Origin of the sequence: Prevotella falsenii DSM 22864 = JCM 15124 (genome assembly GCF_000613945.1) — a bacterium.
Classification (GTDB): Bacteria; Bacteroidota; Bacteroidia; order Bacteroidales; family Bacteroidaceae; genus Prevotella; species Prevotella falsenii.
Genome location: NZ_BAJY01000008.1, coordinates 57,672 through 100,327 on the forward strand (window position 1 = coordinate 57,672; position 42,656 = coordinate 100,327).

Sequence of the window (42,656 nt, forward strand, 5' to 3'; positions counted from 1 at the left end):
TGCGCACCCCGAATTTGCCTGCAAGATAGATGCCCGGCTCGTCGGTAACGGTCATTCCGGCATGCAACGGAGCAGGTCGCCACTCCATACGAATTTGGTGCGGACCTTCGTGTACGTTCAGATAGCTGCCCACACCGTGCCCCGTTCCGTGCATAAAGTTGTATCCCTCGCGCCACATGGCTTGTCGGGCAAAGGCATCTATTTGCGAACCGCATGCTCCGTCAGGGAATTTGCAGAGGTCGAGCTGTATGTGTCCTTTCAGCACAAGGGTGTAAATGTGGCGTTGCTCGTCGGTTATGTCGCCCAATGCAATGGTGCGTGTAATGTCGGTTGTGCCGTCCTGATATTGCGCACCGCTGTCGATGAGCACCAACCCGTGAGGTTCTACCGGAATATCGGTCTGCGGTGTGGCTTCGTAATGAACGATTGCGCCATGTGCTTCGTAGCCCACAATGGAGTCGAACGATATGCCTCTGAACAAATCCTGTTCGGCACGGAGCGACGTTAGTTTCTTTTCGAGCGATATTTCGGTTTGTCCGCCTGCTTCAACAGCGGGTTTCAGCCACTTCAGGAATTTCACCATTGCCACGCCGTCGCGTATCATGGCACGCTTGAAACCTTCTATTTCGGTTTCGTTCTTCACGGCTTTCATTTCGGGAATGGGCGATGTTCCCGCTACGGCACGGCGGCAATTGATTGCGTTGTACACTTTGTGGCTCATTTCTTCGCTATTTACAAGCAGTGCTTCGCCGTCGTATTCAGGCAATGCCAACAGCATTTCGTCGTAGTCTCTTGTTCCTATCTGCTCTTTTTCGAGATAGCTTTGCACTTCCGTTGTCAGTTTGTCGTGGTCGATAAAGAGCGTTGCTTTCGTTGCTTCGATGAGCAGATACGACACGAAAACAGGGTTGCAGTGCACATCGCTGCCGCGCAAATTCAGTACCCAAGCTATTTCGTCGAGTGCCGAAACCAAAATGCCGTCAGCTTGCTGCTCTGCCAATGCCTTGCGAATGCGTGCCAATTTCGATGCAACCGTTTCGCCGGCATACTGCAAAGGTTGTATTTCTATCTTGTTTTTCGGTATGGAAGGGCGGTCGTTCCATATTTCTTCCAATGGGTCGAAGTCGGTATGAACATAGAAATCGCCCCTATCGCGTAAGTCCCAAATAAGTTCGGTAGCGTAAATGTTCGAGCAAAGCGAGCCGTTGATGCCTACATTGATGTCTTCGCAGCCTTTAAACTCGTTCGAAAGCCACTCCGAAATCGTTGGTGTGCCCTCTACACGCTCCTTCATCAGCACATAGTCGGTTCCTTTCAATTGTTCTTCCGCAGCAATGAAATAGCGCGAGTCTGTCCAAAGGGCGGCACTTTTCAGCGTTACTACTGCCGTTCCTGCCGAACCGTCGAAACCCGAAATCCACTCGCGACCTTTCCAATGGTCGGGTATGTATTCGCCTTGATGTGGGTCGGTGCTTGGAAAAATGAAAGCCGAAAGTTTTCTTTTCTTCATCAGCTTGCGCAGTTTCTGCAAGCGTTGCTGTATTTTGTTCTCCATAATTTTGTTGTTTTTGTTCCGATTTCGTAATGTTATCGTGTCGGACAAGTGTTGCTTTCTTGCAGTCCTCGTCCGCACGACGTACCATAAAACTTTTATTCTTTAAAGGCTTTGTGTGCCGTTTTCCGACACGTGCTACAAAGTTAAGAAAAATAACAGAAATGCAAAAGAATAAATCTCTAAAGTTTTGGTTATCACGTATTTTATCCTTTGATTTGGCTTTGTTCGGTTTCGTAGACCTCGTATTTTCTTTCTTGAAGTCTTAAAAATTGTATATGAATGTTTAATGCAAAAACTTGAGCAGAATTGTTGAAATAGAATTGTGAAACAATAAAAATGCTGTTGTTTTCCAAGAAATTCGTTTCCGTTTTCCAAAACCTACGCTTTTGCAAAGTCAAACCTACGCTTTTGCATTGCAAAACAGCCGCTTTTACATTGCAAAACCTACGCTTTTGCAACGCCGTTTCGGTTCTGTTTGTTACCTTTATTGTTCGTTATACGAGCAGTTTCTGCGTGTTTCGTTGCACAAATATCCCATAAATGGGTGCAAGGGTTTAACAGTTAAAAGGTTACGCTTGCACACGAATGTTGCGCTTATTTGCGAATAATATTTTTGTCGTTCGTAAAACCCGCCTTCTTGCCATTGTTTCACGCTTGTTTTTTAACAAACAAGGCTTCTGTTTATATATAATTAACAAAACGAGAACGTTAATACGAGCTGTCGGCTTTTGTAGTTAAAACCTATTTTTCTACCTTTGCTTTCGAATTGATGTAACGTGATGAACTAAAAACAAGTATATGAAGAGATATTTAACGTTTACAGTTTGTTTTGTATTGATGGCGATGCTGACATCGTGCATCGTCTTTCGCGAAGTGCGTGCATTGACGAAACACGCACCCGGTATTCGCGATGGCCGGCTGTTTGCCCACGATACCATTGCCAACGACGCAAGAATGTGTTTCGTTTTGCAGAGTTACCATTGGACAAACGAATCTTGGATACGGCTACATTCACTTTCAATAATAATGGAAAGCCCTTGAAAAACAAGACCTTTGCCGAATATACCTGCTTGGACGGTGGGGCTTCGAGCTTTATTATCATTCAGAATGACACGATAAAATACGAACACTATAAGGGCTGGCTGAAGCAATGGGACAATGTGAATATCTTTTCCGTGTCCAAATCCATAACCGCACTGATGTGTGGCATTGCCGTGAAGGAAGGGAAAATACGGAGCATAGACGACTGTGTTACCGATTACGTTCCGGAACTGCTCAATGCTGATGAGCATTTTCAGCGGCTGACGATACGCCATCTGCTGAACATGCAGGCAGGATTGAAGTATAAGGAAAGCTATTCGAACCCGTTCCGCTCGATGGCATTGTTGTATTTCGGGCACAATGCCTTTAAACAGATAAAGAAGTTGAAGTTTAAAAACGAGCCGGGAACGAAATACGAATACAACAGTATGACGACTGCCATATTGAGCTATGTGCTGGAACGCGCAACGGGCGTGAAGTATGCAGCCTATCTGAGCGAAAAACTTTGGAAACCGCTCGGTATGGAAATGCAGGCAACCGTAACGCTCGACAGCAAGAAACACCGCAATGCGAAAAGCTACGGAGGCATAAATACCAACGTGCGCGATTTGGCAAAGATAGGCAGATTAGTGCTGAATGAAGGCAATTGGAACGGAAAGCAAATTGTAGATTCTGCTTGGATAGCACAGATGTATGTGCCTGCAATGAAAGAAGACAAAGACAAATATTCGTTAGGTTGGTATAATTTCTCTAAGAGTAAAGCCATTTGTGCTATAGGACTTTTCGGTCAAACCATCTTCGTTTATCCCAAATACAATGTTGTTGCCGTCCGTTTAGGCGAAAACAAACGGTGCCAATACGATGTGCTTGTGCGAGATGTAGTAGACCGGTTTGCAGAGAAAGGTGTTAAATGGTAAGTCGTCAGACGGTGGGAGAAAGGTCTCGGAAACCAAGTTTTAGTACTTCAAGAATGCCTAAAACGCAGAAAAAGCAGCCAATTATTTGGTAGATAGGAAAATAAGCCGTAATTTTGCACCCGCTAAAGTGGTGTAATGCCGCTTGGTAAATGTTTCACATAATTAATAAATAAAACAAACAAGCATGATTATTGTACCAGTTAAGGACGGTGAGAACATCGAAAGAGCACTTAAGAAGTTTAAGAGAAAGTTTGAAAAAACAGGCGTTGTAAAGGAACTTCGTTCTCGTCAGCAGTTTGACAAACCTTCTGTTAAGAAACGCTTGAAGATGGAACGCGCCATTTACGTACAGCGACTTCGCGACGCAGAGGAGTAAAAATTTTGCGTGAAAATTTGGTAGTTCAAAGAAAATTCCGTAACTTCGTTGCCAAGAGTTAAGTATTTGCAACGATGTTGAGCATAGAAGACTTTTTGAAGTTCTTGCGTTTGGAGCGAAACTATTCGCAAAAAACAATAGACGATTACAGAGCGGACTTAGAACAGTTTGAACTGTTTTTCGGAAAGTTGGAAGCCGGCTTGTCTTGGAAAGATGTCGATGCAGATATTATCCGAGACTGGATAGAGCAAATGATGGACAAGGGAAATGCTCCCGCTTCGGTAAATCGGAGACTGAGTGCCCTGCGTTCCTATTATCGCTACGCACTGAAAAGGGGAATCGTTGAAATCGACCCTACTTACAACATTCAAGGGCCTAAAAGGAAGAAAGTGTTGCCACAATTCCTGAAAGAAAAGGAAATGGACAACCTGATTGACCCGAAGATGTGGGCAGATACATATAAAGATGTACTCGCGCGTACCATAATAATAACGTTCTATTCAACAGGCGTCAGGGTTTCCGAACTCGTTGGGTTGGATATGAAAGATGTAAATTTCGTAACCCACGAGCTAAAAGTAACGGGAAAGCGCAACAAACAGCGTATTATCCCTTTCGGTGAAGAACTCGAAACAACGCTGAAAGCATATTTGCAGAAGCGTGATTTGGAAGTAGGAGAGAATGAGGCTCTGTTCGTAACCGAAAAAGGTGAGCGTATAACTACAAGTCAGGTAAGGACAATGGTGAAAGCAAACCTTGCGAAAGTCTCGACATTGAAGAAGAAATCGCCACATGTGCTACGGCATACGTTTGCGACAGCGATGCTTAACAATAAAGCCGGATTGGGAAGTGTGAAGAAACTGCTCGGACACGAGAACATCGCAACGACAGAGATATACACACACGTAACTTTCGAGCAATTGAAAAAAGCATACAACGAAGCCCATCCAAGGGCATAACCTTAAATAAAAAAAAGGAGGTAATTATGGACATTAAAATTCAAGCAATTCACTTTGACACTACCGAGAAATTAGAAGCTTTCATCAATAAGAAAGTTGAAAAACTTGAAAAAACTTACGAAGACATTCAGAAAGTTGAGGTGCAATTAAAGGTTGAGAAACCTGCTGCGGCAATGAATAAGACTACAAGTTTGACGGTCTCAATACCCGGGAACAAACTGTTTGCAGAAAAGACCTGCGATACCTTTGAAGAAGGAGTAGACTTATGCTTGGACGCGATGAAGGTTCAGCTCATCAAAGCAAAGGAAAAACAAAGAAAATAAGAAAAAATCTCCTCGATTTCTTGGAGGATAAAAAATAAAGCAGTATCTTTGCAGCCGTTTTACGACTAAATGTAAACACGAGTAGCCAAGCGGCTGCAATTCGCCTCTTTAGCTCAGTTGGCCAGAGCACGTGATTTGTAATCTCGGGGTCGTTGGTTCGAATCCGACAAGAGGCTCTCCGATAAGGGGAATTTCGGGTAGTTTCCAGAGTGGCCAAATGGGGCAGACTGTAAATCTGCTGCTTCTAGCTTCGGTGGTTCGAATCCATCACTACCCACAACAAGTAGAGAGGTACTTGCCGTTTTGGGCGACTTTCAATTCAGAACAGAGACTAAACGGAAAAATGCGGAAATAGCTCAGTTGATAGAGCACTAGCCTTCCAAGCTGGGGGTCGCGGGTTTGAGCCCCGTTTTCCGCTCACTCTTGCTGTAATAGCTCAGTGGTAGAGCACTTCCTTGGTAAGGAAGAGGTCCTGAGTTCAACTCTCAGTTACAGCTCTACTTTTCTCTTTTATTACAGAATAAGAAAGAAAAACAAAGATTATTCATTTATAAATTAAACAATAAGCTATGGCTAAAGAGACATTTCAGCGTACCAAGCCGCACGTAAACATTGGTACAATTGGTCACGTAGACCACGGTAAGACTACATTGACAGCTGCCATTTCTAAAACCCTGCACGATAAGGGCTTTGGCGGCGAGGAAGCTAAGTCTTTTGATCAGATTGACAACGCTCCGGAAGAAAAAGAACGTGGTATTACCATCAACTCTTCACACATTGAGTATGAAACCGCAAAGCGTCACTACGCACACGTAGACTGTCCTGGTCACGCCGACTATGTAAAGAACATGGTTACCGGTGCTGCTCAGATGGACGGTGCAATCTTGGTTTGTGCAGCTACAGACGGTCCTATGCCTCAGACACGTGAGCACGTATTGCTCGCTCGTCAGGTAAACGTACCTCGCTTGGTTGTATTCTTGAACAAGTGTGATATGGTTGAAGATGAGGAAATGCTCGAACTCGTAGAAATGGAGCTCGGCGAAATCCTTACACAATACGAATATGAGGAAGATACTCCTATTATCCGTGGTTCTGCACTTGGTGCTCTGAACGGTGTTGAAAAGTGGACCGACAAGGTTATGGAGCTTATGGACACTGTTGATGAATGGATACAAGAGCCTCCTCGTGCTACAGACAAGCCATTCTTGATGCCTATCGAAGACGTGTTCTCAATCACTGGTCGTGGTACTGTTGCTACCGGTCGTATCGAAACAGGTGTTATCCATGTAGGTGATGAAGTAGAATTGCTCGGTCTTGGTGAAGATAAGAAGTCTACTGTTACTGGTGTGGAAATGTTCCGCAAACTTCTTGATGAAGGACAAGCTGGTGATAACGTAGGTTTGCTTCTCCGTGGTATCGATAAGAATGAAATCAAACGTGGTATGGTTCTTTGCCACCCGGGTCAGATTAAACCTTACAAGAAGTTCAAGGCTACTGTATATATCTTGAAGAAAGAAGAAGGTGGTCGTCACACTCCATTCGGTAACAAGTATCGTCCACAGTTCTACCTCCGTACAATGGACTGTACTGGTGAAATCACATTGCCGGAAGGAATTGAAATGGTAATGCCGGGTGATAACGTGGAAATTCAGGTTGAACTTATCTACGCTGTTGCTTTGAACGCAGGTCTACGTTTCGCTATCCGTGAAGGTGGTCGTACAGTAGGTTCTGGTCAGATTACAGAGGTTTACGAAGATTAATTTCGATATACCAAATAAATAGATTCCCGTTATGGCGGGAATCTACTTACGGGTTTAGCTCAGTTGGTAGAGCACTGGTCTCCAAAACCAGGTGTCGAGGGTTCGAGTCCTTCAACCCGTGCTAAAAGAAGATAATATGTTGAAGAGAATATTCATAAAATTCTTAGAATACTGCAAGGATTGTTATAACGAACTTGCGCATAAGACGACATGGCCTACACGTGCCGAACTTACACACAGTGCAATGGTAGTATTATCTGCTTCCCTAATCATTGCGCTTATTGTGTTTGCTTTTGATTTTATATCACAGCATGTGATGGAGTTTGTTTATCCGGGCTAAAGTATTAGGAAAGAATGGCTGATACAGAAAAGAAATGGTATGTACTTCGTGCCATCAGTGGTAAGGAAGCAAAGGTGAAAGAATACATCGATGCAGAATTACGACAGAATGCGAAGTTGGCAGAGCGTGTTTTCGAGGTTTTATTACCTACCGAAAGTCACGCATCTTTGCGTAATGGCAAGCGTGTTGTTACCGAGAAGTTAAGTCTTCCGGGATATGTGCTTGTACAAGCCAATATGAATTCGGAGATTGCATCAACACTCCGTTTCATGCCTAATGTTTTAGGTTTCCTTGGCGGAATGGCAGAACCTACACCTGTTCGTCAGGCAGAGGTGAACCGTTTGCTTGGAAATGTAGAGGACTCTATACTTGAAGAGGTACAAGATATTCCTTATACAGTTGGAGAGTCTGTGAAAGTTACCGATGGTCCATTCAGTGGTTTCCATGGTATCATCGAAGAGGTGAATACCGAGAAGCACAAGCTGAAGGTGATGGTAATGATTTTCGGAAGGCAGAATCCGTTGGAGCTAAGTTTTATGCAAGTAGCAAAAGAGGAATAAAGCTGTTACGAGCACACCTCTTTTATATAATCAATTTTAAATATTAACAAAGAAATGGCTAAAGAAGTTGCTGGATTAATCAAATTACAGATTAAAGGTGGCGCTGCGAATCCTTCTCCCCCCGTAGGTCCTGCATTGGGTTCTAAGGGTATTAATATCATGGGTTTTTGTAAGGAATTCAATGCCCGCACCCAGGATAAGGCTGGAAAAGTTCTTCCGGTTGTTATTACATACTACAACGATAAGTCTTTCAGCTTTGTTATCAAGACACCTCCTGCTGCTATACAGTTGCTCGAGGCTGCCAAGGTAAAAGGCGGTTCAGGCGAGCCAAACCGTAAAAAAGTTGCTTCTGTAACTTGGGAACAGGTTAAGGCTATTGCAGAAGATAAGATGTCAGACCTCAACTGCTTTACAGTTGAAAGTGCAATGAAACTTATCGCCGGTACTGCACGTAGTATGGGAATCACTGTAAAAGGGGACTTCCCTGGTAAATAATATTAAACTTCAAAAGTAAAAATGAGTAAACTGACAAAAAATCAGAAATCAGTAGCTGAGAAGGTTGAATTAGGGAAGGCATACACTTTAGCAGAGGCATCTAAACTTGTTAAGGAAATTACCACAACAAAATTCGATGCATCTGTTGATGTTGATATTCGTTTAGGTGTAGACCCACGTAAGGCAAACCAAATGGTTCGTGGCGTGGTAACATTGCCAAACGGAACTGGTAAACAGACACGTGTGCTGTGTCTCTGTACTCCTGATCAGGAAGCTGCCGCTAAGGAAGCTGGAGCTGATTACGTTGGTCTTGATGAATATATTCAAAAGATTAACGCTGGATGGACAGATATTGATGTAATCATTACTATGCCATCTTGCATGGGTAAGGTTGGTCCTTTAGGTCGTGTACTCGGTCCTCGTGGATTGATGCCAAACCCTAAGAGTGGTACTGTAACTATGGATGTTGCGAAGGCAGTAAAGGATGTGAAATCAGGTAAAATTGACTTCAAGGTTGATAAGGCTGGTATTATCCATACCTCTATTGGTAAAATCAGTATGTCTGCTGAACAGATTTTTGGCAACGCAAAGGAATTTATTTCTACCGTTGTTAAATTGAAGCCTGCTGCTGCTAAAGGTACATATATCAAGAGTATCTTTATTTCAAGCACAATGAGTAAGGGTATCAAGATTGATCCTAAATCAGCTGAATAACTCTAAAAGTTTTGTAAAATGAAGAAAGAAGTTAAAGATACGATTATCACTGAACTCGGTGAGAAACTTAAGGAATATCCTCATTTCTACCTTGTAGATGTTACAGGGCTGAATGCAGAGGCTACAAGTTCTCTCCGCCGTAAGTGCTTCAAAAGCGAGATTAAAATGGTTGTTGTTAAAAACAATCTTCTCCACAAGGCTTTTGAGGCTTCAGAATTAGATTATGAACCTCTCTATGGTTCTTTGAAAGGCAATACAGCTATTATGTTCACACAGGTAGCTAATGTTCCTGCAAAGCTCCTCAAAGAATATACGAAGGAAGGTATTCCTGCTTTGAAAGCAGCTTACGCTGAAGAGTCTATGTTTGTTGGTGCTGACAAACTCGAAGAACTTGTAGCTCTCAAGAGCAAGAACGAACTTATTGCTGACGTTGTGGCATTGCTACAGTCTCCAACAAAGAACGTGGTTTCTGCTCTTCAATCTGGCGCAAACACTATTCATGGTGTGCTTAAGACTTTAGGCGAGCGTCCTGAATAAAACTTAATAAAGTCGAAAATTACATTAATAACAGAACAAAATTAAATATTTAGAATAAAATGGCAGATATTAAAGCTATTGCAGAAGAATTAGTAAATCTTACTGTTAAGGAAGTAAACGAGTTAGCAACTGTCCTCAAGGACGAGTATGGAATTGAGCCTGCTGCTGCAGCTGTAGCAGTTGCCGGTCCTGCTGCTGGTGGTGCAGCTGCTGCTGCAGCTGAAGAGAAGACAGAGTTTGATGTAGTTCTCACTGAAGCTGGTGCAAACAAGCTTAAGGTAGTTAAAGCTGTTAAGGAAGCTTGTGGTCTTGGCTTGAAGGACGCTAAGGATCTTGTTGATGGTGCTCCTTCTACTATTAAGGAAGGTGTAGCTAAAGACGAGGCTGAAAACTTGAAGAAGCTCATCGAAGCTGAAGGTGCTAAGGTAGAGTTGAAGTAAGACTCTTCTAAAGTGGTTGATGCTTTATAATAGCATAAGATCACATTTTATAGAATATGGTTAGGATTTACCAAGTAGGTGAGTCCTAACCTTTTTGTGTCTTTCGACACTTTTCTTTTGTATTTGTGGTATCTTAGCCACGAACATTATTAAAAATATTTTATGGCAACAGAGAATAAACCCAGAGTAAACTTCGCCAGTGTGCAAAGTCCGTATCCATATCCGGACTTCCTGGATTTACAGTTGAAGTCGTTCCGTGACTTCTTACAGCTTGATACTCCGCCTGAGGAACGCAAGAATGACGGTCTGTATAAGGTCTTCGTAGAGAATTTCCCTATCACCGATACACGCAATAATTTCGTTCTTGAGTTCTTGGATTATTATATCGATCCACCTCGTTATTCTATTTCAGAATGCTTGGAGCGTGGCTTGACATATAGTGTACCTTTGAAGGCTAAGATGAAGCTTTATTGTACCGACCCGGACCATGAGGATTTTGGAACATTTATTCAAGATGTGTTTCTTGGTACAATTCCTTATATGACAAGTAATGGTACATTTGTTATCAATGGTGCGGAACGTGTGGTTGTATCTCAGTTGCACCGTTCTCCGGGTGTTTTCTTTGGACAAGGTGTTCATGCAAATGGTACAGTGCTTTACAGTGCTCGTATTATTCCGTTCAAGGGCTCTTGGATTGAGTTTGCAACGGACATTAATAATGTAATGTATGCTTACATTGATCGTAAGAAAAAGTTGCCTGTAACAACGATGCTTCGCGCAATAGGTTTTGAAAGCGATAAGGATATTCTTCAGATTTTCGACCTTTGTGAAGAAGTTAAGGTAAACAAGAAAAACATGAAAGCTGCCTTGGGACGCAAGTTGGCCGGTAATGTTATGAAGAGCTGGAATGAGGATTTCGTTGATGAAGATACCGGTGAAGTTGTATCTATTGAGCGTAATGAAGTTGTTGTAGAACGTGAAACAGAAATCACTGAAGATAATTTTGATGTTATTCTTGAAAGCGGCGTTTCTTCTGTGCTTTTGCATAAGAATGAAGATGTAGCAAACAAATATTCTATCATCTTTAATACGCTTGCAAAAGATCCCAGCCACTCTGAAATAGAGGCAGTAAACTATATTTATCGTCAGTTGCGTAATGCTGATGCTGCTGACGATGCGAGCGCAAGAGAAGTTTTCCAAAACCTGTTCTTCTCTGATAAACGCTACGACCTCGGTGAAGTAGGTCGATACAGAATCAATAGAAAGTTAGGACTTGACACCGATATGGACGTTCGTGTCTTAACGAAAGATGATATTATCGAGATTATCAAGTATTTGATCAACCTTGTAAACTCGAATGCAACCGTTGATGATATTGACCACTTGTCCAACCGTCGTGTTCGTACCGTTGGAGAACAATTAGCAAATCAGTTCTCAATCGGTTTGGCTCGTATGAGTCGAACTATCCGTGAGCGTATGAATGTTCGCGACAATGAAGTGTTTCAACCAACTGATTTGATAAACGCAAAAACCATTTCAAGTGTCATCAACTCATTCTTTGGTACCAATCCATTGAGCCAGTTTATGGATCAAACCAATCCATTGGCAGAAGTTACACACAAGCGTCGTCTTTCAGCATTAGGTCCCGGTGGTCTTTCTCGTGAACGTGCAGGCTTTGAAGTCCGCGACGTCCACTACACGCACTATGGACGCTTGTGCCCCATTGAGTCTCCTGAAGGTCCAAATATTGGTTTGATTTCTTCATTGTGTCTCTATGCAAAGATTAACGACCTTGGCTTTATAGTTACTCCTTATAGAAAGGTTACAGAGTCAAAGGTAGACTTAGACAACGAACATGTTGTTTATATGACTGCTGAAGAGGAAGAAGACCTCCCGGTAGGACAAGGTAATGCACCATTGAATCCCGATGGTACATTTATTCGCGACTACGTAAAGTGCCGTCAAGATGCTGATTATCCGGTAGTAGAACCAAGTCAAGTTGCTTTGATGGACGTTGCTCCACAACAGATTGCTTCCGTTTCTGCCGGCTTAATTCCATTCTTGGAACATGATGACGGACACCGTGCGCTGATGGGTTGTAATATGATGCGTCAAGCTGTGCCATTGCTTCACAACGATGCTCCTATTGTAGGAACAGGATTGGAAAAGCAAGTGTGCGAAGATTCTCGTACGATGGTAACTGCTGAAGGCGATGGTGTTATCGAATATGTAGACGCAACTACAATTCGTATCCTCTACGATCGTACAGACGATGAAGAGTTTGTAAGTTTCGAGCCTGCGTTAAAGGAGTATCGCATTTCCAAGTTCCGTCGTACCAACCAAAACATGGTGGTAGACCTTCGTCCTATTTGTAATAAGGGACAGCGTGTTAAGAAAGGCGATATACTAACTGAGGGATATGCAACCGAAAACGGTGAATTGGCACTTGGGCGCAACCTCCTTGTGGCTTATATGCCTTGGAAGGGTTACAACTACGAAGATGCTGTTGTTATTTCAGAGCGAATGGTTCGCGAAGACGTACTAACATCCGTGCATGTAGACGAGTATTCTCTCGAAGTTCGTGAAACAAAGCGTGGTGTTGAAGAGTTTACAGCCGATATTCCAAATGTTAGCGAAGAAGCAACAAAGGATCTTGATGAAAACGGTATTATCCGCATCGGAGCGCGTGTAGAGCCCGGAGACATAATGATTGGTAAGATTTCTCCAAAGGGGGAAAGCGACCCATCGCCGGAAGAGAAGTTGCTCCGTGCCATCTTCGGCGACAAGGCTGGTGATGTTAAAGATTCTTCTTTGAAGGCCAACCCATCTTTGAGTGGTGTTGTTATTGACAAGAGATTGTTTGCCCGTGCCATCAAGACACGCGAAAGTAAGCGTCATGATAAAGTTACCTTGATACGTCTTGACGAAGAACAAGAGGCGAAAATCAATGATTTGAAGGACTTGTTGATTGATAAGCTCCTCGAATTGACAGAAGATAAAGTATCGCAAGGTATTAAGGATTATTCAAATGCAGAGATTATTACCAAGGGAACAAAATTCACTATGGCTGCTTTGAAGAACCTTGACTACGAAGGTATACAATCAAACGGCTGGACCGACGATGAGCATACAAACCTCTTGATTCAGAAACTTATTATGAACTTCATTCGTAAGTACAAGCAGATGGACGCTGAACTTAAGCGTAAGAAGTTTGCTATTACCATTGGAGACGAACTACCTTCAGGTGTTCTCCAGATGGCGAAGGTTTACATTGCGAAGAAGCGTAAGATTCAAGTAGGTGATAAACTTGCCGGTCGCCACGGTAACAAGGGCATTGTATCAAAGGTTGTACGTGCAGAAGATATGCCATTCCTCGAAGATGGTCGCCCTGTCGATTTGGTATTAAACCCTATGGGTGTGCCTTCTCGTATGAACCTTGGACAGATTTTCGAAGCTATCCTTGGTGCAGCAGGTCGCAACTTGGGCGTTAAGTTTGCTACTCCGATTTTTGATGGTGCTAAACTTGAGGACTTGAAAGAATGGACCGATAAGGCCGGTTTGCCTCCAATGTGCTCTACTTATATCTATGATGGTGAGACCGGAGAACGTTTCGACCAGCCTGCAACAGTGGGTATTACCTACTTCTTGAAGTTAGGACACATGGTTGAAGACAAGATGCATGCACGTAGCATCGGCCCATATTCACTAATTACGCAGCAACCACTTGGTGGTAAGGCACAATTTGGTGGACAACGATTTGGAGAAATGGAAGTTTGGGCTATCGAGGCATTCGGTGCTTCGCACGTACTCCAAGAGATTTTGACAATTAAGTCTGACGATGTCGTAGGTCGTTCTAAGGCATACGAGTCTATTGTAAAGGGCGAACCAATGCCAACACCCGGCATTCCGGAGTCGTTGAACGTGTTGCTTCACGAGCTTCGCGGTCTTGGATTAAGCATCAAACTTGATTAATTAGCACACCCCAAAATTTTAAAAACATGGCTTTTAAAAAAGATAATAAAGTTAAGAGTAATTTTAACAAGCTCACCATTGGACTTGCTTCCCCGGAAGAAATCCTCGAAAATTCATTCGGAGAAGTAACCAAGCCGGAAACGATAAACTATCGTACCTATAAGCCTGAACGCGACGGTTTGTTCTGTGAGCGCATTTTCGGTCCTACAAAAGATTATGAATGTGCTTGTGGAAAATACAAGCGTATTCGTTATAAAGGAATTGTCTGCGACCGTTGTGGTGTAGAAGTTACAGAGAAGAAAGTGCGTCGTGAGCGTGCAGGACATATCGAACTCGTTGTGCCGGTAGCACATATTTGGTATTTCCGCAGTCTTCCAAACAAGATTGGCTACTTGTTGGGACTTCCAACAAAGAAGCTCGACAGCGTTGTATATTACGAGAAGTATGTTGTCGTACAGCCGGGTGTTGTAGAAGGTATGAAGCACCCCGATACAGGTGAAGACCTGAACGGTTCTCACAAGTTAGACCTTCTCTCTGAAGATGAATACTTGGATATTCTTGACAATCGTTTGCCAGAAGGTAACGAGAAGTTGGAAAACTCCGATCCAAAGAAGTTCATCGCAAAGATGGGTGCAGAAGCTATCTACGATTTGCTTACCGATATAGACCTTGACCGTTTGGCAGGCGAACTCCGCGATCGTGCTACAACCGATTCAAGTCAGCAACGCAAGGTCGAATCCTTGAAACGTTTGCAGGTCGTAGAAGCATTCCGCCAGTCGGAAGGCATCAACCGTCCTGAATGGATGATAATGAAGATAGTACCTGTTACGCCACCGGAACTTCGCCCGTTGGTACCGCTCGATGGTGGTCGCTTTGCTACTTCCGACCTGAACGACCTTTATCGTCGTGTAATCATTCGTAATAACCGCTTGAAGCGACTTATCGAAATCAAGGCACCAGACGTTATTCTCCGTAACGAGAAGCGTATGTTGCAAGAGGCAGTAGACTCATTGTTCGACAACAGTCGCAAGTCGTCAGCTGTTAAGAGCGAGAGCAACCGTCCTTTGAAGTCGTTGTCAGACTCACTAAAAGGTAAGCAAGGTCGCTTCCGTCAGAACCTCCTTGGTAAACGTGTAGACTATTCGGCACGTTCCGTTATCGTTGTAGGTCCTGAATTGAAGATGGGTGAATGTGGTCTTCCTAAACTTATGGCAGCCGAGCTTTACAAACCATTCATTATTCGTAAGCTCATCGAGCGCGGTATTGTGAAGACTGTGAAGAGTGCCAAGAAGATTGTAGACCGTCGCGAACCGGTTATTTGGGACATCTTGGAGAACGTAATGAAGGGACACCCGGTGCTTCTCAACCGTGCTCCTACGCTCCACCGCCTTGGTATACAGGCTTTTCAACCTAAGCTTATCGAAGGTAAAGCAATCCAGCTCCACCCATTGGCTTGTACAGCGTTCAATGCAGACTTCGATGGCGACCAGATGGCGGTCCACCTCCCATTAAGCAACGAGGCTATCCTTGAAGCACAGGTGTTGATGCTCCAAAGCCACAACATCTTGAACCCGGCTAACGGTGCGCCTATAACCGTTCCTTCTCAGGATATGGTGTTGGGTCTCTATTATATAACCAAAATCCGTCCGGGTGCTAAAGGCGAAGGTTTGTGTTTCTATGGTGCAGAAGAAGCCATTATTGCGCACAACGAAGGTCGTTGCGATCTCCACGCACAAGTGAAGGTTATTGTTGATGACCTTGTCGATGGCAAGCTGCAAAAACGTATGGTTGAAACATCTGTTGGTCGTGTTATCGTCAATCAGATTATCCCAACCGAAGTAGGCTTCTTCAATGGCATCATTTCTAAGAAATCGCTACGTGGTCTTATTGCCGACGTTATTAAATGCGTGGGTATGGCACGTGCTTGTGCTTTCCTCGATGGTATCAAGAACTTGGGTTACCGTATGGCTTACACCGCAGGTCTTTCATTTAACTTGGGCGATATTATCGTACCGGAAGAGAAGGTGGATATTGTGAGCAAGGGTCAAGCGGAGGTTGATCAAGTAAAGGCTAACTACGAAATGGGTTTCATCACCGATAAAGAACGTTACAACCAAGTAATTGATGCGTGGACACACGTAAACAACAACTTGAAAGCAAGCGTGATGAAGCATATGATTGAAGACGACCAAGGTTTCAACGCCGTTTATATGATGCTCGACTCGGGTGCCCGTGGTTCTGCCGACCAGATTGCACAGCTTGCCGGTATGCGTGGTTTGATGGCTAAGCCTCAAAAAGCAGGTGCTGAAGGTGCACAGATTATTGAGAACCCTATCCTCTCTAACTTTAAGGAAGGTATGTCGGTGCTCGAATACTTTATTTCTTCACACGGTGCTCGTAAAGGTCTTGCCGATACTGCTATGAAGACTGCCGATGCCGGATACCTCACGCGTCGTTTGGTAGACGTTTCTCACGACGTTATCATTACCGAAGAAGATTGTGGCTCTCTCCGTGGTCTTGAATGTCGTGCGTTGAAGAATGGCGACGAAGTCATTGCTTCTCTCTACGAGCGCATTCTCGGTCGTGTATCTGTACACGATGTTATCAATCCTTCTACCGGCGAACTTATAGTAGCTGCAGGCGAAGAAATCACAGAGGCAAAGGCTAAAATCATTGACGGTTCACCACTTGAAATGGTGGAAATCCGTTCTGTGCTCACGTGCGAAAGCAAGCGAGGTGTATGTAAGAAGTGCTACGGCCGAAACCTTGCTACTGCTCGTATGGTGCAGATGGGCGAGGCAGTAGGTGTCATCGCTGCTCAGGCTATTGGAGAACCCGGTACGCAGCTTACCCTTCGTACCTTCCACGCCGGTGGTATTGCTTCTAACGCTGCAGCCAATGCCTCTATTGTCGCTAAAAACGATTGTAAGATTGAGTTCGACGAACTCCGTACCGTTCCATTTATCGACGACGAAGACCGCAATTGTCAGAAGGTAGTCAGCCGTTTGGCAGAAGTTCGCTTCATTGACATCAACACTGGTATTGTCCTCCTGACCGAAGGCGTTCCTTACGGTAGCGTACTTTACTTCAAGAGTGGCGATAAGGTGAAAAAGGGCGACCTCATTTGTCGTTGGGACCCATTCAACGCCGTTATTGTCAGCGAGTACGCAGGTGTGCTCCGTCTGCACGATGTAGCAGAAGGGGTTACTTATAAGGCTGAAACCGACGATGCTACCGGTCTTACCGAGCGTATTATTACCGAGTCGCGCGACAAGTCGCGCGTTCCGACAGTCGATGTTGTACGTCCCGGTGCCAAGAAAGGTGCTGACGGACAGTATGCAGCAGAAGATGTGTTCGGAACTTACAACCTTCCTGTAGGTGGACACTTGGAGCAAATCGTTCAGGACGGTGCGGAAATCAAGACAGGTACAACCCTCGTTAAGATTCCACGTTCCGTAGGTGGTGCGGGCGATATTACGGGTGGTCTTCCACGTGTAACCGAGCTTTTCGAGGCTCGCAACCCTTCTAACCCTGCTGTGGTTTCTGAAATCGATGGTGAGGTTACAATGGGTAAGGTGAAACGTGGTAACCGTGAAATCATCGTTACATCGAAGACGGGCGACCAACGCAAGTATCTTGTTAGCTTGTCAAAGCAAATCCTTGTTCAGGAACATGATGCAGTGCGTGCAGGTACTCCACTTTCCGATGGTATCATAACTCCTGCCGACATTCTTTCTATTAAGGGTCCTACGGCTGTACAAGAGTACATCGTAAACGAAGTACAAGACGTTTATCGCCTCCAAGGTGTGAAGATTAACGACAAACACTTCGAGATTATCGTTCGCCAAATGATGCGTAAGGTTCGTATTGAAGAGTCTGGCGACACCGCATTCCTCGAACAGGAACTTGTTGATAAACTCGACTTCTTGGAAGAAAACGACCGTATTTGGGGTAAGAAGGTTGTTACCGACCCGGGCGATTCTGAGAATTGCTATAAAGGACAGATACTTTCTGTGCGCAAACTGCGTGATGAGAACTCAAACCTCAAACGCCGCGACCTCAAGCTCGTTCAGGTACGCGATGCCGTTCAGGCTACTGCCACCCAAATGCTTCAAGGTATCACACGTGCAGCCCTCGGCACAAAGAGCTTTATGTCGGCTGCTTCTTTCCAAGAAACAACCAAGGTGCTCAACGAGGCTGCTATCCGTGGCAAGAGCGACGACCTCGAAGGAATGAAGGAGAACGTAATCTGCGGACACCTTATCCCGGCAGGTACCGGTCTTCGTCAATGGCAGAAGCTCATAGTAGGTTCTAAAGAAGAGTATAATCGCTTAGAAGCCAACAAGAAGAGCATTATCGACTTTGCTGACAAAGAGAACGCAGAGGCTTAAAACAAATAAACTTTATACAACTTAAAAGGGCTTGCAAGCATCGCTTGCGAGCCCTTTTTGTTTGCATCATATTGATTGTTGGTGCAACTTGAAATATAGCAATATTCCTTGTAGTATTAATGCAGAAATAACGAAAAATATGTAATTATTTTTCGCAAGCGTATCAATCGTTTAAATATTTGATAATTAGTGCGTTGTAAAACCTATTGTTTGGCGTTCCAAAAGCGGCTGTTTTGCAATGCAAAACCTACGCTTTCGCAATGCCAAAGTGCAGTTTTCGCTTTTTAACAGAATTATCTTTACAGAAAAGAGGAGAAATTCTTATGGCAGCATTCGGTAATCAATCACGTCTTAACGTTCCACTGAACCTCTTCAACTCTTGTTCTACATTAAAACAACTTATCGATTTTAATGTCTGCGATGTGAGAATATAAGTTGTTTGCAATGAATTTGGGTATGGCTTTTATTGGTTATATTATTCTTTTAGAGAAATTATCTGTATCTTTGCAATATTAACTTAGAAAGAATATGAAGTGCAGAATAAGCGTGTTTATATTTATGGCTCTCTCCCTTATCCTCATTCAATCTGCCTATGGTATGAGGGGTAAGGAGATCAGATTGACTTCACTAAAACATAATATAACAATGAAAAAGATTTTTTTATGCTCATCTTTTGCTGATGTAGCTCCTCTCTTGTCCGAGTCTCTTCCGGCTTCGTTGAAGGGTAAAACGGTAGCATTTATCCCTACTGCAAGTGTTCACGAAGAATATACGCAATATGTTGAAGATGGGAAGAATGCCCTTGTTTCGCTCGGATTTGTCGTAAGAGAATTAGATATTGCACAGTGCGGGAAGAAAGAAATTGCCAAAGTGCTGAACGATTGCGACTGTATCTATATCTCAGGCGGCAATACCTTCTTTCTTATGCAAGAACTAAGAAGAACCGGAACCGACAAGTTGATAGTTGAACAGGTAGAGAAAGGAAAACTATACATTGGGGAGTCAGCCGGTGCAATGATTTTTGCTCCTAATATAGAATATGCCAAGAGAATGGACAACTATCTTTCATTGCCACCCGACTTCAAGGATTTCACAGGACTTGGCATCATTGATTTCTATCCTGTTGTGCATTTTAATAGTTTCCCTTTTGAAGAAACGACACAGAAAATTATTCAAGAAAACAGTCATTTACCATTGAAACCAATCACAAACGAACAAGCCATAGTCATTTTAGGAAATAGCATTTCTATACAAAGTAAGCAATTCTAAATTAAAGGCGGAAATGTTTTATATCGTAAATTGGTATTCAAAATAAATTAAATAACTAATCTGCGGCGGGCTTTTTAATAGCTTCTCCGAGTTCTAAACAATTACGCTATGAATAAAAAACTATTCTTATTATCAGTTCTTTTAGGTTTTTGTGCCGGTGTGAATGCGCAGAAAGGTGCAGATGAATACACTACCGAGCAACCCTCTATCACCATTACCACAACCAACTTGAAGAAGCAATGGCAACTCACGGTGCTGTTTAATGACAAGAGTAAAACAAAGCCTTGGATTGACAGAAACAACAACGGCAAGTATGATGCCGGTGAGGAAAGTATAAAGAAGTATGGCATAACCCGCTTTAAGCGCACACAATCCACTATAACCATATATGGCGATATGACTTTCTTTAGTTGCAATCTGAATGAATTGGTATCTATTGATGTGTCGAAATGTCCTGACTTGGGTTCGTTATACTGCGAAGAAAACCAAATAGAGAAGTTGGACGTCAGTCGAAATCCAAATTTGAAAAAACTATATTGCCACACCAATAAACTAAGTGAACTGAAATTGCCCGCAACGTCGGAGATAACAGAACTTTATTGTTTTAGAAACAGCTTGAACGAGTTAGACCCAAGCGCGATGCCTAAGCTGCAAGAGTTTTATTGTGGCGAAAATAATCTTACGCAACTCGATATAACAAAGAATACACAGTTGAACCTGTTAGCTTGCAACAATAACAAGATAAAAACCATAGACATCGCTAAAAACCCGTTGTTGCAAAAGGTGTATTTGTTCGATAACGAAATAGAAACGGTGGATATTAGCAAAAATCTTGCTTTAATGGAGTTTCATTGTTATAATAATAAATTAACGAACATAACCCTTGGCGACAATACCGAGCTTACTGCTCTGACTGTAAGTGGCAACAAGTTGAAAGCACTTGATATAAGAAAGTTGGTAAATCTTACCGATTTACAATGTGCCGATAACCAACTTACCGAGCTTGATATTGCAGCCAACCTAAAGTTGAGCTTCATATCTTGCTACAGCAACCAAATAGCCAACCCTGCCATGAGACGAATGTTGGCAAACTTGCCCGATATGACGAGTGCCGATTATAAAGGTGAATTGGTGGTTGTAGATACGAAAGACGAGAACGAAAAGAATGTTTGCTACGAAGTAGATGTAACCGAACTTATTAATGCCAAGAACTGGACAGCCTACGACTACCAACAGGGATTAAACGATGGGCGCAACTTATACGAAGGCGAGAAGATGCCAAACGGTATTGAACGTGTGGCAGCGGCAAAGATAAAGGTTAGCCCGGTGGCAAACAACAATGTGCTTACCGTGCTGTTGCCTTTAGGTATGGCAACTGCAACGGCTCGTATTTTTGGAGCTAACGGTGCATTGCTTCGCACTGTGGTATTGCATACAGCTGAAAACCAAATCGATGTTGCGGGCTTTACTGCCGGCGTTTATTTCCTGAATGTGAATGGTGAAACACAACGTTTTGTTGTAGAAAGATAAAGTAAGTGCGTTTCTTGGTGGATTGTCCGAAATGTGTTATCTTTGCATATAACTCAGAGTACATTGATGCTCTGCAACCGATAACAAATAATTGAAATATAAGAAATGGACAACAATCAAAACCAACAAGGACAGCAACTTCAGATAGACTTGAGTACTGAAATTGCAAAAGGAATTTATACGAACTTCCAAATCATCTCACACTCGAGTTCAGAGTTTGTGATCGACTTCATCAGTATGTTGCCGGGTGTTCCAAAGCCGACAGTAGCAAGTAGGGTAGTGCTTGCGCCCGAACATGCAAAACGCCTTTTGGCAGCTTTGCAAGAGAACATTGTTCGTTACGAACAAGAGTTTGGAAAAATTCAGATGCCCAACCAACAACCAAGAACCGCAACTCCTTTCGGTCCGATAAAGAACGACGCATAAAAAGGAAAGTAGAAATTATATTGTTGCAGCATCGCAATTATTCATGCTCGTGTAATAATTGCACGTGAGTTCGATATAAGAGTTACACGGTATCTTATTATTTATAAGATACTTAAAGACAGAAAAGATTATGATTTAATATGATTATAATCAGAAAGAGGTAAAATGTCTTCGCCCTAAAATTCTTATACCGAACTCACGTTGTTTATGAACGTTTTCGTTCAGCCAAATGAGCAACGCCAAATTTATCTAAGCATTGCCATGGCGCGAAAACGCAGTTTTCGAGGAACGAGAAAAGAACGAAAAGAAGTCAATAAAAGTGTAAACATTTTTCAGAAGTGATAGCGTTGCGTAACCATCTATCCATCAGTACATTACAAAACCTATTGTTTTGCGTTCCAAAACCGTAGGTTTTGCACGGTAAAAGCGTAGGTTTTACATCGCAAAACCTACGGTTTCGCAACGTCAAAGCGATTATATCACTTTTTAACAGAATTATCTTTACAAAATCAAATCGAAAATCTCTCACTGTTTCATCAAGGAACTTGCTTAAAAGTACCTGCAAGATAGCCTGTTTTACCTGATTTCTTATTCCGAACTCACGTTAATTGCGATATTTTATTGTGCAATATTTCTATATTCCAATAAAATAATATAAATTTGCAACTATAACCTAACAATTGGAATAACTGACCCATAACTCCTGCTGTATAGCTTCTTAAAAAATGGCGTGAATGCTTTTCAATAAAGCGATAACGGACAAATGTCCATATTTTATTACTTTAAATAATTAAAGATTATGAAAACAAAAGTTTTAAATTTCTTTTATGTGCTAACGTGTTTGACAATGTTAGGATTGATGTCTTCGTGTGATAAAGATGATAACACAGTACCAAAGAAAGAGAACGAACAAACTAAGGAAGAAGAAAAACCGGCTGAAACTTTTGAATTCGACAAAGCTTATGCATTTGGCGAATTGCCTTATTTGAAACATGGAGATGTAAAAGGAGCTGACGAATTTGAAAGGAATTTGGCACAACGCCAAAAGCAAACTTTCCCGAAGTTAGGCGAAGTGTATTGGGGAAACGCCCCTAAGTTCTTTAAAGGTGCTAAATATACCGATGACGTAATATACGGTATGATGGAAATACCCATTGTGAAAATTGATGCGGAGTTTACCAAAATGATGACCGATGCAGGGTTTGCCGACTATGGTACAACCGTTATTTCTGACGGCAATGGCAATGTAGCTCCTTGTCATATTTATTGGAATGCAAAACTAAAAATAAAGGCACTTGCTTACGATGCTAAGCATAAAGATATAAAATCGATACGTTCGATTGTAGAATTCAAAATCGATGAGAACGAACCACAGACAAGTCAAGGCGATGAGCCGGAAGAAACGGTTATCCTTACCGATGTTACTGACTTCCCTGATGTAAAGGTACTGAACGAAAAATATGAAAGTTTGCCAAAACAGCAACTTATCGAAATGGAAAATGCCTTGGGACTTCGTTATTACGACGAAGAAGGAAGTGATGAAGGTAAAGCAGAGTTTCGCACAAAGAAAGAATATGAAGCCTATTCTAATTTGAATGCTTGTATGTATTTCTATGAAGCAAGCGAAAAAGCCATTTCATTCATTGCGCTCAGTTGTCCGGTAGTGAAAAAAGTAGAAGATTTAGACCGCAAGGAGTTAAACCAATGGTTTGCAGCCAACGGATACACCTTTGTAAAGAAGCAGAAAAAGTCTAACGCACCCGGTGCCATCTATGCGAATAGTGCAGCAGGCGTAAAAGCTCATATCTATTTGAAAGCAAACGGGAATTGCTTCATAGAGATTTCTAAGTAACCGGCATTTATAGCTTGAACATATTCGATGCACCGAATAAATCGATGCATCGTTTTTTATGTATGTTATTCTATTTTTTGTTTAGTTGATAATTCAATACTGCGTTTGCTGTATCTTTATGGCATAGTAATAACTTCAGTGAGGTAATTCCCTCTTTGTTGTTTAAAGTTGATACTGAAGAGTAGCTCTCTTTTTGTAAAATGAACTCCATTGGAAATTGATAACTACGCTTTAACATCACAAAACCTGCGCTTTTGCTCGCCTAAACCTATTGTTTTACGCTGCAAAACCTACGTTTTTGGAATGCAAGATAATAGGTTTTGTAATACGCTGACAGAAAGTTGGTTAGGCAAGAGCGTATGTTTGGAAAAATGTTTATGGTATTGTAATCTTCTTCTCTTTTATAAAATGAGATATGTAGGAGGGACAGAATGGTGGGTAGGAGGTTCTTTTTATTCAGAATGGTTGAATGATACGATTTCTCTCGTCGAACTCCTATTTCTCTGTCTTTGAACTTTGTTGTTTGAAAATCTGTACGCTTAGTTAAGTTAATATAGTGTTTTGATAGTTATATTTTGTTAAATCTCAAACCTTACAGTTTATTACTTCTATATATGTGAGTGATTATTTTGAGAAAGTTTGTACCTTTGCACCTCGAAATACCTTTGTGCGTTATTTACACATTATTATATATAATAGGTTAGGCGACGAAAGGTCTTAAGTATCGATAATAAATAAAATAATATAAAATAAAAAAAGTACAATTATGCCTACTATTTCACAATTGGTAAAAAAAGGCAGAAAGGTGATTGTAGAAAAAAGCAAGTCTCCTGCTTTGGACAACTGTCCACAGCGTCGTGGAGTTTGCGTACGTGTCTACACAACAACACCTAAGAAGCCTAATTCGGCAATGCGTAAGGTTGCCCGTGTTCGTTTGACGAACCAAAAGGAAGTCAATTCATACATTCCCGGCGAAGGACATAACTTGCAGGAGCACAGTATCGTTCTCGTTCGTGGTGGTCGTGTAAAAGACTTACCGGGTGTTCGCTACCACATTGTTCGTGGTACACTTGATACTGCCGGTGTTGCAAACCGCACACAGCGTCGTTCTAAGTACGGTGCTAAGCGTCCAAAGGCAGCTAAAAAGTAAAGTAAAAAAGACTTTTTGAGTTTCTTTTCCTCTATAACGGGGAAAGAAACTTTGCGAAAGCAAAGCCTTTTAGTTTAACAGTCGGTGATGGTTGGTAAACAAAAGGTTTAAATAAAAGATAATAAAAGTTTTGCTGGAGATTTGTTAAGACAGGTTGAGTAAATGCCCAAGAGTGGACGTTGAAGAACGAAAAGACGACAGCCTCCGCAGAATTACTAATTTTTTAAATAAAAATGAGAAAAGCAAAACCAAAGAAACGTGTGATCTTGCCAGATCCTAAGTTCAACGACCAAAAGGTCTCAAAGTTTGTAAATCACCTTATGTATGATGGAAAGAAGAATACATCATACGAAATTTTCTATGCAGCTCTCGATATTGTAAACGAGAAGAATAGCGACAAAGAGAAATCACCGCTGGAAGTTTGGAAGCAAGCTCTTGACAACATTACCCCACAGGTAGAAGTAAAGAGCCGTCGTATCGGTGGTGCAACATTCCAAGTTCCAACAGAAATCCGTCCGGACCGTAAGGAAAGCGTGTCTATGAAGAATATGATTGCATTTGCTCGCAAGCGCGGTGGCAAGAGCATGGCAGACAAACTCGCTGCTGAAATCATGGACGCATTCAACAATCAAGGTGGTGCTTACAAGCGTAAGGAAGATATGCACCGCATGGCAGAAGCTAACCGTGCATTTGCTCACTTCAGATTCTAAATGATAATTAAAAGGATATTAAAGAAAAATGGCAAGTCAAGATTTACATTTGACACGTAATATCGGTATCATGGCTCACATCGATGCCGGTAAAACAACAACATCAGAACGTATTTTGTTCTATACAGGTAAAACCCATAAGATTGGTGAAGTACACGATGGTGCTGCAACAATGGACTGGATGGCACAAGAACAGGAGCGTGGTATCACCATTACTTCAGCTGCTACAACTTGTAATTGGAACTACAATGGTAAATCATACAAGATTAACCTGATTGATACTCCGGGACACGTGGATTTTACTGCAGAAGTAGAGCGTTCACTTCGTGTTCTTGATGGTGCTGTTGCAACTTATTCTGCTGCCGACGGTGTTCAGCCACAGTCTGAAACTGTATGGCGTCAGGCTGATAAATATAATGTGCCACGTGTTGGTTACGTTAATAAAATGGACCGTTCCGGTGCTGACTTCTTCGAGACAGTACGTCAGATGAAAGATATTTTGGGTGCTAATCCTATCGCTATCCAAATTCCAATCGGTGCAGAAGAAAACTTCAAGGGTGTGGTAGACCTCATCAAGATGAAGGCTGTTCTTTGGCACGATGAAACAATGGGTGCAAAATACGATATAGAAGAAATTCCTGCAGAGTTGGTAGACGAAGCAAACGAATGGCGCGAAAAACTTATAGAAGGTGCCGCTAACTACGACGACGATGTTATGGAGCTTTATCTTGAAGGGCAAGATATACCCGAAGATAAACTTATGGCTGCAATTCGTAAAGGTTGTATCTCTATGGACTGCTGTCCAATGCTGTGTGGCTCTTCATATAAGAATAAAGGTGTTCAAACATTGCTTGACTATGTTTGCGCATTCTTGCCTTCACCGCTCGACACTGTCGTTACTGTCGGTACAAATCCTGATACTGAAGAAGAAGAAGAACGCAAGGCCGGTATTAACGAGCCTACCGCAGCACTTGCATTTAAGATTGCTACCGACCCATTTATGGGACGTTTGGTGTTCTTCCGCGTTTACTCCGGTAAGGTTGTTGCCGGTTCGTATGTTTACAACCCACGTTCAGGTAAAAAAGAACGCATCAGCCGTTTGTTCCAAATGAACTCTAACAAGGAAATAGCAATGGAGTCAATCGATGCAGGCGATATTGGTGCAGGTGTAGGCTTCAAGGATATTCGTACCGGTGATACTCTTTGCGACGAAGCACACCCAATCGTGCTTGAGTCAATGACATTCCCTGATACAGTGATTTCTATTGCCGTTGAACCTAAGAGTCAAGCTGATATTGCTAAACTTGATACAGGTTTGCAGAAGTTGGCGGAAGAAGACCCAACATTTACTGTACGCACAGACGAACAGAGCGGTCAGACCATTATCTCCGGTATGGGTGAGCTTCACCTTGATATTATTATCGACCGTTTGAAGCGTGAGTTTAAGGTGGAATGTAACCAAGGTAAGCCACAGGTGAACTATAAGGAAGCAATCACAAAGGCAGCTCAAAGTCGCGAGACCTACAAGAAGCAGTCCGGTGGTCGTGGTAAGTTTGCTTGTATCGACGTTACAATCGAACCTAAAGACGAGGATTACAAGGAAGGCGATTTGCAGTTCATCAATGTTGTGAAGGGCGGTAACGTGCCTAAGGAATTTATTCCTTCAGTAGAAAAAGGTTTCAAAGACTGCTTAGGTAACGGCGTTCTTGGTGGATTCCCAATTACAGGCTTGAAGGTTACTTTGACCGATGGCTCTTTCCACCCTGTAGACTCTGACCAGTTGTCATTCGAACTTGTAGCACATCAAGCGTTCAAGAAGCTTTGTCCACAGGCCGGTCCTGTATTGATGGAGCCTATTATGAAGGTAGAAGTTGTTACTCCGGAAGAAAATATGGGTGATGTAATCGGTGACTTGAATAAGCGTCGTGGTCTTGTTCAGGGAATGGAAGAAGCTCGTAGCGGTGCACGTGTTGTGAAAGCTATGGTACCATTGTCAGAAATGTTCGGTTATGTAACAGCTTTGCGTACTATTACCTCAGGTCGTGCAACTTCATCAATGGAGTACGATCACCACTCACCGGTTTCTAACAGCCTCGCAAAGGAAATCCTTGAAGAACTGAACGGAAACGCAGATCTGCTTAAATAAGAAAAATACTTGGGAACACTCTCATAGCGAATGACTCTTATGAGAGTGTAACCTGAGTCTGATATAAATTAATAAATTCAAAACAAATATGAGTCAGAAAATTCGTATTAAGTTAAAGTCTTACGACCACCAGTTGGTTGATAAGTCTGCAGAGAAAATTGTGAAGGCTGTAAAGGCTACAGGTGCTATCGTTAGCGGTCCTATTCCATTGCCGACACACAAGCGTATTTACACTGTAAACCGCTCAACTTTCGTTAATAAGAAATCACGTGAGCAGTTCCAGCTCTCAGATTTTAAGCGTCTCATCGACATTTATAGCTCAACACCAAAGACTGTTGATGCATTGATGAAACTTGAGTTGCCTTCAGGAGTAGAAGTGGAAATCAAGGTGTAATACAAGTTACGAAAGAAACAAAGAATTTAATTATTTAAAATTTAATTGAAATGCCAGGATTATTAGGAAAGAAAATCGGAATGACTTCCGTTTTCAGTGCCGACGGTAAGAACGTACCGTGCACTGTTATCGAAGCTGGTCCTTGTGTCGTAACCCAAGTAAAGACAATTGAAAAAGATGGTTACAAGGCTCTTCAGTTAGGTTTCGGCGAAGCTAAGGAGAAAAGAACTTCTAAGCCACAGCAGGGACACTTTAAGAAAGCCGGCACAACACCAAAAAAGCACTTGGCCGAGTTCAAGTTTGATGAGGAATACAACCTCGGTGATACCATTACTGTTGAATTGTTCAACGACACTAAGTTTGTAGATGTTGTTGGTACATCAAAAGGTAAAGGTTTTCAGGGCGTTGTTAAGCGTCACGGATTTGGTGGTGTAGGTCAATCTACTCACGGACAGGACGACCGCGCTCGCAAACCCGGATCTATTGGTGCTTGCTCATACCCTGCAAAAGTGTTCAAGGGTATGCGAATGGGAGGTCAAATGGGTGGTGATAGAGTTACAACTCAAAATCTCCAAGTGTTAAAGGTAATTCCAGAACATAATATACTCCTCGTAAAAGGTAGTGTAGCTGGATGCAATGGTTCAACCCTTATAATTAATAAGTAATGGATATTAACGTATTAGATATTAAAGGTCAGGAGACCGGCCGTAAGGTTATTCTTAACGAGAATATCTTCGGAATTGAGCCAAACGATCACGTACTTTACCTTGATGTAAAGCAATATCTTGCAGACCAACGTCAAGGAACTGCAAAAACAAAGGAAAGAAGTGAACATGCAGGTTCAACACGTAAATTAGGTCGCCAAAAGGGCGGTGGCGGTGCACGCCGTGGTGATATTAACTCACCGGTCCTCGTAGGTGGTGGTCGTGTATTCGGTCCTACTCCACGCGACTATAGCTTCAAGCTTAACAAGAAAGTTAAGGTTCTTGCACGTAAATCAGCATTGGCTTACAAGGCACAAGAATCTGCTATCATTGTTGTTGAAGACTTCGATTTTGATGCTCCAAAGACAAAAGAGATTATAAATATTGCTAAAAATCTTAAAGTTGATGGAAAGAAAGTTCTTTTGGTTTTGCCAAAAGCTCAAAATAATGTATATTTGTCAGCTCGTAATTTGCAGAAGACTCAGGTTACAACAGCAGCACAGGTAAATACATATGGTATTTTGCATGCAGATGTACTTGTTGTTACAGAGAATTCTTTGAAGACGATCGACGAAATCTTAACCAAGTAAAAAGTAGGAGACAGTAAGAATTATGGGATTTATCATTAAACCGGTGGTCACCGAAAAGATGAACACTGTTACAGAAAAATCTTCTGTTGACAAAACAATTAAAGCTGCAAACGAAAAGTCAGCTAAGGCACACAATGCAACAGCTGAAACTCGTAGCTATGTTGTTAAGAACAAGCGTCATCCTGAAGGTTTAAAGAAGGAAAAGACAGTTTATTCTTATGTTAAGCCTGCACAGCCAAAGTATGGCTTCATTGTAAAGCCGGAGGCTAATAAGCTTGAGATTAAGAAAGAAATTGAAAGCTTGTATAATGTTACAGTTCTTGATGTGAACACTATTCGTTATGCCGGGAAACGCCAATCACGCTATACCAAGGCCGGACTTGTGAAAGGTCAGAAGAACGCATTCAAGAAAGCAATTGTAACAATTAAGGCAGGCGAAGAAATTGATTTTTACAGCAATATTTAAATAAAAAATGGCAGTACGTAAATTAAAACCGGTTACACCGGGACAAAGACACAAGATTATTGGCACGTTCGAGGATATTACTGCATCCGTGCCAGAGAAGTCTCTCGTTTACGGTAAGCGTTCTACCGGTGGTCGAAACAACACTGGTAAAATGACAGTTCGCTATATGGGCGGAGGTCATAAAAGAAAGCTTCGTTTCATCGACTTCAAACGAGAGAAAGATGGTGTTCCAGCTGTAGTAAAGACAATCGAGTACGATCCGAATAGATCTGCTCGTATTGCCTTGTTGTACTATGCTGATGGTGAAAAACGTTACATTATTGCTCCTAACGGACTGCAGGTTGGTGCACAACTGATGTCAGGTGCTGAGGCTGCACCTGAAGTTGGTAATACACTACCACTTGCAAATATTCCTGTAGGTACTGTAATTCATAACATCGAATTACGTCCGGGACAGGGTGCATTGCTCGTTCGTTCGGCTGGTAACTTTGCTCAGCTTACTTCTCGTGAAGGCAGTTATTGTGTTATTAAGCTACCTTCTGGCGAAACACGCCAGATTCTTTCAGCTTGTAAAGCTACTATCGGTAGTGTTGGTAATTCTGACCATGCACTCGAACAGTCCGGAAAGGCTGGACGTTCACGCTGGTTGGGACGTCGTCCACACAACCGTGGTGTTGTTATGAACCCTGTTGATCACCCAATGGGTGGTGGTGAAGGACGTCAGTCTGGTGGACACCCACGTTCACGCAAGGGCTTGTATGCTAAGGGTCTTAAGACTCGCGCACCTAAGAAGCTTTCAAACAAGTATATTATTGAGAGAGCTAACAAGAAGTAAACAAAGTAATTAAGAGTAAATTATGAGTCGTTCATTAAAAAAAGGTCCATACATCAACGTATCACTCGAGAAGAAAATTCTCGCTATGAATGAGAGTGGTAAGAAGAATGTTGTAAAAACATGGGCCAGAGCATCAATGATTTCCCCAGATTTTGTGGGTCACACTGTTGCAGTTCATAACGGAAATAAATTTATCCCTGTTTACATTACTGAGAACATGGTAGGTCACAAGCTCGGAGAGTTCAGCCCTACACGCCGTTTTGGTGGGCACTCTGGTAATAGAAAGTAACAGGTCATAACCCTTAGAAAAGATAAATATAATGGGAGCAAGAAAACATATAAAGGCTGAGGAACGTAAACAAGCCCTCAAAAGCCAGTATTTTGCAAAGCTCAAGGACTGCCCTTCTTCTCCACGTAAAATGCGCTACGTTGTAGATATGGTGCGTGGAATGGAAGTAAATCGTGCCTTAGGCGTACTAAGGTTCTCAAAGAAGGCAGCTGCTCAGAATGTTGAGAAACTTTTGCGTTCAGCTATTGCTAACTGGGAAACAAAGAATGACCGCAAAGCTGAAGACGGTGAACTTTATATCTCTAGAATCTTCGTTGATGAAGGTGTTACAATGAAGCGTATGCGTCCTGCACCACAGGGTCGCGGCTACAGAATTCGCAAACGTTCTAACCACGTCACCCTTTTCGTAGATTCAAAGGCTGACGCTAACAATGATAAATAGATAGTAGAATGGGACAGAAAGTTAATCCAATAAGCAACCGTTTAGGTATTATCCGCGGTTGGGAATCAAATTGGTTCGGTGGTAAGGATTTCGGAGATAACCTCTTGGAGGATAAGAAAATCCGTACATACTTGAACAAGCGTCTCGAAAAGGCAAGCGTTTCACGTATTGTTATCGAGCGTACATTGAAACTCGTTACCATCACTATTTGCACAGCCCGTCCAGGTATTGTCATTGGTAAAGGTGGTCAGGACGTTGATAAGCTCAAAGAAGAATTGAAAAATCTTTTCAAGAAAGAAATTCAAATCAATATCTTTGAAGTGAAGAAACCTGAACTTGATGCAAATATTGTAGCTACTAACATCGCACGTCAGGTAGAAGGCAAGGTAGCATATCGTCGTGCTATCAAGATGGCTGTTGCTAACACAATGCGTGCAGGTGCAGAAGGCATTAAAGTTCAAATTACAGGTCGTCTGAATGGTGCCGAAATGGCACGTAAAGAAATGTTTAAAGAAGGTCGTACTCCTCTTCATACATTTCGTGCAGACATCGATTATTGTCAAACAGAGGCTCTTACAAAGGTTGGTCTCTTGGGTATTAAGGTATGGATTTGCCGTGGTGAGATTTACAACAAGGTAGATTTGACGTCAAACTTTACCCAAGAAAAGAGCAATGGACGCTCAAACAATAGTGGCGCTCGCTCTGGACGTGGTAATCGCAGAAGAAACAATAACCGTTAAAAGTAAAAGCTATCATGTTACAGCCAAAAAGAGTAAAGTATAGAAGACCTCAAGATGGGCGCGGTAATAAAGGAAACGCTCACAGAGGTACGCAGTTAGCTTTTGGTTCCTTTGGTATTAAGACACTTGAGCCAAAGTGGATTGACAGCCGACAGATTGAGGCTGCTCGTATAGCCGTAAACCGCTATATGAACCGTCAAGGTCAAGTCTGGATTAGAATATTCCCTGATAAGCCTATCACTCGCAAACCTGCTGATGTGCGTATGGGTAAGGGTAAAGGAGACCCCGCAGGTTGGGTAGCACCAGTTACCCCAGGTCGTATCCTCTTTGAAGTAGAAGGTGTAAGCTTTGACATAGCTAAAGAGGCACTTCGCCTTGCAGCACAGAAGCTACCTGTAAAGACAAAGTTTGTTGTTAGACGTGATTACGATAAAAACGCTTAAAAGAAGATGAAGATTAAAGAAGTTAAACAACTTGATACCAAGGATTTGGTAGAAAAGATAGAGAATGCTGAAACTGCTCTTGATAAAATGAAGCTGAACCATCAGATTACTCCTCTTGAGAATCCATCACAGATTAAAGCTGCTCGTCGTGATATAGCACGTATGAAAACTGAACTTCGTCAGAGAGAACTTAATAAATAACAATAGTTCAGATGGAAACAAGAAATTTAAGAAAAGTAAGACAGGGTGTCGTAACGAGCAACAAAATGGATAAAACCATTGTTATCGCTGCGAAATTCAAAGAGAAGCACCCTATATATGGTAAGTTTGTCCAGAAGACAAAGAAGTACCATGTTCACGATGAAAAGAACGAGGCCAATATCGGTGATACAGTAATGATTATGGAAACTCGCCCTTTGAGTAGAACAAAAAGATGGAGATTAGTTCAAATAGTAGAAAAAGCTAAGTAATTATGATACAGTCAGAATCAAAACTTACAGTATGTGATAACAGCGGTGCACGTGAGGCAAAATGTATTCGTGTACTTGGTGGTACACGCCGTCGTTATGCAAGTGTTGGTGACGTTATCGTAGTTGCAGTGCAGAACGTCATCCCATCAAGTGATATTAAAAAAGGTGCAGTGTCAAAAGCTTTGATAGTACGCACAAAGAAAGAAATTCGTCGTGCTGATGGCTCATATATTCGTTTCGATGATAATGCTTGCGTATTGCTGAACAACGCTGGCGAACTTCGTGGTAGCCGTATTTTTGGACCTGTAGCTCGTGAGCTTCGTGCAGTGAATATGAAGGTTGTTTCTTTGGCACCTGAGGTTCTTTAATAATTAAAACGAAAAGTAAAATGGCAAAATTCCATATAAAGAAAGACGATCAAGTTATCGTACTTGCTGGCTCTGACAAGGGCAGAAGTGGTAAAGTGCTCAAAGTTCTCGTTGACAAAGAACGCGTACTGATTGAAGGAATCAATATGGTTTCAAAGAGTACAAAGCCGTCTGCAGCAAATCCACAAGGTGGTATTATAAAGCAAGAGGCACCTGTTCACATATCAAATGTTAGTCTTATCGATCCGAAAAGCGGTAAACCAACACGTATCAAGATTGAACGTGAAGGAAAGACTGTGAAGCGCATCGCTAAAAAGTCAGGGGAGGTAATTAAGTAATGAATACAGCAAAATTAAAGAAAGACTATAAAGAGCAAATAGCTCCAGCTTTACAAAAGCAATTCAATTACACTTCTGCAATGCAGATTCCTGTTTTGAAGAAGATAGTTATCAACCAAGGTTTGGGTGATGCAACTCAGGACAAGAAGATTATTGAAGTTGCAATCAATGAGATTACAGCTATCACTGGTCAGAAAGCAGTAGCAACCTATTCAAGGAAAGATATCGCTAACTTCAAACTTCGTAAGAAGATGCCTATTGGTGTTATGGTTACATTGCGTCGTGAACGTATGTATGAGTTTTTGGAAAAGCTTGTACGCGTCTCATTGCCTCGTATCCGTGACTTCAAGGGTATTGAAAGCAAGTTTGATGGTCGTGGTAACTACACATTGGGTGTCACCGAACAGATTATCTTTCCAGAGATAAACATTGATCAAGTGGACCGTATTCAAGGTTTGAATATTACTTTTGTTACATCAGCACAGACTGATGAAGAAGGTTATGCACTCCTTAAGGCATTCGGACTTCCATTCAAGAACGCTAAAAACGATTAAGAGATATGGCAAAAGAATCAATGAAGGCTCGCGAAGTTAAGCGTGCGAAGTTAGTAGCTCGTTACGCAGAGAAACGTGCAGCTTTGAAAAAGATTATCGCTACTACTGCAGACCCTGCTGAAGCATATGAAGCAGCTCGTAAGTTGCAGGCTATTCCTAAGAACGCAAATCCTATTCGCTTGCATAATCGTTGCAAGATAACAGGTCGTCCAAAGGGATATATTCGTCACTTCGGAATTTCTCGTATCCAATTCCGTGAGATGGCATCTCAAGGATTGATACCAGGAGTAAAGAAGGCTAGTTGGTAAATCTAATACTTACGTTATGAGCATAAAAATGCTCATGGCGTAAGATAGTTTAAGCATTTTTTAATATTGTCGGGGAAGTCCCGATTAATTAAACATTTATATTTATGACAGATCCAATAGCAGATTATCTGACAAGACTCAGAAACGCAATCATGGCTCATCACCGTGTTGTTGAAGTTCCTGCGTCTAACTTGAAGAAGTCTATTACTAAGATTCTCTTCGAGAAAGGTTACATCTTGAACTACAAGTTCATTGAAGATGGACCACAGGGAACTATCAAGGTCGCATTGAAGTACGACCCTGTTACAAATCAGAACGCAATCAAGAGTTTGAAGCGCGTTTCATCACCGGGTCTTCGCCAGTATACTGGCTACAAAGACATGCCGAGAGTTATTAACGGACTTGGAATTGCAATTATTTCTACGTCTAAAGGTGTAATGACTAACAAGGAAGCTGCTGCTGAAAAAATTGGCGGTGAGGTTCTTTGCTACATTTATTAATTGGAGGATTTGAAATGTCAAGAATTGGAAAATTACCAATTAGTATTCCTGCTGGAGTTACAATCTCGAAGAAGGACAACGTTGTTACAGTAAAGGGTCCAAAGGGCGAATTATCTCAGTATGTTCATCCTTCTATTAAGGTAAATATAGAAGATGCTCAAATCACTTTTGAAGTTGATGAGCAGCACATCGAAAACTACAAACAGAAGCAAGCTTACCATGGTCTTTATCGTTCACTCGTGAACAATATGGTAGTTGGAGTTAGTGAAGGCTATACAAAGACGCTTGAGTTGGTAGGTGTTGGTTATCGTGTTTCTAATCAAGGTAACTTGGTTGAATTCACACTTGGTTATACACACCCTATCTTCCTGCAACTTCCACAAGAAGTTAAGGTAGAGACAAAGAGTGAACGTAACCAAAATCCAATAATCACTCTTGAATCAGCTGATAAGCAACTGTTAGGTCTTATTTGTGCTAAGATTCGTTCTTTCCGTAAGCCTGAACCATATAAAGGTAAGGGTATCTTGTTCAAGGGAGAGGTTATTCGCAGAAAGTCTGGTAAATCAGCTGCAGCTAAGTAACTTTAATAATTCATTACGATTATGACAACAAAGAAAGAACAAAGAAGACTAAAGATAAAGTTCCACATTCGTAAGAGTGTGAACGGAACTGCAGAGCGTCCACGTTTGAGCGTATTCCGTAGTAATAAGCAAATTTATGCACAGGTTATTAATGATTTAACAGGTACTACACTTGCTGCAGCTTCTTCTGCTGGTCTTGAAAAAATGGCTAAGATAGAGCAAGCTAAGAAAGTTGGTGAACTTGTTGCACAGAAAGCAACAGCAGCCGGTATTCAACAAGTAGTATTTGACCGTAACGGTTATCTTTATCATGGACGTGTACAGGCTTTGGCTGATGGCGCTCGTGAAGGAGGACTTAAATTCTAAACGATTATGGCAATGAATAAAGTAAAAGTAAATAGTGACGTAGAACTAAAAGACCGTTTGGTTGCAATCAACCGCGTGACCAAGGTAACTAAGGGTGGACGTACTTTCACATTTGCGGCTATCGTCGTTGTAGGTGATGGCAAAGGTGTAATCGGTTGGGGACTTGGCAAGGCTGGTGAAGTAACTGCTGCTATACAGAAGGGTACAGATGCTGCAAAGAAGAACCTTGTAAAAGTTTCTGTTCTGAAAGGTACAGTTCCTCACGAAGTTGAGACTCGTTATAGCGGTGCACAAGTACTCCTTAAGCCTGCTGCTGCCGGTACAGGTTTGAAGGCTGGTGGTGCTATGCGTGCTGTATTGGAGAGTGCTGGTATTACCGATGTGATTGCAAAGTCTAAAGGTTCATCAAACCCTCATAACCTTGTAAAGGCAACTATTGCAGCTCTTGCTCAAATGCGTGATGCTTACACTGTTGCTGGTGAGCGTGGTATTAGTATGAACAAAGTTTTTAACGGTTAATTACAGGAGACATAAATAATGGCAACAATAAAGGTAAAGCAAATTAAGAGCCGTATTAACGCTCCTAAAGACCAAAAGGCCACTTTGTTGGCTCTTGGACTTCGTAAAATTTCACAAGTAGTAGAAGTAGAGGATACTCCAAGTATTCGTGGAATGATTCGTAAAGTGCATCATTTGGTATCAGTAATTGATTAATAAATCCTTTAAAGAAAACTAAGGTATGAAATTAAATAATTTGAAACCAGCAGCGGGCTCAACCCACTCTCGTCGTCGTATTGGTCGTGGTACAGGATCTGGACTTGGCGGTACGTCTACCCGTGGTCATAAGGGTGCGAAGTCACGTTCTGGTTATAAGAGAAAGATTGGTTTTGAAGGTGGTCAGATGCCACTTCAGCGCCGTGTTCCAAAGGGTGGTTTCAAGAATATCAATCATAAGGAATACTTTGCCGTAAACTTGTCTACTCTTCAAGAACTTGCTGAGAAGAACAATCTTGCTAAGATTGGATTGGCTGAATTGATTGAAGCTGGTTTGACAAATAGCAAGAAACTCGTTAAGATTCTTGGTAATGGAGAATTAAAGGTGAAGGTAGATATTGAAGCACATGCCTTCTCAAAGACTGCCGAAGAAGCAATTAAGGCAGTAGGTGGTAACACAACTATAATCTAAGTAGATGAAAAAGTTTATTGAGACACTGAAGAACTGTTGGAAGATCGAGGATTTGCGTAAGCGACTCCTCGTGACCATCTTGTTCACAGCCATTTACCGTTTTGGCTCTTTTATAGTACTTCCTGGAATAAACCCAGGTTTGTTGGAAAAACTCCAGTCACAAACAGCTGGCGGTCTAATGTCATTGTTGGACATGTTCTCTGGTGGTGCATTCTCTAAGGCGTCTATTTTTGCTTTAGGAATTATGCCTTATATCTCAGCTTCTATCGTAATGCAGCTCTTGGCTGTAGCGGTGCCTTATTTCCAAAAAATGCAGCGTGAGGGTGAGAGTGGACATAAGAAGATTAATTGGTACACACGTGTGCTGACAATATTTATTTTATTGTTCCAAGCTCCTGCGTATTTGATTAACTTGAAGACACAGGCAGCTGGTGCTTTGGCAACAGGTGTAAACTGGACAGTCTTCATGATATCTGCCTCAATAATCTTGGCTGCTGGGTCAATGTTTATTCTATGGCTCGGTGAGCGCATTACTGATAAAGGTGTAGGAAATGGTATCTCAATCATCATTATGGTGGGCATCATTGCACGTCTTCCACAAGCTTTTTTCCAAGAAGTTAGTAGTCGTTTCACGGCGATTACCAGTGGCGGTCTTGTGATGTTTATTGCTGAGATTATCATTCTTTACTTAGTTGTGTGTGCAGCTATTCTTCTTACACAGGGAACTCGCAAGATTCCTGTACAGTATGCTAAGAAAGTTGTTGGAAATAAGCAGTACGGTGGTGCACGTCAATACATTCCTATGAAATTGTTTGCTGCCAACGTTATGCCTATCATCTTTGCTCAAGCATTGATGTTTATTCCATTGGCTGTCGTTCAGTATTCTACTGATAGTGCAAGTCCTGTACTTCAATCTTTAATGAACACCAAGAGTTTGTTGTATAATTCAATATATGTACTTTTAATAGTTGCATTTACTTACTTTTATACAGCAATTACTCTTAATCCTACTCAAATGGCAGAGGATATGAAGCGTAACAACGGTTTCATTCCTGGTGTTAAGCCTGGCAAGAACACTGCAGAGTATATCGATTCTGTAATGACTCGATTGACAGGTCCTGGTTCTATTTTCATTGCTTTCATTGCAATCATGCCGGCATTGGCAGGTTTGTTGAATGTTCAAGATTCATTTGGTCAGTTTTTTGGTGGAACCTCATTATTGATTCTCGTTGGTGTAGTTATTGATACTCTCCAACAAATAGAGTCTCATTTGATGATGCGCCACTATGATGGTCTTTTGAATTCTGGTCATACAAGAGGCAACGGTACTGTAGCAGCATATTAAATCTTTTTCTTTGAAAATGGGAAATATTTCTTTAAAGAGAAGATGAAATACAAATGTGGTTGGTCAATCTCTGTGTTGGGTAATTCTGCTAAAGGTTGACCACCTTGTTTTTGCATTTACTTGCAAAAGTCCAAAAGCGATAAATATTTTATCTTCATTTGGAGAAGTATAATATTTAACCAAACAAAGTATTTAAGATATGGCAAAACAAACCGCTATAGAGCAAGATGGAACAATTTTAGAAGCACTTTCTAATGCGATGTTCCGTGTAGAGTTGGAAAATGGTGTTGATATTACAGCACATATTTCTGGTAAGATGAGAATGCACTACATCAAGATTCTCCCTGGAGATAAGGTGAAAGTTGAGATGAGTCCATACGACTTGACAAAAGGCAGAATAGTTTTCAGATACAAATAATAAAAACATAAAATGAAGACAAGAGCATCATTAAAGAAACGTACAGCTGACTGCAAAATTGTTCGTCGCAAAGGTCGCCTGTTCGTTATCAACAAGAAAAACCCTAAGTTTAAGTTACGTCAGGGTTAAAAGTTAAAAAAGCGTAAACTTAATGTTGCTTAATAATAAATGAGTAACTTTGCAAAGTTTATCGCAAACAAAAATTTTTAATTAATTACAATCAATGGCAATAAGAATTGTTGGAGTAGATTTGCCCCAAGAAAAGCGTGGCGAAATCGCATTGACTTATATCTATGGTATAGGTCGAAGTAGTTCAGCAAAGATATTGGATATAGCAGGTATTGACCGCAACCTCAAGGTTAGCGAGTGGTCTGATGACCAAGCTGCTAAAATCCGTGAAATTATCGGCGCTGAATTCAAAGTAGAAGGTGATCTCCGTTCAGAGATTCAAATGAACATTAAGCGTCTCATGGATATAGGTTGCTATCGTGGAGTTAGACATCGTAATGGTCTTCCTGTTCGTGGTCAGAGTACTAAGAATAATGCTCGCACCCGTAAGGGAAAGAAGAAGACTGTTGCTAATAAGAAGAAGGCTACTAAGTAAAATTTAGTTGAGAGTTGAAAGTTGCGAGTCTTTTATTGGGCTCATAAACTTAAATACTTAAAGCTTTTAGACTAAAAGAAAATTATGGCAAAAAAAACAGCAACATCTAAGAAAAGAAACGTAAGAGTTGATGCACTTGGTCAGCTTCACGTGCATAGTTCATTTAATAATATTATTGTATCTTTGACAAACAACGAAGGTCAGGTTATTTCATGGTCTTCAGCTGGTAAGATGGGATTCCGTGGTTCAAAGAAGAACACACCTTATGCTGCGCAGATGGCGGCAGAAGATTGTGCTAAAGTTGCTTTCGACCTCGGTTTGCGTAAAGTAAAGGCGTATGTTAAGGGTCCGGGTAACGGTCGTGAGAGTGCAATTCGTGCTGTCAATACTGTTGGTATTCAGGTTACAGAGATTATCGATGTAACTCCACTGCCACACAATGGCTGTCGTCCTCCAAAACGTCGTCGTGTATAATCACATCTTTTAACAATTTAAAGAATCAAATTTAATTATGGCAAGATACATAGGTCCAAAATCTAGAATCGCACGCCGCTTTGGTGAGCCAATCTTCGGCGCAGATAAAGTGTTAGCTAAGAGAAATTTCCCTCCGGGTCAGCACGGTAATAATCGTCGTCGTAAGGTTTCTGAGTATGGTGCTCAGTTGGCTGAAAAGCAAAAGGCTAAATATACATACGGTGTTTTGGAGCGTCAGTTCCGTAATCTGTTCGATCGTGCAGCTAAAGCAAGTGGTATTACAGGTGAGGTGCTTTTGCAGAGTCTTGAGAGTCGTCTTGACAACGTAGTTTATCGCCTTGGTCTTGCACCTACCCGTGCAGCTGCTCGTCAGTTGGTTAGCCACAAGCACATTGTAGTAAATGGTAATGTTGTAAACATTGCTTCTTACGCAGTTAAGGCTGGTGATATTGTAGGTGTTCGCGAAAGAGCGAAGTCTCTTGAAGTAATTGAAGCAGCTTTGGCTGGTTTCAACCACAGCAAATATCCTTGGATAGAATGGGACGAAAACAGCAAGAGTGGTAAATTCCTTCACCAACCGGACCGTGCGGATATTCCAGAGAACATTAAAGAGCAGTTAATCGTTGAGTTGTACTCTAAACAATAAAAATCATTAAATTAATGGCGATATTAGCATTTCAAAAACCTGATAAAGTAGTGATGCTGGAGGCTAACGACCAATTCGGAAAGTTCGAATTTCGTCCGCTTGAGCCTGGCTTTGGAATTACCATTGGTAACTCTTTGCGCCGCATCCTTCTTTCGTCATTAGAAGGTTATGCTATCAACACTATCCGTATAGCTGGTGTTGAGCATGAATTTTCTACAGTTCCTGGCGTAAAGGAAGATGTTACCAACATCATTTTGAATCTCAAGCAAGTTCGATTCAAGCAAGTAGTAGAAGAATTCGAGAATGAGAAAGTTAGTATCACCGTAGAGAATTCAACCGAATTCAAAGCAGGTGATATTGGTAAGTATCTGACTGGATTTGAAGTGTTAAATCCTGATTTGGTGATTTGTCATTTAGACTCAAAAGCTTCAATGCAGATAGATTTGACTATCAACAAGGGACGTGGCTACGTTTCTGCTGAAGAAAATCGTGAATTCTGCACTGATGTAAATGTACTCCCAATCGATTCAATCTACACCCCAATACGCAACGTAAAGTATTCAGTTGAGCCATATCGTGTTGAACAAAAGACCGATTATGACAAACTTGTTATTGAAGTTGCAACAGACGGTTCTATTCACCCTAAGGACGCACTTAAAGAGGCTGCGAAAATCCTTATCTATCACTTCATGTTGTTTTCTGACGAAAAGATTATGTTGGAAAATCCTGATCAGGAAGGCAATCAAGAGTTCGATGAGGAAGTATTGCATATGCGTCAGTTGCTTAAGACCAAGCTTACTGACTCAACCCTCAACCTTAGTGTTCGTGCACTCAATTGCTTGAAGGCAGCTGATGTAGAAACACTTGGCGATCTTGTTCAGTACAACAAGACCGACCTCTTGAAGTTCCGCAACTTTGGTAAGAAATCGCTTTCAGAGCTTGATGATTTGCTCGAGAGTCTGAATCTAACGTTTGGAACCGATATTACAAAGTATAAATTGGACAGAGAATAAGTTAATGTGTGAACTTGCTGTTAGCGAGTTCACAACATTAAAACTATTTTAGTAGTTCACAATAAGAAAAATAAAATGAGACATAATAAAAAATTCAACCATTTAGGTCGTACTGCAAGTCATCGCAGTGCTATGCTTTCAAACATGGCAATCTCTTTGATTAAGCACAAAAGAATCACTACGACCCTCGCAAAGGCTAAGGCTTTGAAGAAGTTCGTTGAGCCTCTTATTACACGTGCAAAAGACGATACAACCAACTCACGTCGTGTTGTGTTCCGTTATTTGCAGGATAAGGAAGCTGTAACCGAATTGTTCAAGGAAATTTCAGTAAAGGTAGGCGACCGTCCGGGTGGTTACACTCGTGTTATCAAACTTGGTTTGCGTAAAGGTGACGCTGCTCCAATAGCTTTTATCGAGTTGGTTGATTACGATGAGAATATGGCTAAGACTCCTAAGGCAGAAGCTAAGAAGACACGTCGTAGCCGTCGTTCTACAAAGAAAGTTGAAGCAGAAGCAGCTGTAACAGAAGCACCTGCAACAGAAAATGCTGCAGAAGAAGCAAAGGCTGAATAAACTTTGTAAACTATATCTTTATAATGTAAGCAGATATATCCTTATGGGTGTATCTGCTTTTTATTTTAGTATAACGTAAGTTTAGGCGTAATGAACATTTGATAGGCAGCAATTCCAGCATAAAAATGTGTATTATTGCTGTCCGGTAAAAACTGATAGAAAGTTCTACAAACCTTTATTTATCGGCGTTACATGCACATATATCCAATAGGGGGCTTACTTTTTGTTTCAAATAGTAACAGTTACTAAAAACTCTTATTTGAAAGAAATTGGGGTGTACATTCCAAATCGAAATGCAATAAACAGCCACGTTTCATAGATTAGAAACTATGAAAAGACCGCAGGTTTGTCCCGTGGCCGGGGCGCGTAGCCCCGAAGAGCGATACCGGCAATACAAAAAAGGAGCCCTTTTTTGTGGACTCCCTAAGATTAATTATCTTTGTATTGTTATGTATAAACAATTAACCTCGGAGCAAAGGTCGCAAATTTTTGCCTTACTCCAAAGAAAAAGTCCAAGAAAAGAGATTGCTCATATTGTGTGCATCAGTT

General features: G+C 41.7%; 50 protein-coding genes, 5 tRNA genes and 1 pseudogene (1 of these 56 only partly in view). 55 read left to right on the plus strand and 1 reads right to left on the minus strand.

All coding sequences use genetic code 11. From position 1 onward, the window contains the following. Nucleotides 1-1,555 carry the 5' portion of an aminopeptidase family protein P gene (locus JCM15124_RS04680; protein ID WP_024998500.1) on the minus strand. The gene continues 239 nt to the left of window position 1, outside the view, so the window shows 1,555 of its 1,794 coding nt (coding positions 1-1,555); the start codon lies at nucleotides 1,553-1,555; the stop codon falls past the left edge of the window. An 824-nt stretch (nucleotides 1,556-2,379) separates the two neighbouring features. On the opposite strand from JCM15124_RS04680, the gene JCM15124_RS13285 reads away from it, so the two are divergent. From JCM15124_RS13285 to JCM15124_RS16475, 55 genes and pseudogenes are all read left to right on the plus strand, one after another. Beyond that, nucleotides 2,380-3,513: a serine hydrolase domain-containing protein gene (locus tag JCM15124_RS13285; RefSeq protein WP_232220085.1), complete on the plus strand. Its 1,134-nt coding sequence runs from the start codon at nucleotides 2,380-2,382 to the stop codon at nucleotides 3,511-3,513. A gap of 184 nt (nucleotides 3,514-3,697) precedes the next feature. After that, on the plus strand, nucleotides 3,698-3,889 hold the full coding sequence (gene rpsU / locus JCM15124_RS04700) for a 30S ribosomal protein S21 (RefSeq protein WP_014709513.1): 192 nt from the start codon (nucleotides 3,698-3,700) through the stop codon (nucleotides 3,887-3,889). 74 nt (nucleotides 3,890-3,963) lie between these two features. Next, nucleotides 3,964-4,845: a tyrosine recombinase XerC gene (gene xerC / locus JCM15124_RS04705; RefSeq protein ID WP_024998503.1), complete on the plus strand. Its 882-nt coding sequence runs from the start codon at nucleotides 3,964-3,966 to the stop codon at nucleotides 4,843-4,845. Nucleotides 4,846-4,871: 26 nt separating this feature from the next. Next, nucleotides 4,872-5,168, plus strand: coding sequence for a ribosome hibernation-promoting factor, HPF/YfiA family (hpf, locus tag JCM15124_RS04710; protein WP_014709515.1), 297 nt, complete (start codon nucleotides 4,872-4,874; stop codon nucleotides 5,166-5,168). Between the two features lie 102 nt (nucleotides 5,169-5,270). After that, nucleotides 5,271-5,344: transfer RNA gene (locus JCM15124_RS04715), tRNA-Thr, on the plus strand. Nucleotides 5,345-5,363: 19 nt separating this feature from the next. Next, nucleotides 5,364-5,445 (plus strand) — tRNA-Tyr (locus tag JCM15124_RS04720). Between the two features lie 68 nt (nucleotides 5,446-5,513). After that, nucleotides 5,514-5,586, plus strand: a tRNA-Gly gene (locus JCM15124_RS04725). Between the two features lie 7 nt (nucleotides 5,587-5,593). Further along, nucleotides 5,594-5,665, plus strand: a tRNA-Thr gene (locus tag JCM15124_RS04730). 72 nt (nucleotides 5,666-5,737) lie between these two features. Next, nucleotides 5,738-6,928, plus strand: a complete 1,191-nt coding sequence (gene tuf / locus JCM15124_RS04735) for an elongation factor Tu (RefSeq protein ID WP_024998504.1) — start codon at nucleotides 5,738-5,740, stop codon at nucleotides 6,926-6,928. A gap of 48 nt (nucleotides 6,929-6,976) precedes the next feature. Next, nucleotides 6,977-7,049: transfer RNA gene (locus JCM15124_RS04740), tRNA-Trp, on the plus strand. Nucleotides 7,050-7,064: 15 nt separating this feature from the next. Further along, the gene (gene secE / locus JCM15124_RS14985; RefSeq protein WP_373277525.1) at nucleotides 7,065-7,268 is read left to right on the plus strand and encodes a preprotein translocase subunit SecE; all 204 of its coding nucleotides are present in this window, start codon (nucleotides 7,065-7,067) and stop codon (nucleotides 7,266-7,268) included. A 14-nt stretch (nucleotides 7,269-7,282) separates the two neighbouring features. Further along, complete coding sequence (gene nusG / locus JCM15124_RS04745) at nucleotides 7,283-7,828, plus strand: transcription termination/antitermination protein NusG (protein WP_024998505.1); 546 nt, start codon at nucleotides 7,283-7,285, stop codon at nucleotides 7,826-7,828. 54 nt (nucleotides 7,829-7,882) lie between these two features. Beyond that, complete coding sequence (gene rplK, locus JCM15124_RS04750) at nucleotides 7,883-8,323, plus strand: 50S ribosomal protein L11 (RefSeq protein WP_024998506.1); 441 nt, start codon at nucleotides 7,883-7,885, stop codon at nucleotides 8,321-8,323. Between the two features lie 21 nt (nucleotides 8,324-8,344). After that, complete coding sequence (rplA, locus tag JCM15124_RS04755) at nucleotides 8,345-9,037, plus strand: 50S ribosomal protein L1 (RefSeq protein WP_024998507.1); 693 nt, start codon at nucleotides 8,345-8,347, stop codon at nucleotides 9,035-9,037. 18 nt (nucleotides 9,038-9,055) lie between these two features. Beyond that, nucleotides 9,056-9,574: a 50S ribosomal protein L10 gene (rplJ, locus tag JCM15124_RS04760; protein ID WP_014709521.1), complete on the plus strand. Its 519-nt coding sequence runs from the start codon at nucleotides 9,056-9,058 to the stop codon at nucleotides 9,572-9,574. 59 nt (nucleotides 9,575-9,633) lie between these two features. Next, nucleotides 9,634-10,014 carry a 50S ribosomal protein L7/L12 gene (gene rplL, locus JCM15124_RS04765; protein ID WP_024998508.1) on the plus strand — a complete coding sequence of 127 codons (381 nt, stop codon included), beginning with the start codon at nucleotides 9,634-9,636 and terminating at the stop codon, nucleotides 10,012-10,014. Between the two features lie 162 nt (nucleotides 10,015-10,176). Continuing rightward, on the plus strand, nucleotides 10,177-13,986 hold the full coding sequence (rpoB, locus tag JCM15124_RS04770; protein ID WP_024998509.1) for a DNA-directed RNA polymerase subunit beta: 3,810 nt from the start codon (nucleotides 10,177-10,179) through the stop codon (nucleotides 13,984-13,986). A gap of 26 nt (nucleotides 13,987-14,012) precedes the next feature. Then, complete coding sequence (rpoC, locus tag JCM15124_RS04775) at nucleotides 14,013-18,377, plus strand: DNA-directed RNA polymerase subunit beta' (protein ID WP_024998510.1); 4,365 nt, start codon at nucleotides 14,013-14,015, stop codon at nucleotides 18,375-18,377. A 645-nt stretch (nucleotides 18,378-19,022) separates the two neighbouring features. Continuing rightward, nucleotides 19,023-19,646 (plus strand): Type 1 glutamine amidotransferase-like domain-containing protein, encoded by a 624-nt coding sequence (locus JCM15124_RS04780; RefSeq protein ID WP_232220086.1) that lies wholly within the window; start codon nucleotides 19,023-19,025, stop codon nucleotides 19,644-19,646. A 108-nt stretch (nucleotides 19,647-19,754) separates the two neighbouring features. Beyond that, nucleotides 19,755-21,176, plus strand: coding sequence for a T9SS type A sorting domain-containing protein (locus JCM15124_RS04785; RefSeq protein ID WP_024998512.1), 1,422 nt, complete (start codon nucleotides 19,755-19,757; stop codon nucleotides 21,174-21,176). A 105-nt stretch (nucleotides 21,177-21,281) separates the two neighbouring features. Next, entirely contained in the window at nucleotides 21,282-21,602 is a 321-nt protein-coding gene (locus JCM15124_RS04790; protein WP_024998513.1) for a DUF3467 domain-containing protein, read from the plus strand. A gap of 799 nt (nucleotides 21,603-22,401) precedes the next feature. Further along, nucleotides 22,402-23,454 (plus strand): hypothetical protein, encoded by a 1,053-nt coding sequence (locus JCM15124_RS04795; RefSeq protein ID WP_036885075.1) that lies wholly within the window; start codon nucleotides 22,402-22,404, stop codon nucleotides 23,452-23,454. Nucleotides 23,455-24,220: 766 nt separating this feature from the next. Further along, a complete protein-coding gene (gene rpsL, locus JCM15124_RS04800) occupies nucleotides 24,221-24,604 on the plus strand; it encodes a 30S ribosomal protein S12 (protein WP_024998515.1) in 384 nt (127 codons plus the stop codon). A gap of 233 nt (nucleotides 24,605-24,837) precedes the next feature. Then, complete coding sequence (gene rpsG / locus JCM15124_RS04805; protein ID WP_024998516.1) at nucleotides 24,838-25,314, plus strand: 30S ribosomal protein S7; 477 nt, start codon at nucleotides 24,838-24,840, stop codon at nucleotides 25,312-25,314. A 28-nt stretch (nucleotides 25,315-25,342) separates the two neighbouring features. Then, entirely contained in the window at nucleotides 25,343-27,460 is a 2,118-nt protein-coding gene (fusA, locus tag JCM15124_RS04810; RefSeq protein WP_024998517.1) for an elongation factor G, read from the plus strand. A gap of 88 nt (nucleotides 27,461-27,548) precedes the next feature. Beyond that, nucleotides 27,549-27,854: a 30S ribosomal protein S10 gene (gene rpsJ, locus JCM15124_RS04815; RefSeq protein ID WP_004357736.1), complete on the plus strand. Its 306-nt coding sequence runs from the start codon at nucleotides 27,549-27,551 to the stop codon at nucleotides 27,852-27,854. 50 nt (nucleotides 27,855-27,904) lie between these two features. After that, nucleotides 27,905-28,519 (plus strand): 50S ribosomal protein L3, encoded by a 615-nt coding sequence (gene rplC, locus JCM15124_RS04820; RefSeq protein ID WP_024998518.1) that lies wholly within the window; start codon nucleotides 27,905-27,907, stop codon nucleotides 28,517-28,519. Beyond that, nucleotides 28,519-29,148, plus strand: coding sequence for a 50S ribosomal protein L4 (rplD, locus tag JCM15124_RS04825; protein ID WP_024998519.1), 630 nt, complete (start codon nucleotides 28,519-28,521; stop codon nucleotides 29,146-29,148). The genes rplC and rplD overlap by 1 nt, the downstream gene beginning before the upstream one ends. Nucleotides 29,149-29,170: 22 nt before the next feature. After that, nucleotides 29,171-29,614: a 50S ribosomal protein L23 gene (gene rplW / locus JCM15124_RS04830; protein ID WP_024998520.1), complete on the plus strand. Its 444-nt coding sequence runs from the start codon at nucleotides 29,171-29,173 to the stop codon at nucleotides 29,612-29,614. Nucleotides 29,615-29,621: 7 nt separating this feature from the next. Then, complete coding sequence (rplB, locus tag JCM15124_RS04835; RefSeq protein WP_024998521.1) at nucleotides 29,622-30,449, plus strand: 50S ribosomal protein L2; 828 nt, start codon at nucleotides 29,622-29,624, stop codon at nucleotides 30,447-30,449. 22 nt (nucleotides 30,450-30,471) lie between these two features. Continuing rightward, nucleotides 30,472-30,738, plus strand: coding sequence for a 30S ribosomal protein S19 (rpsS, locus tag JCM15124_RS04840; protein WP_004357807.1), 267 nt, complete (start codon nucleotides 30,472-30,474; stop codon nucleotides 30,736-30,738). A gap of 31 nt (nucleotides 30,739-30,769) precedes the next feature. After that, nucleotides 30,770-31,180, plus strand: coding sequence for a 50S ribosomal protein L22 (gene rplV / locus JCM15124_RS04845; protein ID WP_014709539.1), 411 nt, complete (start codon nucleotides 30,770-30,772; stop codon nucleotides 31,178-31,180). 8 nt (nucleotides 31,181-31,188) lie between these two features. After that, a complete protein-coding gene (gene rpsC / locus JCM15124_RS04850; protein WP_024998522.1) occupies nucleotides 31,189-31,920 on the plus strand; it encodes a 30S ribosomal protein S3 in 732 nt (243 codons plus the stop codon). Between the two features lie 14 nt (nucleotides 31,921-31,934). After that, nucleotides 31,935-32,363 (plus strand): 50S ribosomal protein L16, encoded by a 429-nt coding sequence (rplP, locus tag JCM15124_RS04855; protein ID WP_004357794.1) that lies wholly within the window; start codon nucleotides 31,935-31,937, stop codon nucleotides 32,361-32,363. A gap of 6 nt (nucleotides 32,364-32,369) precedes the next feature. Then, nucleotides 32,370-32,564 carry a 50S ribosomal protein L29 gene (rpmC, locus tag JCM15124_RS04860; protein WP_024998523.1) on the plus strand — a complete coding sequence of 65 codons (195 nt, stop codon included), beginning with the start codon at nucleotides 32,370-32,372 and terminating at the stop codon, nucleotides 32,562-32,564. Between the two features lie 11 nt (nucleotides 32,565-32,575). Further along, nucleotides 32,576-32,833: a 30S ribosomal protein S17 gene (rpsQ, locus tag JCM15124_RS04865; protein WP_024998524.1), complete on the plus strand. Its 258-nt coding sequence runs from the start codon at nucleotides 32,576-32,578 to the stop codon at nucleotides 32,831-32,833. 2 nt (nucleotides 32,834-32,835) lie between these two features. Further along, on the plus strand, nucleotides 32,836-33,201 hold the full coding sequence (rplN, locus tag JCM15124_RS04870; RefSeq protein ID WP_014709544.1) for a 50S ribosomal protein L14: 366 nt from the start codon (nucleotides 32,836-32,838) through the stop codon (nucleotides 33,199-33,201). Between the two features lie 20 nt (nucleotides 33,202-33,221). Next, complete coding sequence (gene rplX / locus JCM15124_RS04875) at nucleotides 33,222-33,539, plus strand: 50S ribosomal protein L24 (protein ID WP_024998525.1); 318 nt, start codon at nucleotides 33,222-33,224, stop codon at nucleotides 33,537-33,539. Further along, the gene (gene rplE / locus JCM15124_RS04880) at nucleotides 33,539-34,093 is read left to right on the plus strand and encodes a 50S ribosomal protein L5 (RefSeq protein ID WP_024998526.1); all 555 of its coding nucleotides are present in this window, start codon (nucleotides 33,539-33,541) and stop codon (nucleotides 34,091-34,093) included. Before rplX ends, rplE begins: the two co-directional genes overlap by 1 nt. A 5-nt stretch (nucleotides 34,094-34,098) precedes the next feature. Next, nucleotides 34,099-34,401 carry a 30S ribosomal protein S14 gene (rpsN, locus tag JCM15124_RS04885; protein ID WP_024998527.1) on the plus strand — a complete coding sequence of 101 codons (303 nt, stop codon included), beginning with the start codon at nucleotides 34,099-34,101 and terminating at the stop codon, nucleotides 34,399-34,401. Between the two features lie 104 nt (nucleotides 34,402-34,505). Beyond that, complete coding sequence (gene rpsH, locus JCM15124_RS04890; protein WP_024998528.1) at nucleotides 34,506-34,901, plus strand: 30S ribosomal protein S8; 396 nt, start codon at nucleotides 34,506-34,508, stop codon at nucleotides 34,899-34,901. Between the two features lie 14 nt (nucleotides 34,902-34,915). Continuing rightward, a complete protein-coding gene (gene rplF, locus JCM15124_RS04895) occupies nucleotides 34,916-35,482 on the plus strand; it encodes a 50S ribosomal protein L6 (protein ID WP_024998529.1) in 567 nt (188 codons plus the stop codon). Nucleotides 35,483-35,503: 21 nt separating this feature from the next. Next, nucleotides 35,504-35,848: a 50S ribosomal protein L18 gene (gene rplR, locus JCM15124_RS04900; RefSeq protein WP_024998530.1), complete on the plus strand. Its 345-nt coding sequence runs from the start codon at nucleotides 35,504-35,506 to the stop codon at nucleotides 35,846-35,848. A gap of 6 nt (nucleotides 35,849-35,854) precedes the next feature. Continuing rightward, nucleotides 35,855-36,367 (plus strand): 30S ribosomal protein S5, encoded by a 513-nt coding sequence (gene rpsE, locus JCM15124_RS04905; RefSeq protein WP_024998531.1) that lies wholly within the window; start codon nucleotides 35,855-35,857, stop codon nucleotides 36,365-36,367. Nucleotides 36,368-36,385: 18 nt separating this feature from the next. Next, entirely contained in the window at nucleotides 36,386-36,562 is a 177-nt protein-coding gene (gene rpmD, locus JCM15124_RS04910) for a 50S ribosomal protein L30 (RefSeq protein ID WP_024998532.1), read from the plus strand. A gap of 25 nt (nucleotides 36,563-36,587) precedes the next feature. Next, nucleotides 36,588-37,034 (plus strand): 50S ribosomal protein L15, encoded by a 447-nt coding sequence (gene rplO, locus JCM15124_RS04915; RefSeq protein ID WP_024998533.1) that lies wholly within the window; start codon nucleotides 36,588-36,590, stop codon nucleotides 37,032-37,034. 4 nt (nucleotides 37,035-37,038) lie between these two features. Continuing rightward, on the plus strand, nucleotides 37,039-38,379 hold the full coding sequence (secY, locus tag JCM15124_RS04920; RefSeq protein ID WP_024998534.1) for a preprotein translocase subunit SecY: 1,341 nt from the start codon (nucleotides 37,039-37,041) through the stop codon (nucleotides 38,377-38,379). A 199-nt stretch (nucleotides 38,380-38,578) separates the two neighbouring features. Beyond that, nucleotides 38,579-38,797, plus strand: coding sequence for a translation initiation factor IF-1 (gene infA, locus JCM15124_RS04930; RefSeq protein WP_004352768.1), 219 nt, complete (start codon nucleotides 38,579-38,581; stop codon nucleotides 38,795-38,797). Between the two features lie 12 nt (nucleotides 38,798-38,809). Then, complete coding sequence (rpmJ, locus tag JCM15124_RS14995) at nucleotides 38,810-38,926, plus strand: 50S ribosomal protein L36 (RefSeq protein ID WP_004335771.1); 117 nt, start codon at nucleotides 38,810-38,812, stop codon at nucleotides 38,924-38,926. Between the two features lie 94 nt (nucleotides 38,927-39,020). Further along, on the plus strand, nucleotides 39,021-39,401 hold the full coding sequence (rpsM, locus tag JCM15124_RS04940) for a 30S ribosomal protein S13 (RefSeq protein WP_024998535.1): 381 nt from the start codon (nucleotides 39,021-39,023) through the stop codon (nucleotides 39,399-39,401). A gap of 84 nt (nucleotides 39,402-39,485) precedes the next feature. Further along, nucleotides 39,486-39,875 carry a 30S ribosomal protein S11 gene (gene rpsK, locus JCM15124_RS04945; RefSeq protein WP_024998536.1) on the plus strand — a complete coding sequence of 130 codons (390 nt, stop codon included), beginning with the start codon at nucleotides 39,486-39,488 and terminating at the stop codon, nucleotides 39,873-39,875. Between the two features lie 37 nt (nucleotides 39,876-39,912). Beyond that, nucleotides 39,913-40,521, plus strand: coding sequence for a 30S ribosomal protein S4 (gene rpsD / locus JCM15124_RS04950; RefSeq protein ID WP_024998537.1), 609 nt, complete (start codon nucleotides 39,913-39,915; stop codon nucleotides 40,519-40,521). 14 nt (nucleotides 40,522-40,535) lie between these two features. Continuing rightward, on the plus strand, nucleotides 40,536-41,534 hold the full coding sequence (locus JCM15124_RS04955) for a DNA-directed RNA polymerase subunit alpha (protein WP_024998538.1): 999 nt from the start codon (nucleotides 40,536-40,538) through the stop codon (nucleotides 41,532-41,534). 75 nt (nucleotides 41,535-41,609) lie between these two features. Next, nucleotides 41,610-42,107 carry a 50S ribosomal protein L17 gene (rplQ, locus tag JCM15124_RS04960; RefSeq protein WP_024998539.1) on the plus strand — a complete coding sequence of 166 codons (498 nt, stop codon included), beginning with the start codon at nucleotides 41,610-41,612 and terminating at the stop codon, nucleotides 42,105-42,107. A gap of 329 nt (nucleotides 42,108-42,436) precedes the next feature. Beyond that, nucleotides 42,437-42,656: pseudogene (locus tag JCM15124_RS16475) on the plus strand (hypothetical protein); the annotation flags it as partial.

Bases quoted from the DNA above. Each gene is read 5' to 3' on its own strand.
- rpsU (WP_014709513.1), top strand. From the start codon at position 3,698: ATGATTATTGTACCAGTTAAGGACGGTGAGAACATCGAAAGAGCACTT.
- xerC (WP_024998503.1), top strand. From the start codon at position 3,964: ATGTTGAGCATAGAAGACTTTTTGAAGTTCTTGCGTTTGGAGCGAAAC.
- hpf (WP_014709515.1), top strand. From the start codon at position 4,872: ATGGACATTAAAATTCAAGCAATTCACTTTGACACTACCGAGAAATTA.
- tuf (WP_024998504.1), top strand. From the start codon at position 5,738: ATGGCTAAAGAGACATTTCAGCGTACCAAGCCGCACGTAAACATTGGT.
- secE (WP_373277525.1), top strand. From the start codon at position 7,065: ATGTTGAAGAGAATATTCATAAAATTCTTAGAATACTGCAAGGATTGT.
- nusG (WP_024998505.1), top strand. From the start codon at position 7,283: ATGGCTGATACAGAAAAGAAATGGTATGTACTTCGTGCCATCAGTGGT.
- rplK (WP_024998506.1), top strand. From the start codon at position 7,883: ATGGCTAAAGAAGTTGCTGGATTAATCAAATTACAGATTAAAGGTGGC.
- rplA (WP_024998507.1), top strand. From the start codon at position 8,345: ATGAGTAAACTGACAAAAAATCAGAAATCAGTAGCTGAGAAGGTTGAA.
- rplJ (WP_014709521.1), top strand. From the start codon at position 9,056: ATGAAGAAAGAAGTTAAAGATACGATTATCACTGAACTCGGTGAGAAA.
- rplL (WP_024998508.1), top strand. From the start codon at position 9,634: ATGGCAGATATTAAAGCTATTGCAGAAGAATTAGTAAATCTTACTGTT.
- rpoB (WP_024998509.1), top strand. From the start codon at position 10,177: ATGGCAACAGAGAATAAACCCAGAGTAAACTTCGCCAGTGTGCAAAGT.
- rpoC (WP_024998510.1), top strand. From the start codon at position 14,013: ATGGCTTTTAAAAAAGATAATAAAGTTAAGAGTAATTTTAACAAGCTC.
- JCM15124_RS04780 (WP_232220086.1), top strand. From the start codon at position 19,023: ATGAAAAAGATTTTTTTATGCTCATCTTTTGCTGATGTAGCTCCTCTC.
- JCM15124_RS04785 (WP_024998512.1), top strand. From the start codon at position 19,755: ATGAATAAAAAACTATTCTTATTATCAGTTCTTTTAGGTTTTTGTGCC.
- JCM15124_RS04790 (WP_024998513.1), top strand. From the start codon at position 21,282: ATGGACAACAATCAAAACCAACAAGGACAGCAACTTCAGATAGACTTG.
- JCM15124_RS04795 (WP_036885075.1), top strand. From the start codon at position 22,402: ATGAAAACAAAAGTTTTAAATTTCTTTTATGTGCTAACGTGTTTGACA.
- rpsL (WP_024998515.1), top strand. From the start codon at position 24,221: ATGCCTACTATTTCACAATTGGTAAAAAAAGGCAGAAAGGTGATTGTA.
- rpsG (WP_024998516.1), top strand. From the start codon at position 24,838: ATGAGAAAAGCAAAACCAAAGAAACGTGTGATCTTGCCAGATCCTAAG.
- fusA (WP_024998517.1), top strand. From the start codon at position 25,343: ATGGCAAGTCAAGATTTACATTTGACACGTAATATCGGTATCATGGCT.
- rpsJ (WP_004357736.1), top strand. From the start codon at position 27,549: ATGAGTCAGAAAATTCGTATTAAGTTAAAGTCTTACGACCACCAGTTG.
- rplC (WP_024998518.1), top strand. From the start codon at position 27,905: ATGCCAGGATTATTAGGAAAGAAAATCGGAATGACTTCCGTTTTCAGT.
- rplD (WP_024998519.1), top strand. From the start codon at position 28,519: ATGGATATTAACGTATTAGATATTAAAGGTCAGGAGACCGGCCGTAAG.
- rplW (WP_024998520.1), top strand. From the start codon at position 29,171: ATGGGATTTATCATTAAACCGGTGGTCACCGAAAAGATGAACACTGTT.
- rplB (WP_024998521.1), top strand. From the start codon at position 29,622: ATGGCAGTACGTAAATTAAAACCGGTTACACCGGGACAAAGACACAAG.
- rpsS (WP_004357807.1), top strand. From the start codon at position 30,472: ATGAGTCGTTCATTAAAAAAAGGTCCATACATCAACGTATCACTCGAG.
- rplV (WP_014709539.1), top strand. From the start codon at position 30,770: ATGGGAGCAAGAAAACATATAAAGGCTGAGGAACGTAAACAAGCCCTC.
- rpsC (WP_024998522.1), top strand. From the start codon at position 31,189: ATGGGACAGAAAGTTAATCCAATAAGCAACCGTTTAGGTATTATCCGC.
- rplP (WP_004357794.1), top strand. From the start codon at position 31,935: ATGTTACAGCCAAAAAGAGTAAAGTATAGAAGACCTCAAGATGGGCGC.
- rpmC (WP_024998523.1), top strand. From the start codon at position 32,370: ATGAAGATTAAAGAAGTTAAACAACTTGATACCAAGGATTTGGTAGAA.
- rpsQ (WP_024998524.1), top strand. From the start codon at position 32,576: ATGGAAACAAGAAATTTAAGAAAAGTAAGACAGGGTGTCGTAACGAGC.
- rplN (WP_014709544.1), top strand. From the start codon at position 32,836: ATGATACAGTCAGAATCAAAACTTACAGTATGTGATAACAGCGGTGCA.
- rplX (WP_024998525.1), top strand. From the start codon at position 33,222: ATGGCAAAATTCCATATAAAGAAAGACGATCAAGTTATCGTACTTGCT.
- rplE (WP_024998526.1), top strand. From the start codon at position 33,539: ATGAATACAGCAAAATTAAAGAAAGACTATAAAGAGCAAATAGCTCCA.
- rpsN (WP_024998527.1), top strand. From the start codon at position 34,099: ATGGCAAAAGAATCAATGAAGGCTCGCGAAGTTAAGCGTGCGAAGTTA.
- rpsH (WP_024998528.1), top strand. From the start codon at position 34,506: ATGACAGATCCAATAGCAGATTATCTGACAAGACTCAGAAACGCAATC.
- rplF (WP_024998529.1), top strand. From the start codon at position 34,916: ATGTCAAGAATTGGAAAATTACCAATTAGTATTCCTGCTGGAGTTACA.
- rplR (WP_024998530.1), top strand. From the start codon at position 35,504: ATGACAACAAAGAAAGAACAAAGAAGACTAAAGATAAAGTTCCACATT.
- rpsE (WP_024998531.1), top strand. From the start codon at position 35,855: ATGGCAATGAATAAAGTAAAAGTAAATAGTGACGTAGAACTAAAAGAC.
- rpmD (WP_024998532.1), top strand. From the start codon at position 36,386: ATGGCAACAATAAAGGTAAAGCAAATTAAGAGCCGTATTAACGCTCCT.
- rplO (WP_024998533.1), top strand. From the start codon at position 36,588: ATGAAATTAAATAATTTGAAACCAGCAGCGGGCTCAACCCACTCTCGT.
- secY (WP_024998534.1), top strand. From the start codon at position 37,039: ATGAAAAAGTTTATTGAGACACTGAAGAACTGTTGGAAGATCGAGGAT.
- infA (WP_004352768.1), top strand. From the start codon at position 38,579: ATGGCAAAACAAACCGCTATAGAGCAAGATGGAACAATTTTAGAAGCA.
- rpmJ (WP_004335771.1), top strand. From the start codon at position 38,810: ATGAAGACAAGAGCATCATTAAAGAAACGTACAGCTGACTGCAAAATT.
- rpsM (WP_024998535.1), top strand. From the start codon at position 39,021: ATGGCAATAAGAATTGTTGGAGTAGATTTGCCCCAAGAAAAGCGTGGC.
- rpsK (WP_024998536.1), top strand. From the start codon at position 39,486: ATGGCAAAAAAAACAGCAACATCTAAGAAAAGAAACGTAAGAGTTGAT.
- rpsD (WP_024998537.1), top strand. From the start codon at position 39,913: ATGGCAAGATACATAGGTCCAAAATCTAGAATCGCACGCCGCTTTGGT.
- JCM15124_RS04955 (WP_024998538.1), top strand. From the start codon at position 40,536: ATGGCGATATTAGCATTTCAAAAACCTGATAAAGTAGTGATGCTGGAG.
- rplQ (WP_024998539.1), top strand. From the start codon at position 41,610: ATGAGACATAATAAAAAATTCAACCATTTAGGTCGTACTGCAAGTCAT.